The 57671-nt window shown below is 60.5% G+C and carries 46 protein-coding genes (2 of these 46 cut by a window edge); 25 read left to right on the top strand and 21 right to left on the bottom strand.

All coding sequences use genetic code 11. The features are described from left to right. Both aroA and aroG read left to right on the top strand, forming a co-directional pair. Positions 1–316, top strand: partial view of a 3-phosphoshikimate 1-carboxyvinyltransferase gene (aroA, locus tag E5E97_RS17360; RefSeq protein ID WP_010633771.1) — the end only. It extends 968 nt beyond the left edge of the window; only the last 316 of its 1284 coding nucleotides appear in the window; the start codon falls outside the window, past its left edge; its stop codon occupies positions 314–316. Between the two features lie 212 nt (positions 317–528). Continuing rightward, a complete protein-coding gene (gene aroG / locus E5E97_RS17355) occupies positions 529–1584 on the top strand; it encodes a 3-deoxy-7-phosphoheptulonate synthase AroG (protein ID WP_011705850.1) in 1056 nt (351 codons plus the stop codon). A 106-nt stretch (positions 1585–1690) separates the two neighbouring features. Here the strand turns inward: aroG and E5E97_RS17350 are convergent, their stop codons facing one another. Continuing rightward, entirely contained in the window at positions 1691–3286 is a 1596-nt protein-coding gene (locus E5E97_RS17350) for a methyl-accepting chemotaxis protein (protein ID WP_171280638.1), read from the bottom strand. Between the two features lie 262 nt (positions 3287–3548). On the opposite strand from E5E97_RS17350, the gene hutW reads away from it, so the two are divergent. After that, the gene (hutW, locus tag E5E97_RS17345; RefSeq protein WP_171280637.1) at positions 3549–4910 is read left to right on the top strand and encodes a heme anaerobic degradation radical SAM methyltransferase ChuW/HutW; all 1362 of its coding nucleotides are present in this window, start codon (positions 3549–3551) and stop codon (positions 4908–4910) included. A gap of 86 nt (positions 4911–4996) precedes the next feature. On the opposite strand, the gene xseA is transcribed toward hutW, so the two are convergent. The 6 genes from xseA to E5E97_RS17315 all read right to left on the bottom strand — a co-directional run bounded on the left by xseA (position 4997) and on the right by E5E97_RS17315 (position 11618). Beyond that, positions 4997–6361 (bottom strand): exodeoxyribonuclease VII large subunit, encoded by a 1365-nt coding sequence (gene xseA / locus E5E97_RS17340; protein WP_171280636.1) that lies wholly within the window; start codon positions 6359–6361, stop codon positions 4997–4999. A 106-nt stretch (positions 6362–6467) separates the two neighbouring features. Further along, positions 6468–7397 (bottom strand): DMT family transporter, encoded by a 930-nt coding sequence (locus E5E97_RS17335; protein WP_139389553.1) that lies wholly within the window; start codon positions 7395–7397, stop codon positions 6468–6470. Positions 7398–7535: 138 nt separating this feature from the next. Then, positions 7536–7955, bottom strand: a complete 420-nt coding sequence (locus tag E5E97_RS17330) for a biopolymer transporter ExbD (RefSeq protein ID WP_044800135.1) — start codon at positions 7953–7955, stop codon at positions 7536–7538. After that, positions 7955–8710 (bottom strand): MotA/TolQ/ExbB proton channel family protein, encoded by a 756-nt coding sequence (locus tag E5E97_RS17325; protein WP_010633777.1) that lies wholly within the window; start codon positions 8708–8710, stop codon positions 7955–7957. The genes E5E97_RS17330 and E5E97_RS17325 overlap by 1 nt, the downstream gene beginning before the upstream one ends. Positions 8711–8712: 2 nt before the next feature. After that, the gene (locus E5E97_RS17320; RefSeq protein ID WP_118881105.1) at positions 8713–9498 is read right to left on the bottom strand and encodes an energy transducer TonB; all 786 of its coding nucleotides are present in this window, start codon (positions 9496–9498) and stop codon (positions 8713–8715) included. Positions 9499–9749: 251 nt separating this feature from the next. Next, entirely contained in the window at positions 9750–11618 is a 1869-nt protein-coding gene (locus E5E97_RS17315; protein WP_216368123.1) for a potassium transporter Kup, read from the bottom strand. 465 nt (positions 11619–12083) lie between these two features. On the opposite strand from E5E97_RS17315, the gene guaB reads away from it, so the two are divergent. The 3 genes from guaB (at position 12084) to E5E97_RS17300 (ending at position 15871) form a co-directional block, all read left to right on the top strand. Then, positions 12084–13547, top strand: coding sequence for an IMP dehydrogenase (guaB, locus tag E5E97_RS17310; RefSeq protein ID WP_011705859.1), 1464 nt, complete (start codon positions 12084–12086; stop codon positions 13545–13547). An 83-nt stretch (positions 13548–13630) separates the two neighbouring features. Continuing rightward, the gene (guaA, locus tag E5E97_RS17305) at positions 13631–15220 is read left to right on the top strand and encodes a glutamine-hydrolyzing GMP synthase (RefSeq protein ID WP_171280634.1); all 1590 of its coding nucleotides are present in this window, start codon (positions 13631–13633) and stop codon (positions 15218–15220) included. A gap of 378 nt (positions 15221–15598) precedes the next feature. After that, entirely contained in the window at positions 15599–15871 is a 273-nt protein-coding gene (locus E5E97_RS17300; RefSeq protein ID WP_010633780.1) for a hypothetical protein, read from the top strand. A 322-nt stretch (positions 15872–16193) separates the two neighbouring features. Here the strand turns inward: E5E97_RS17300 and E5E97_RS17295 are convergent, their stop codons facing one another. Beyond that, entirely contained in the window at positions 16194–16334 is a 141-nt protein-coding gene (locus tag E5E97_RS17295; RefSeq protein WP_171279647.1) for a hypothetical protein, read from the bottom strand. Between the two features lie 246 nt (positions 16335–16580). On the opposite strand from E5E97_RS17295, the gene E5E97_RS17290 reads away from it, so the two are divergent. From E5E97_RS17290 to E5E97_RS17280, 3 genes are all read left to right on the top strand, one after another. Next, positions 16581–17666 (top strand): hypothetical protein, encoded by a 1086-nt coding sequence (locus E5E97_RS17290; RefSeq protein WP_171280633.1) that lies wholly within the window; start codon positions 16581–16583, stop codon positions 17664–17666. After that, the gene (locus E5E97_RS17285) at positions 17663–18205 is read left to right on the top strand and encodes a hypothetical protein (RefSeq protein WP_171280632.1); all 543 of its coding nucleotides are present in this window, start codon (positions 17663–17665) and stop codon (positions 18203–18205) included. The genes E5E97_RS17290 and E5E97_RS17285 overlap by 4 nt, the downstream gene beginning before the upstream one ends. A 195-nt stretch (positions 18206–18400) precedes the next feature. Next, the gene (locus E5E97_RS17280; protein WP_171280631.1) at positions 18401–19597 is read left to right on the top strand and encodes a hypothetical protein; all 1197 of its coding nucleotides are present in this window, start codon (positions 18401–18403) and stop codon (positions 19595–19597) included. Between the two features lie 554 nt (positions 19598–20151). On the opposite strand, the gene E5E97_RS17275 is transcribed toward E5E97_RS17280, so the two are convergent. Beyond that, complete coding sequence (locus E5E97_RS17275) at positions 20152–20979, bottom strand: bifunctional transcriptional activator/DNA repair enzyme AdaA (RefSeq protein WP_171280630.1); 828 nt, start codon at positions 20977–20979, stop codon at positions 20152–20154. Between the two features lie 51 nt (positions 20980–21030). Then, positions 21031–21795, bottom strand: coding sequence for an SDR family oxidoreductase (locus tag E5E97_RS17270; protein ID WP_171280629.1), 765 nt, complete (start codon positions 21793–21795; stop codon positions 21031–21033). A gap of 312 nt (positions 21796–22107) precedes the next feature. Between E5E97_RS17270 and E5E97_RS17265 the strand changes: the two genes are divergently transcribed. Then, on the top strand, positions 22108–23457 hold the full coding sequence (locus E5E97_RS17265) for a leucine-rich repeat-containing protein kinase family protein (RefSeq protein WP_171280628.1): 1350 nt from the start codon (positions 22108–22110) through the stop codon (positions 23455–23457). A 215-nt stretch (positions 23458–23672) separates the two neighbouring features. Beyond that, positions 23673–24326: a thiopurine S-methyltransferase gene (locus E5E97_RS17260; RefSeq protein ID WP_171280627.1), complete on the top strand. Its 654-nt coding sequence runs from the start codon at positions 23673–23675 to the stop codon at positions 24324–24326. Between the two features lie 309 nt (positions 24327–24635). Here E5E97_RS17260 and E5E97_RS17255 read toward each other — a convergent pair whose 3' ends face one another. Beyond that, a complete protein-coding gene (locus E5E97_RS17255; protein ID WP_118881115.1) occupies positions 24636–27410 on the bottom strand; it encodes an insulinase family protein in 2775 nt (924 codons plus the stop codon). Between the two features lie 162 nt (positions 27411–27572). Here E5E97_RS17255 and sixA point away from each other — a divergent pair, with 162 nt between their 5' ends. From sixA to E5E97_RS17240, 3 genes are all read left to right on the top strand, one after another. Further along, on the top strand, positions 27573–28040 hold the full coding sequence (gene sixA, locus E5E97_RS17250; protein WP_118881116.1) for a phosphohistidine phosphatase SixA: 468 nt from the start codon (positions 27573–27575) through the stop codon (positions 28038–28040). Between the two features lie 133 nt (positions 28041–28173). Continuing rightward, positions 28174–28380 (top strand): DUF1107 domain-containing protein, encoded by a 207-nt coding sequence (locus E5E97_RS17245; RefSeq protein ID WP_016350921.1) that lies wholly within the window; start codon positions 28174–28176, stop codon positions 28378–28380. 200 nt (positions 28381–28580) lie between these two features. Further along, entirely contained in the window at positions 28581–29498 is a 918-nt protein-coding gene (locus E5E97_RS17240; protein ID WP_171280626.1) for a DMT family transporter, read from the top strand. A gap of 49 nt (positions 29499–29547) precedes the next feature. Here the strand turns inward: E5E97_RS17240 and E5E97_RS17235 are convergent, their stop codons facing one another. Continuing rightward, positions 29548–31164 (bottom strand): peptide ABC transporter substrate-binding protein, encoded by a 1617-nt coding sequence (locus E5E97_RS17235; protein ID WP_171280625.1) that lies wholly within the window; start codon positions 31162–31164, stop codon positions 29548–29550. A gap of 384 nt (positions 31165–31548) precedes the next feature. Here E5E97_RS17235 and fbp point away from each other — a divergent pair, with 384 nt between their 5' ends. After that, a complete protein-coding gene (fbp, locus tag E5E97_RS17230; protein WP_011705872.1) occupies positions 31549–32583 on the top strand; it encodes a class 1 fructose-bisphosphatase in 1035 nt (344 codons plus the stop codon). A gap of 239 nt (positions 32584–32822) precedes the next feature. On the opposite strand, the gene mfd is transcribed toward fbp, so the two are convergent. Further along, complete coding sequence (gene mfd / locus E5E97_RS17225; protein ID WP_171280624.1) at positions 32823–36287, bottom strand: transcription-repair coupling factor; 3465 nt, start codon at positions 36285–36287, stop codon at positions 32823–32825. Positions 36288–36296: 9 nt separating this feature from the next. Then, on the bottom strand, positions 36297–36872 hold the full coding sequence (locus tag E5E97_RS17220) for a hypothetical protein (RefSeq protein ID WP_011705874.1): 576 nt from the start codon (positions 36870–36872) through the stop codon (positions 36297–36299). Positions 36873–36948: 76 nt separating this feature from the next. Between E5E97_RS17220 and E5E97_RS17215 the strand changes: the two genes are divergently transcribed. The 3 genes from E5E97_RS17215 to lolE all read left to right on the top strand — a co-directional run bounded on the left by E5E97_RS17215 (position 36949) and on the right by lolE (position 40200). Then, complete coding sequence (locus E5E97_RS17215; protein ID WP_016350916.1) at positions 36949–38184, top strand: lipoprotein-releasing ABC transporter permease subunit; 1236 nt, start codon at positions 36949–36951, stop codon at positions 38182–38184. Positions 38185–38260: 76 nt separating this feature from the next. Continuing rightward, positions 38261–38959, top strand: a complete 699-nt coding sequence (gene lolD / locus E5E97_RS17210) for a lipoprotein-releasing ABC transporter ATP-binding protein LolD (protein WP_020480138.1) — start codon at positions 38261–38263, stop codon at positions 38957–38959. Beyond that, positions 38959–40200, top strand: coding sequence for a lipoprotein-releasing ABC transporter permease subunit LolE (lolE, locus tag E5E97_RS17205; protein ID WP_118881119.1), 1242 nt, complete (start codon positions 38959–38961; stop codon positions 40198–40200). Before lolD ends, lolE begins: the two co-directional genes overlap by 1 nt. An 86-nt stretch (positions 40201–40286) precedes the next feature. Here lolE and yfbR read toward each other — a convergent pair whose 3' ends face one another. Further along, complete coding sequence (gene yfbR / locus E5E97_RS17200) at positions 40287–40877, bottom strand: 5'-deoxynucleotidase (protein WP_024943965.1); 591 nt, start codon at positions 40875–40877, stop codon at positions 40287–40289. A gap of 73 nt (positions 40878–40950) precedes the next feature. Then, on the bottom strand, positions 40951–41385 hold the full coding sequence (locus E5E97_RS17195; protein ID WP_024943964.1) for a YccF domain-containing protein: 435 nt from the start codon (positions 41383–41385) through the stop codon (positions 40951–40953). 428 nt (positions 41386–41813) lie between these two features. Between E5E97_RS17195 and tig the strand changes: the two genes are divergently transcribed. From tig to ppiD, 6 genes are all read left to right on the top strand, one after another. After that, on the top strand, positions 41814–43124 hold the full coding sequence (tig, locus tag E5E97_RS17190; protein WP_016350912.1) for a trigger factor: 1311 nt from the start codon (positions 41814–41816) through the stop codon (positions 43122–43124). Between the two features lie 86 nt (positions 43125–43210). Continuing rightward, positions 43211–43834, top strand: a complete 624-nt coding sequence (gene clpP / locus E5E97_RS17185; RefSeq protein ID WP_005301526.1) for an ATP-dependent Clp endopeptidase proteolytic subunit ClpP — start codon at positions 43211–43213, stop codon at positions 43832–43834. Positions 43835–43980: 146 nt separating this feature from the next. Further along, positions 43981–45255 carry an ATP-dependent protease ATP-binding subunit ClpX gene (gene clpX, locus E5E97_RS17180; RefSeq protein ID WP_005301524.1) on the top strand — a complete coding sequence of 425 codons (1275 nt, stop codon included), beginning with the start codon at positions 43981–43983 and terminating at the stop codon, positions 45253–45255. Positions 45256–45396: 141 nt separating this feature from the next. After that, positions 45397–47751 carry an endopeptidase La gene (gene lon / locus E5E97_RS17175; RefSeq protein ID WP_011705882.1) on the top strand — a complete coding sequence of 785 codons (2355 nt, stop codon included), beginning with the start codon at positions 45397–45399 and terminating at the stop codon, positions 47749–47751. A gap of 239 nt (positions 47752–47990) precedes the next feature. Continuing rightward, a complete protein-coding gene (gene hupB / locus E5E97_RS17170) occupies positions 47991–48263 on the top strand; it encodes a nucleoid-associated protein HU-beta (RefSeq protein WP_005315375.1) in 273 nt (90 codons plus the stop codon). A 151-nt stretch (positions 48264–48414) separates the two neighbouring features. Beyond that, complete coding sequence (gene ppiD, locus E5E97_RS17165) at positions 48415–50328, top strand: peptidylprolyl isomerase (protein ID WP_171280623.1); 1914 nt, start codon at positions 48415–48417, stop codon at positions 50326–50328. 231 nt (positions 50329–50559) lie between these two features. Here ppiD and E5E97_RS17160 read toward each other — a convergent pair whose 3' ends face one another. From E5E97_RS17160 to E5E97_RS17140, 5 genes are all read right to left on the bottom strand, one after another. Further along, positions 50560–52152, bottom strand: coding sequence for an ABC-F family ATPase (locus E5E97_RS17160; protein WP_011705884.1), 1593 nt, complete (start codon positions 52150–52152; stop codon positions 50560–50562). A 235-nt stretch (positions 52153–52387) separates the two neighbouring features. Beyond that, positions 52388–54043 (bottom strand): cation acetate symporter, encoded by a 1656-nt coding sequence (locus E5E97_RS17155; protein ID WP_017408234.1) that lies wholly within the window; start codon positions 54041–54043, stop codon positions 52388–52390. Next, the gene (locus E5E97_RS17150) at positions 54040–54351 is read right to left on the bottom strand and encodes a DUF485 domain-containing protein (RefSeq protein WP_011705924.1); all 312 of its coding nucleotides are present in this window, start codon (positions 54349–54351) and stop codon (positions 54040–54042) included. Before E5E97_RS17150 ends, E5E97_RS17155 begins: the two co-directional genes overlap by 4 nt. A gap of 109 nt (positions 54352–54460) precedes the next feature. Further along, positions 54461–55087, bottom strand: coding sequence for a 3'-5' exonuclease (locus tag E5E97_RS17145; protein ID WP_171280622.1), 627 nt, complete (start codon positions 55085–55087; stop codon positions 54461–54463). A gap of 2 nt (positions 55088–55089) precedes the next feature. Next, positions 55090–56877 (bottom strand): putative nucleotidyltransferase substrate binding domain-containing protein, encoded by a 1788-nt coding sequence (locus E5E97_RS17140; RefSeq protein WP_171280621.1) that lies wholly within the window; start codon positions 56875–56877, stop codon positions 55090–55092. A 176-nt stretch (positions 56878–57053) separates the two neighbouring features. Between E5E97_RS17140 and E5E97_RS17135 the strand changes: the two genes are divergently transcribed. Further along, positions 57054–57671 carry the 5' portion of a crotonase/enoyl-CoA hydratase family protein gene (locus tag E5E97_RS17135; RefSeq protein WP_101150064.1) on the top strand. It continues 189 nt past the right edge of the window, so 618 of the gene's 807 nt are visible here — the first part of the coding sequence; its start codon is at positions 57054–57056; its stop codon lies off the right edge, out of view.

Genomic DNA, 57671 nt, shown 5'->3' with positions numbered 1-57671 from the left:
GTTCGCCGAGGGGCCTACCTCGATCCGCAACATCTACAACTGGCGGGTGAAGGAGACCGACCGCCTGCACGCCATGGCGACCGAACTGCGCAAGCTGGGCGTCGAGGTGGAGGAGGGGCGTGACTTCATCACCGTCACCCCGCCAGCGCAGCTCAAGCATGCGGCGATCGATACCTACAACGACCACCGCATCGCCATGTGCTTCTCGCTGGTGGCGCTGTCCGATACCGCCGTCACCATCAATGATCCGGGTTGTACTTCCAAGACCTTCCCGGACTACTTCGACAAGCTGGCCAGTATCAGTCAGCGCGCGTGATGAACCCAGGCCCGCCTCGCTGCGGGCCTGTTTCTTTGGGCTGTCCCGCTCTGCTACCCTCTCTCTTCATCCTCGCCTAGCAGTATTATTAAAACTTGCAAGGCAGGATAAGAAAATTCCTTTCAAGATAATGTAATTTTCTATTTACACCGCTGCCCGTGCGGGCTAGATTGAAGTTTCTTTATCGCAGTCATCTAGCAGGAAGCCTTGTCATGCAGCATCAAACCGACGACGTTCGTATCAGTGAAATCAAAGAGTTATTGCCCCCGGTTGCGGTGCTTGAGAAGTTTCCGGCCACCGAGACCGCATCCAGTACCGTCTTTGAATCCCGTCAGGCCATCCATCAGATCCTGGCCGGTGAAGATCAGCGCCTGCTGGTGGTGATCGGCCCCTGTTCCATTCACGACCCCGCCGCTGCGCTGGAGTACGGCAAGCGCCTCAAGGTGCTGCGTGACGAACTCAAGGGCCAGCTGGAGATCGTGATGCGGGTCTACTTCGAGAAGCCGCGCACCACGGTGGGCTGGAAGGGGCTGATCAACGACCCCTACCTCGACAACAGCTGCCAGATCAACGACGGCCTGCGCATCGGTCGCAAGCTGCTGCTGGACCTCAACGACATGGGGCTGCCGACCGCCTCCGAATTCCTCGACATGATCACCCCGCAATACGTGGCGGATCTGATGAGCTGGGGCGCCATCGGGGCCCGTACCACCGAATCCCAGGTGCACCGCGAGCTGGCCTCCGGTCTCTCCTGCCCGGTGGGCTTCAAGAACGGCACCGACGGCACCATCAAGGTGGCCATCGATGCCATCGGGGCTGCCAGTGCGCCGCACCACTTCCTGTCGGTGACCAAGTACGGCCACTCCGCCATCGTCGCGACCCGGGGCAACCCGGACTGCCACATCATCCTGCGCGGCGGTCGTGAGCCGAACTACAGCGCCGCCCACGTGGATGAGGTGGTGAAGGGGCTGGACAAGGCCGGTCTGCCGCAGAAGGTGATGATCGACTTCAGCCACGCCAACAGCAGCAAGCAGTTCAAGAACCAGATGCTGGTGGCCGAGGACGTGGCCGGTCAGCTGCGTGCCGGCAGCCGGGCTGTGTTCGGCGTCATGGTGGAGAGCCATCTGGTGGAAGGGCGTCAGGATCTGGTGGAAGGGTGTGAACTCACCGTCGGTCAGAGCATCACAGATGCCTGCATCGGCTGGGCCGACACCGAAATCCTGCTGCGCAATCTGGCCGATGCGGTGGCCACTCGCAACGCAGGCTGATCCCGGCCTGGCGGCGCCGCGTGGCGCGCCTGAGCTACGGCATACAAAACAAAAGCGCGACCCTGGGTCGCGCTTTTTTATTGGCCAGAGCGGGCGGCAGGCATGATCACCAGCGGTAGGTCTTGAGCAGTTGCTCTAGCTTGCGGCACTGCTCGACCAGCTGGACGCTGGCGAGGTTGGCGGCGTGGGCCTGGCCCAGGGTGTCGTTGGAGGTGTTGCGAATGTCGCTCACCGAGCCGTCCACCTCGCTGCAGACCCTGTCCTGCTCCTCGGCGGACTGCGCCATCTGGGCGTTGAGGTCGTTGATGCTGCTGATGCGGCCGATGATGTTCTGCATGGCGGCCAGGGTCGCCTCTGTCTTGTGGATGCTTTCGTCCGCCTTGGCCTTGGCATCCCCGATCACCGACACCGCGCTCTGGGCCTCGTTCTGCAGGGCGGCGATCATCTGGGAGATCTCCTCGCTGGCGGCGCGGCTGCGGTTGGAGAGGGCGCGCACCTCGTCGGCCACCACCGCAAAGCCACGGCCCTGCTCGCCGGCCCGGGCCGCTTCGATGGCGGCGTTGAGGGCCAGCAGGTTGGTCTGATCCGCAATGCCCTTGATCACCTCCAGCACCCCGTCGACCGCCAGACAGCGGTTGTCGAGCTGCTGGATCACCCTGTCGACTCGCTCTATTTCCGCCGACATTTCACCCATGTCGTTGATGAAGTGCTGGGCGAGGCGACTGGTGTTGGCCGCATCCTGGTTGGTGAGGGCGGAGAGCTCGGCACTCTTGCGGGCGTGCTCGCGCACCTCGTGGGAGCTGGCGGCCAGCTCGCTCACGGCGGCGGCCACCTGAACCGTCATGCTCTCCTGCTGGCGGGCCGAGCCTTCGGTCTGGGTCGCCACCTGGCGGATCTGGTTGGACTCCTGATAGAGCTGGTGAGTGGCGCTCTCTACCTCCTGCAGGCTGTGGCGAAACCCCTGCACCATGTCGCTGACGGCGCGGGTCATCTCGCCCAGCTCATCCCGGTTGGGATTGATCAGGGGGAGGGAGAGATCCCGCTCCTTGGCCATGCGGGTCATGGCCAGCTGCAGATGGCGTACCGGTCGCTTGATGTAGCGCTGCAGCACCCAGCCCAGCAGGCCGAAGCCGAGCCCGAACACCGCCACCAGGCTGCCGCTCAGGATCAGGTTGTTGCGGTGGATCTCGCCAAAGGTGTGGCTGAGATCGTAACTGATGCGCACCGCGCCCATGACGGTGCCTTCCGCCACCTGGTGGCAGGTGGTGCACTGGGTACCGCGGTACTCCTTGTAGGCCTTGAAGGGCTTGATCAGGGTGAGCTGGTTGCCCTGCTGCTCGAGAATGGTCTCCCCCTGGTTGATGGCACGCTCGTCCAGCTTGTCTTCAATCTGCTGATCCGGGTGGCCGGGGCCGAACAGGCTGGTCACCGCCGGGGCACGGATCAGGCGGGCCTCGACGATGCCGGCCTCGCTCTTGAGCTTGGTCTGCACGATCTGGCGGTTGGCGATGGCTCCCGTCATCATCAGCACGTTGAGCTGATCCATGTAGGTGTTGGCGGCGCTCTCCACCTTTTCACCCGCCAGCCGGATGGCGAGATCCCGTTGCAGCCAGGCGGAGAGCTCGAAGCTGAGGGCGAAGGTGCAGCCGATGACCAGGGCGAGGGGGAGAAAGATTTTCCAGTTCAGAGACAGATTTTGCATCGTTGGCAGGTCCATGCGCAGGTGAGCGATCGTCAATGGTTGATGACTCTCCCCGCGCTCGCTCATCAGAACGGGGGAGATGGTTCTCTATCGGCACACCCTACCTCATCTTGAGTAAATTATCTGTTAACTGGATCCGTGTTGGAGGTTAATGGTGCGTAGCAAACGAGAGCTGTTCATCGTTGAGTTGATCCAGCACAAACTTGGCATTTATTGATAGTGGTTATCATTTGCATTATTTCACCTGATAACCTTGCCTGCCATGACACCACAGCTGACCCCGACCATGACCGGTCTTGCCACTCCGGATCCCCTCAAGTTCGCCTTTGGCGCCAAGACCTCGGCTCACGCCAGTCGCGGCGGCATGCGCCCGCTCACCCTCGACCATGCCGACTGGCAAGCCTGGTGGCACCGCGAGAGCGAGGCGGATGAGCGAGCGCTCTATATCCACATCCCGTTTTGCCGCAAGCGCTGCAGCTTCTGCAATTTCTTTGAAAATGGCGCCAACCCGGCCCGTATCACCCGCTATGTCAATGCGCTCTGTAGCGCGCTTGCCCGGGCCGCCGAGACACCGTTTGTCCAGAGCCACCCCTTCTCGGCCGTCTATGTGGGGGGCGGCACGCCGACGGACATGAGCGCCGACGAACTGGCGATGCTGGCCGCCGCCATCCGTCGTTTTCCCCTGACTTCGGATGCGGAGGTGACCCTGGAGGGGCGCCTCAACGGTTTTGACGATGCCAAGTGGCACAGTGCGCTGGCGGGCGGCTTCAACCGCTTCTCGTTCGGTGTGCAGAGCTTTGACACCGAGGTGCGCCAGGAGGCGGCCCGCTTCGACGATAGGGAGACCCTGCTGACCCGGCTGGGAGAGCTGACCCGTCACGACGATGCGGTGATCGTGGCCGATCTCATCTTCGGCCTGCCGGGCCAGGATGATGCTGTGTGGCGTCAGGACATCGCGGATGTGATGGCGAGCGGGGTGCACGGGGTGGATCTCTATCAACTCATCGCCATGGCCGGCACCAATCTGGCCCGTGCCGAGGCGAAGGGCAAGCTCGGCTGGGCGGCCGACGGTCAGCAGCGGGCTGCCATGTATGCCTATGGCGCCCAGACGCTGGAGCAGGGGGGCTGGCAGCGGCTCTCCTGCAGTCACTGGCGGCGCGGCGAGGCCGAACAGAGCCGCTACAACCAGATGGCCAAGCGCGGCGCCGAGATCCTCCCCTTCGGGGCCGGGGCCGGCGGCAACGTGCATGGGCACGGCCTCATGTATGGCCGGGATCTGGCGCTCTGGCACGAGGCGCTGGCGGCGGATCAGCGTGCCCCCGGCATGGTGATGGGGCGCAATCCCAATGGCCGCCTCGATGGCCTGCTGCGCGGCGCGGTCGACAGCGGCTGGCTGGCGCTTGCCCGCTTGCCGACGCCGCTGCGGGCACATCTGCAACCCTTGTTCGAGGCCTGGCAGCAGCACGGGCTGGCAACGCTGAGCGAGGCGCGGCTCGAGCTCACCTTGGCGGGGCGCTTCTGGAACGTCAATCTGCAGGCTGGGCTGTTTGAATACTTGCAGCTCAACCCGCTGGCGGGGTCGGGTACGCCACCTGCCGATCCGGCGCGCCATTCGCTGGTGTGAGTGTGCTGGTGTGAGTGCACTGGCCGAGAGGGCCTGACAAAGAGAGGATGATAAACAAGGGGGCACCTGATGTGCCCCCTTGTTCGTTATGGCTGGTGGACCTCTTCCACCCGCACCCGCAGTTGCCCCTCTGCAAGCTGGGTGACCAGCGTCTGGCCGGCATCGACCTGGGCGGCGCGGATGATCACCTCACCGCTTTGGGTGCGGGTGATGGAGTAGCCGCGCCCCAGGGTGGCGAGCGGACTCACCCCGTCGAGGCGGGCGCTGAGCATGGCGAGGCGGTGGCTAGCAAGGTCTTGGCGCTTGGCGATGAGGGCATGGAGGCGCTCCTCGGCCAGCTGGTGGCGACGCTTGCCGGCGGCCAGCAAGCGCTCCGGGCTCTTGCCTTGCAGGCGCAGCTCCAGATTCGCGAGGCGCCGCTCCCCCTGATGCAGTTTGTGATTCATCAGCTGCTGCAAACGGGCGGAGAGCTCGTCGAGGCGCTGGGATTGCTGCTCCAGCCGCCGCTTCGGATCCTGATGATCGAGCCGCTTTTGCAGCAGGATGAAATCGTGGCGGGCGGCGGTCTGCTGGCGGTTCATCGCCTGCAGCAGCTGCTGCTTGAGATGGGCGAGGCGCTGGGCGCGGGCGCTCTGATCCGGCGCTACCAGCTCGGCGGCCGCCGACGGGGTCGGGGCGCGCAAGTCGGCGGCAAAGTCGCTGATGGTGACATCCACCTCGTGGCCCACCGCGCTCACCACCGGGATGGCGGAGTGGGCGATGGCGCGCGCCACCGCCTCTTCGTTGAAGCACCAGAGATCTTCGAGCGACCCGCCGCCGCGCCCGACGATCAGCACATCCACCTCGGCGCGGCGGTTGGCCAAGGCAATGGCAGAGACGATCTGGCCGATGGCGGCGCTGCCCTGCACCTGGGTCGGGTAGATAAACACCGGCAGATCCGGCGCGCGGCGTTTGAGCACCGTCAGCATGTCGTGGAGGGCAGCGCCGGTGGCGGAGGTGATGAGGCCCACCGCGCGCGGTTCACGCGGCAGGGGGCGCTTGCACCCCTCGTCGAACAGCCCCTCAGCGCCAAGGCGACGCTTGAGCTCCTCAAAGCGCAGCGCCAGCACGCCGTCGCCTGCGGGCTGCATCGATTCGATGATCAGCTGGTAGTCGCCGCGCGGCTCATAGAGGGAGACCCGCGCCTGCACCAGCACCTGCATGCCATCCTGCGGGCGAAATGCCACCCGCCGGTTGTTGCCCTTGAACATGGCACAGCGCACCTGGGCCGACATGTCCTTGAGGGAGAAGTACCAGTGGCCGGAGCTTGGCATCGCCAGGTTGGAGAGCTCGCCGGTCAGCCACACCAGCCCCAGATCCTGCTCCAGGATCATGCGCACGGCGCTGTTGAGGCGGGTGACGGTAAAGACCTGCTGTTGTCTGCTTTGGCTCGGTTCGTTGCGGTAGTTCAAGGCTGGTCCTGCGCTGTGTGCCCCGCCTTGGGGCGGGGGCATAAAACAATGGCGCCATCTTAACGCAGTTCGGGGCGAACGCCGAGCGGCGCTGGCTCTGTCGGGTTCAGCGTGCGTCCGGATCCTGAGGCTGCGCCCGGGCCTGAACGGCCGGGGGGCTGGCCTGGCTGGTCACCAGCCAGACCGAGAGGCAGACGACCAGGCCCCCCAGCACGAAGCCCTGGCTCAAGGTCTCGCCCAGCACCAGCGCGCCCCACAAGATGCCGAAGGGGGGAATGAGGAAGGTGACGGTGAGGCTGCGCAGCGGGCCGATATCGGCGATCAGTCGAAAATAGAGCAGGTAGGCGAGGGCGGTGCAGACCACGCCGACCGCCAGCACGCTGGCCCAGGCGGTGGGCACGGCCCAGTCGACCGCAGGGCCGGCCGCCAGCTGGTAAGCGAAAAAAGGCAGCAGAAACAGGCTGGCACCCAGCTGGCTGCCAAAGGCCACCAGCTTGGCATCGAGTCCGCCGCGATGGGTGATCCAGCTGCGGGTGAGAAAACCGGCAAGGCCGTAGCAGGCGGTGGCAAACAGGCAGGCCAGCACCCCGGGCAGCAGATGACCACCGGCACTCACCTCGCCGGTGGTGGTGATGAGGCTGATCCCGATCACCCCCAATACCACCCCCAGCCACTTGCGCCTATCAAGGCGCTCGTTGAAGCAGGAAAAGCCGATGAGGGCCCCCATCAGCGGCGTGGTGGCGTTGAGGATGGCCGAGTAGCCGGCCGGCAGCCAGAGGGCGGCGATGGCGTACATCAGAAACGGGATGGCGGAGTTGATGACGCCGAGCAGCATGGCGGACTTGAGCTTGCCCTGAAACCCCATGGGGGCGCGCAGCAGCAGGAGCATGACGGCAAGCCCGATGAGGGCGAACAGGACCCGCAGGAAGGTGGTGTTGACGGCGCCAAACGCCGGGGCGGCGATGCGCATGAACAGGAAGCTGGCGCCCCAGATGGCGGCCAGCAGGAGCAGGCGCCCATAATCGGCAGGTTTCATGGTGTCGTCCTTGAGGTGATGGTGGCCAATATTGGCGCTGCATCGGCATGATGCCGACAAGGCGCCTGTGCTGGCAACTGCCTGGATGGCAGCAGGGCATCCATGCCCTGTGGTGCCGGTGTGTGGGTGACGGGAGCGTTACGGCTCCGGCTGGCTCACGAAGGCAATCTTGTGCAGGCCGTGTTGGGAGGCCTGGGCCATCACCCTGGCGATGATGCCGTACTCCACCTTGCGATCGATGCGCAGCTGGATCTCGGGCAGCTCCCCCTCGGCCTGGCCGGCGCTCTCCATCTTGGCGAGCAGGGCGGCTTCGTCGACCTGCTGATCGTTCCAGTAGATCTTGCCGGCCCCATCGATGGCGAGGTTGATGTCCTGCTTGTCTGGCTGGTTGAGCTGGCTGCTGGCCTCTGGCAGCTCCAGCTTGACCGCGTTGGTGAGCAGGGGGGCGGTGATCATGAAGACGATGAGCAGCACCAGCATGACGTCGATCATCGGGATCATGTTGATCTCGGAGAGGGGTTGATCGTCCCCCTCGTCCGACAGTTTGCCAAATGCCATCAGCCGCGCCCCTGTCTGGTTTCCCGCTCGACCAGCGGGGTGACGTTGTTGGTGGCGACTTGCTCGAAGCCGGTCACCAGCAGGGTGAACAGATCGTGGCCAAACTCCTCCAGCGCCGCGAGCCTGAGGCGATTGCGCCGCACGAAGAAGTTGTAGATGAGCACGGCCGGCAGGGCGACCGCGAGGCCGAAGCCGGTCATGATCAGCGCCTCGCCCACGGGGCCGGCGACCTTGTCCAGACTGCTCTGACCGGCGGCGCCGATGGCCAGCAGGGCGTGGTAGATGCCCCAGACGGTGCCGAACAGCCCGATGAAGGGGGCTGCCGAGCCCACCGAGGCGAGGAAGGCCAGCCCCTGCTCCAGCCGTACCCGCTCCTGGGTGATGGCACGGCGCATGGCGCGCAGCAGATATTCATCCGGCGAGCCCAGCTTGCAGCTGACCGCACGCTCCTCGGCCCGGTTCAGCTGGGCCACGGCCGCCAGCGCGGCGCCGGTCAGCCGGCCATAGGCCTCCTGCGGCGGCAGGTGGGCCAGCTGGCGCTCCATCTCCTGCACGCTGTCGTGCTGCCAGAAATCGGCGACGAAGCGGGCGTTGAGGCGTTGTTCCCGCTGTGCGAGATAGCCCTTGAGCAGGGCGTAGTAGCAGGTACCAAGAGACATCAATACCAGCAGGATGAAGGGGATCAGCCCCACACCGCTGTTCTGGCTGAGCAGGTGGGCGATGCCCATGCCGTTGCTTGCGATTTCAGGATCCATGTTCAAGCCCTTAATTTGAAAATGATGGTGACTTTTGCCGAGGCCTCGACGGCCACGTTGTTCTGTTTGGCAGGAATGAATTTCCAGCGGCTGACGGTCTTGCGGGCCGTCATGTCCAGCCGCCGATAGCCGCTGCTCTTGTCCACCTCCACCGAGGCGGCGGTGCCTTCGGCCGTCACCCGCACATTGAGGATGACCCGCCCCTCTTCTCCCCGTCGTCTCGACTCATAGGGGTATTGGGGCTCGGGGTTGTTGAGCCGGGCATCGCGGGCGATGGGGGCGCTGTTGCCCGCGCCGCCGCCAGCCTTGTGGGCAGGACTTTGACTGGTATTTCCGCCGCTTGCCTGTGCGGCCGTTGCCGCCGTCGCAGGGGCGGGCGCAGTGACCGGCGGTTGCGGACTGCTCACCGGCATGACCTTGGCGGGCTGCACTGGCGGGGGGCTGTGTTTAAGCGGTTTGACCACCGGCTTGACGCTTTTCTTGACGGGCTTGAGCGGCGGTTTTTTGGGTGTCGGCAATGGCTTGGCTTTTTGCGGCACTTTTTGTACTTGCTGTGCTGTGGGAGCAGGGGCCGGGGCCGCCTTGGCTGGCGCGTCATTGGTTGCGGCCTCGCCAACCCAGCGGGCCGACAGGGTCAGCGGCAAGGGCGGGGTGATGGGCGCAGGCTGGTGCGCATAGAGCCACCAGAAGGTGGCAAGGTGCAGGGCGATCGCGATGGCAAGGCAAACGGGACGGGCGACGTCGGGATCGTTGGCGGGCAGTGCTGGTCTCGGGCTGCAGGAGTCCATCACTTGTCTCCCTTCCAGGTCTTCATATTCATACTCAAACGGCTAGTGTGAAGGCGCCAGAACAGGCGTCAGGCCGCTAGCATGCCTGATAATCAGAATCACAAACAACAACCATTATCAATCGCATTTTAATCGTGGTGAGGCTGGCTCGCAGGAAATTAAGAAGCTTGGCCGGCAAGCGGCGTTCCCGGCTGGCAATGGATTGAGCGGTGTGTGTTCGCACCGGTTTTTCCCCCTGTTGGCCGGCGGCGTCACAATTCCAGCAATACCCCCAGTTCCACTACCCGGTTGGCGGGAATATGAAAGAAGTCGGTTGCCTTGAGGGAGTTGCGGTTCATCCAGACGAACAGGCCCTCTCGCCAGCGCGCCATGCCGGGCAGATCGGTGCTGACCAGATTCTCGTGGGAGAGGAAGAAGGAGGTCTTGGCCATGGTGACCTTCAGATCCTCCTGGGCGCAGGCCTGGAAGATCTCCTCCATGGAGGGCACCTCCTTGTAGCCAAAGTGGGCGACCACCTGCCAGAACCCCTCGCCAAGGTGGGTGAGCTCGATGCGCTCCTTGAAGGAGAGCCAGGGTTCGTCCTTGATCTGAACGGTCAGGAAAATGACCCTTTCGTGCAGGATCTTGTTGTGTTTGAGGTTGTGCAGCATGGCGTGGGGCACTACCTGCACCGACTTGGAGAGAAACACGGCGGTGCCGGGTACCTGCAGCGGCGGGTGCGCCAGCATGTTGTCGACAAACCCCTTCAGCGCCAGTGATTTGTGCTCCAGCTTGTCGAGCACCAGCTCCCGTCCGCGCTTCCAGGTAGTCATCACTATGATGGCCAGCAGCGCAAACAGGATGGGGAGCCAGCCACCGGCCAGAAACTTGGTGGTATTGGCGGCAAAGAAGGTGACATCGACCAGCAGCAGCGGCGCGCATATCAGTGCAATCAGCCAGCGCGACCACTTCCAGCGGCGGGCGGCCACCACCATCAACAGCAGGGTGGTCAGTGCCATGGTACCGGTCACTGCGATGCCGTAGGCGGCGGCCAGGTTGCTTGAACTCTGGAACCAGAGGATGACGATGATGATGCCTCCCAACAGCAGCCAGTTCACCAGCGGCAGGTAGATCTGGCCTATCTCGTGTTCCGAGGTGTGGCGGATCTCCTGGCGCGGCAGGTAGCCGAGCAAAATGGCCTGGCGCACCACCGAGTAGGTGCCCGAGATCACCGCCTGGGAGGCGATGACGGTGGCCAGGGTGGCGAGGATCAGCAGGGGAAAGGCCAGCCAGGAGGGGGCGAGCAGGTAGAAAGGATTTTCGATGGCGGCGGGATTGCGCAGCAGCAGGGCTCCCTGACCAAAGTAGTTGAGCAGCAGGGCGGGCATCACCAGAGAACCCCAGGCCAGCTGGATGGCGCCACGGCCAAAGTGGCCCATGTCGGCGTAGAGCGCCTCCGTCCCGGTGACGCAGAGCACGACGGCCCCCAGGGTGATGAAGGCGATACCCGGTCGGCTGACCATGAAATCGAGGGCGTAGAGCGGGTTGACGGCCTGCAGGATGGCGGGGTTCTGCGCGATCTCATAGGCCCCGAGCGCCGCCAGCACCCCGAACCAGATCAGCATGATCGGGCCGAACAGGCGACCGATGCCGGCGGTGCCGTAATGCTGGGCCCCGAACAGGATCACCAGCACGGTAAGGGTGATGGGCAACACGAACGGCGCCAGCTCCGGCGTGATCACCTGCAACCCTTCGACCGCCGAGAGCACCGAGATGGCGGGGGTGATCACCGCATCCCCGATAAATAGCCCCACGCCGACCAGACCGAGCAGCATGAGCAGGGCGCGTGGCTTGGCGGGGAGGCGGCGGGAAGCCAGCGAGGCGAGGGTGAGGATCCCCCCTTCTCCCTTGTCGTCGGCCCGGAGCACCAGCAGCACATATTTGAATGAGACCACGATCATGATGGTCCAGAAGAAGAGGGAGACGATGGAGAGGATCCCCTCCGGGGTGGGCTGCAGACCCAGGTGTCCGGCGAAGCTCTCTTTGAGGGCATAGAGTGGGCTGGTGCCGAGATCGCCATAGACGACCCCCAGTGCTGCCAGGGTAATGGCCATGCGCCCTTGCTGGTGTCCGTGGCTCATCATGAAATTCCATTTCAATTCAGACTGTTAATCATGATACGCAGGCACAGGCACAAAGGAAACCCGCACTGCGAAAAGGCCCTTTCGTTTGGCGTGGCGGTTTGGGTGAAACACCCTGGATGTTGCTCTGCCCGATTTAGTGTTTGAGGGGGACGGCCAAGCGCGCACGAGCTGGTTGTCGAGTACGATCGACCAGGGCCAAACAGTCTGCAATGGGGGAGGGGAAGCTGTGCTGCCTGAAAAAATGAAACGGGAAATTTTTTGCATAAAACCGCAATGAGACAACTCTTTTGTCCCCAAAAGGCTGTTTTGCGACTGAAAATGTTGGTTTTTTAGCGGCTTGGCGGCTGAAAAGGCCAAAACGCCATAAAAAATTCAAAAAACTTCTTTACCAGTGACCAATGCGTGAGTAAACTTCGTCGGCAATATTTTACACCCCCACTTCCTCAACGGTGAGATATTGCCATGCTCAGGATTGCCAAAGAAGCGTTAACCTTCGACGATGTACTGTTGGTTCCCGCCCACTCCGAAGTTCTTCCCAATACTGCCGATCTGCGTACCAAGCTGACCTCCGCCATCAGCCTGAACATCCCCATGATCTCCGCTGCCATGGACACAGTGACCGAGGCCCGTCTGGCTATCGCATTGGCCCAGGAAGGCGGTATCGGCTTTATCCACAAGAACATGTCCATCGAGCAGCAGGCTGCCGAAGTGCGCAAGGTCAAGAAGTACGAGAGCGGCGTGGTCACTGACCCCGTCACCGTACGCCCCGACATGACCATCGCCCAGATCAAGGAGCTGAGCCACAAGAACGGTTTCGCCGGTTATCCGGTGGTGACCGAGGGCAATCAGCTGGTGGGCATCATCACCGGTCGTGATGTGCGCTTCGTGATCGATCTCTCCCAGACTGTCGAACAGATCATGACCCAGAAGGATCGTCTGGTCACCGTGCGTGAAGGCGCCCCCCGCGAAGAGGTGGTTGGCCTGATGCAGAAGCACCGTATCGAGAAGGTGCTGGTGGTCAACGCCGACTTCAAACTCAAGGGCATGATCACCGTCAAAGACTTCCAGAAAGCCGAGCGCAAGCCGAACGCCTGTAAAGACGACAAGGGTCGTCTGCGGGTGGGTGCTGCCGTCGGTGCCGGTGCCGGCAACGAAGAGCGCGTCGCCGCCCTGGTGGAAGCCGGTGTAGACGTGCTGCTGATCGACTCCTCCCACGGCCACTCCCAGGGTGTGCTGGATCGCATCAAGGCGACCCGCGAAGCCTACCCTGATCTGCAGATCATCGGCGGCAACGTCGCCACCGCCGCCGGTGCCAAGGCGCTGGCCGCTGCCGGCGTCAACGCCGTCAAGGTCGGTATCGGCCCGGGCTCCATCTGTACTACCCGTATCGTGACCGGCGTGGGCGTGCCTCAGATCACCGCCATCTCCGACGCCGTCGACGCGCTGGAAGGTACCGGTATCCCGGTGATTGCCGATGGCGGCATCCGCTTCTCCGGTGACGTGGCCAAGGCCATCGCCGCTGGCGCCAGCTGCGTCATGGTAGGCTCCATGTTCGCCGGTACCGAAGAAGCGCCGGGCGAGATCGAGCTCTACCAGGGTCGCTCTTTCAAATCCTACCGTGGCATGGGTTCTCTGGGCGCCATGTCCAAGGGCTCCAGCGACCGCTACTTCCAGACCGACAACGCCGCCGACAAGCTGGTGCCGGAAGGGATCGAAGGCCGCGTGCCGTACAAGGGCCGCCTCAAAGAGATCATCCATCAGCAGATGGGCGGCCTGCGCTCCTCCATGGGGCTGACCGGCAGCGCCACCATCGACGACATGCGCACCAAGGCCGAATTCGTGCGCATCTCGGGCGCAGGGATGAAAGAGTCCCACGTTCACGACGTGACCATTACCAAAGAAGCCCCCAACTATCGGATGGGCTGATAAAACGGGGCTGCGGCCCCGTTTCTCCACCGCTTTTTTATCCCGTGCTTTTTGTGACAACAGCAGCCTGATGCAGGAATAAAATGACTAAAGACATTCACCAGCACCGTATCCTTATCCTCGACTTCGGTTCCCAGTACACCCAGCTGATCGCCCGCCGCGTGCGCGAAATCGGCGTCTACTGCGAACTGTGGGCCTGGGATGTGACCGAAGAGCAGATCCGCGAATTCAATCCGAGCGGCATCATCCTCTCCGGCGGCCCCGAGTCCGTCACCGAAGCGGGCAGCCCGCGCGCCCCCGAGTACGTGTTCAACGCCGGCGTGCCGGTGTTTGGCATCTGCTACGGCATGCAGACCATGGCCGAGCAGCTGGGTGGCAAGGTGCAATCCTCCACCGAGCGTGAGTTCGGTTACGCCAAGGTGGAAGTGCTGGGCAACTCCGGCAAGACCAGCGCCCTCTTGCGCAACATCGAAGATGCCATCGCCGACAACGGCAATGCGCTGCTGGATGTGTGGATGAGCCATGGCGACAAGGTCACCACCATCCCGGCCGACTTCACCACCATCGCCCAGACCGCCACCTGCCCGCACGCCGCCATGGCCAACGAAGCCAAGCGTTTCTACGGCGTGCAGTTCCACCCGGAAGTGACCCACACCCGTCAGGGTGCCCGCATGCTGGAGCACTTCGTCAAAGACATCTGCGGCTGTGAATGCCTGTGGACCCCGGCCACCATCATCGACGACGCCGTTGCCCGCATCCGCGAGCAGGTGGGTGACGACGAGGTGATCCTCGGCCTCTCCGGCGGCGTCGACTCCTCCGTGGTCGCCATGCTGGTGCACCGTGCCATCGGCGATCGCCTGACCTGTGTCTTCGTTGACAATGGTCTGCTGCGCCTGAACGAAGGCCAGCAGGTGATGGAGATGTTTGGCGATCACTTTGGTCTGAACATCGTCAAGGTCGACGCCGAAGAGCGCTTCCTCTCCGCGCTGGCTGGTGTTGACGAGCCGGAAGCCAAGCGCAAGATCATCGGTCGCGTGTTCGTCGAAGTGTTCGACGATGAAGCCAAGAAACTGAAAAACGCCCGCTGGCTGGCGCAAGGCACCATCTACCCGGACGTCATCGAATCTGCCGCCAGCAAGACCGGCAAGGCCCACGTCATCAAGTCTCACCACAACGTCGGCGGTCTGCCGGAAGAGATGAAGATGGGTCTGGTCGAACCGCTGCGCGAGCTGTTCAAAGACGAAGTGCGCCGCGTTGGCCTCGAGCTGGGTCTGCCCTACGACATGCTCTACCGTCACCCGTTCCCGGGCCCGGGTCTGGGCGTGCGCGTCCTTGGCGAAGTGAAGAAAGAGTACTGCGATATCTTGCGCCGCGCCGATGCGGTCTTTATCGAAGAGCTGCGCAAAGCCGACCTCTACAACCAGGTCAGCCAGGCGTTCGCCGTGTTCCTGCCGGTGCGCTCCGTTGGCGTCATGGGCGATGGTCGCAAATATGACTGGGTCATTGCGCTGCGCGCCGTTGAAACCATCGACTTTATGACCGCCCACTGGGCCCATCTGCCGTACGACTTCCTCGGTCACGTGTCGAACCGCATCATCAACGAGATCAACGGCATCTCCCGCGTGGTGTACGACGTCTCCGGCAAGCCGCCCGCAACCATCGAATGGGAATAAGCGGCTAACGCCCTTACACCCTTCAAGCATAAAAATGTAAAAAAGACGCCCTTGCGGCGTCTTTTCTTTTTCCAATCGTTTGCGCCTCACTTTTCCCCTCGCTAGCCGCTTTCTCGCCTCCCTGCCTCTGTCAGATATGACAGGGGGTGTTTTATGGATCTCGCACTAGGCTCAGCCATGCCAATTGAGACCGGTGCTGTGAGGCGCTGGTCGTGGCAGCAGGGGAGGGTGACGACAGCAAAGTCTTCATGGGCACTGTCGACACCGGACATACCAAATCTGGTATGGCACCCGGTGGAGTCCGGACACCACTTTAATAAACGGGGCGGAACCCGAACAGCCAAACGAGTAGGGACAAGAGATCACGGAGGGTTTGTTATGTCAGAACAAGCAGTGTTGTTGGGCGGATGGACTGCCTACCACAAGCTGAGCGCCAAAGATCAGGCCGTATTCAACCAGGCGCTGGAAGGATTTGTCGGGGTGCAGTACACCCCCTTTGAAGTCTCCACCCAGGTCGTTGCCGGCACCAACTACCGTTTCAAATGCAAAACCACGGTGCCGCTGCCCAACCCGATCCACGGGGAAGCCGTGGTGCAGATCTTCCAATCCCTGGATGGATCGGCCCATATCACCTCCATCACCCCGATCTGATTAGGTTGCGAGGCAAGGCGGGGAGGGGAAAAGCCCTCAACCGGTTGGCTCCAACACCCAGCAATAAGAAAGACGCCTTAGGGCGTCTTTTCTTTATCTACGGTCTGGCACCGCTGATATGTGGCTAGCATTGGTATTTATTTGTTGATCTTGCTCAGCAAATTATCATCATCCGCTTTTGCTGATCTGCCTTGCTCGCTAAGATATCCGTCTGGATATGGCCTCTTTGGAGTCACCAATAAATCAGACCAAAGACATCGCGTGGATCAAAAGCAGCAAACTGGAGGCTGTCTGGCGGTAGCTTGAGCGCGAGCAAGCCGCATCAGTGGGCGTCACAGTGAATGGAGGCGTATGAGATGGTGGTTTCAGTATCAGCAGAGCTTTTTGTACGGTTGCTGTAGTGATGCAAGAGCATCACTGTACTGACTTGTTCACGCAGGCGTAGTTTTGTGGCGCTTTCCATGACTGACTCCTCAACTGTTTTTTATACAGTGGTAACGGTAGAGCAAAAATAAGAAGTCAAGCGAATACGTTCAGATACCAGTGATGATGTGGTAATGTAATGATTCAAAAATGATTTTTTTGAGGTGGTTATGAAGATAAAGCGGAGTTATACGGAAGGCTCTGCTATTGGATTAGTACCGCCTTTCATCTAATCACTGTTAACTGGCAGGTTAATCCTGCACAATAGAAATAATAATGGTGAAATATGTCAGAAAGAGCGAGTATTCGATTTTACGATGTGAAACATTGCGGGCTGTTTAAAGCGAGGGCACGTCAAAGCACATTGGGTAGTTTCAACGAAATTTTACACAATATTTATAATTGGGCTGCCGAGCCAGGGCGCTTAGTTCTGAATACATGTAGTTACGAGGTCGGCGAAGATTTTGAACAAGAATTTTTAGAAACGTATTTGGTTTCTGCGCAAAAATATAGTGATGACTACCTATTTTGCTTTTGGAACCGAACACATGCCAGTGGTGATTCTGTCTATGCTTTGGATGCAGGAACTCAGTTGACCAATGTTTCTGAGCAAACGTTCCACCAAGGGAACTTGCCGGAAAGTTCAATTCCAGGATATGCAACTTACTTTTGGTTCATACCGTCTAAATCTGTAATGGCTACAATTACCTTTGGTAATCCTCGCTCAGGTATGAATGCGTTTAGTTATTGGTTAGAGAACTTTTTCCGTACTGAAAGTCGGTTTGCAACTTTTGATGAAAGTGATCAGTTTATCGGTTATCAGTCTGCCGATGGCACGATTCACAACGATCTTGAACCTAGGTTTAGTAAACAACTGTATCGAAACCCTTCGAAAAGAGAGCTCATACTTTCAAACTGTCAGCATATTCGTGGAGTAGTTCGCCGTATCAACCTCGAACGTGGACAGGTCGCAGATAAAGGCTTAATCGACAACTTAAAAAGCCGTGTCGGCATATCAACGGAAACAGAGATTCATGATCATGATGTGTCTCTTAAATATGAGTTTAGTTACACGCCGACTGAGAGTGAAGTTCAAGAAATGTTCTCAACATACGAGGCGTCACCAAGCAAAAGTAACTGGGAAGACGTAGGTTTTGTGTTTCCTGATAACAATGGTTTTGGCGCTGAGAAAATAGAGTGGTTGAGTAAGTCATTTGCGAAAATAAAAATGGCGGTCGATATTGAGTGGGTTTTGATAGGGCAGTTAGTTAAAGGTGATGTGCTTCTTCAGACACTACATTCTCACCGAAGTGAACTGGTCAACTTATTAGAAGATAACGAGTCAACTTTGGAGCAACGACAGACCGCATGAAGTCTAAATTAGCAAAATTCATTCTGCTAGTTACCACGTTTTTTGGTTCTTATTATGCGGTGACTTTGGGTATGGACATTTCTTACGCCAAGCAAGCGAGCTTATTGTCGGAGGTTAGAAATGTCTCAGCTATAATCTTTGGCGTAACTGGTGCTTGGTTATCTCTTGTATATCCTAAAGCTTTGGCATCGACAGAATTGGCGCTAAAAGCTGCTAACGATGCTGTTTATGAGCAAGCGCAACATGATAATGATGTATTACTTGGTTTTATAAAAACAATAATTACCTCAATTGTTGTTATCGCAATTAGTGTTGGAATTCCCTTCGTTAAAGAAGTTGCTGTCCAAATCAGCCTTTTGACAGAGTATCGTAATTATCTACGAGGAATTTTGTTTTTTACAATCGTGGTACTAGCAATCATGCAGCTGTATCTTTTGTTTGCAACGTTTCTACAAACAAAGTCTGCGCTGAAAGATGTTAAGCGAAAAATTGCAGAAGCTAAAACTAGGAATGAGCGTTCACATAACCAGCGTCACTAAGCCAGTTAACACACAATTTAAGAGTGATTCCCCACGCTTTGCATTTTTGGTTTGGTTTTAGCACCGTATTTGCGGCGTCAAAATTGAGTGCGGTGGTAGCGTGGCTCACACCTTAATTGGGCATTATGTTCTAATTACTACTCGATTTTTAGTCTGCCGTATGATAAAGAAAAATTATAATACAAGGAATTGATAATGGCGTTTGAAGCTAAAGTTTTTCGTGTTCTGATAGCCTCACCATCGGATGTTGTCGACGAACGAGAGATAGCAGTTAGAACAATACAAGAGTGGAATGACCTCCACTCCCATGACCGTCAGATTGTATTGTTACCATTAAGGTGGGAGTCTCATTCTTCTCCTGAGTATGGGAGAAGACCTCAAGAAATAATTAATCGACAAATCGTAGATGATTGTGACTTTTTAGTTGGGATTTTTTGGTCAAAAATTGGTTCACCAACAGGAGCGAAAGAGAGTGGTACGATAGAGGAAATAGATCGTGTTGCGAGCGCAAGTAAGCCGGTGATGTTATATTTTTCTAACGCAAAGAAAGACTTAGAAGATATTGATTTAGAACAATTAGCAAGCCTTAGGGAGTTTAAAAAACGTACATACCCAAATGCACTAGTTGAGAATTTTACATCACAAGTAGAATTTCGAGATAAATTATCAAAGCATTTAGAAATGCAAATTAGACAGTTAATTAGTTCTGGTGTGGGAGGTACAGATAGCTCGGGGCTTCTATCAGATATCGAACTTTCATGGTTTGACATTGAGAAAAAAACGAAAAATGGTAAGTCGGCATCATTTAATACATCTAATTTTGAGTTAATCAATCGCAACGATATTCCTGACTACACAGTATCTGAGGACTCAGAAGAAGTTGCATGGATGGGGAATCGTACGAATAAAGATTATTTCCGAGATATAGTTGAGTTTTTTGTTACAGACAATATGTTGAAACCAGTATGTCTATGTATGGAGAACAAAGGTTCATTGGGTGCCAGAGACCTGTATATAAGCATAAAATTAACTAGCTCCAATGGTAATTTGGTCGTCCTATCCGGTGGTTCTTTTGAGGCTAAAAAGCCACAAGCAAGAGACGATCATATGATGTGGCACGAACATAGAAACTTTGAGATAACGAAGGAAGCAAACTCATACAGCCTTTCCTATGAGTTAAATGCTCTACAGCCAAAACGTAGTATACAAACAGATTTGATGCTTTATGTCGGTGCTACTGAATCGTGTACGGTTACTGTTGAAGCAATAATATATGCAGATTCACTTCCCGAGCCAGTCCTGCAAGAATTGACTTTGGAGTTTAATGTCAGAAAAGAGTCAATAAATGCAAATGAACTACTTCAACGTCTCCTTAATAAACGCAAACGTTAAGTTACGAACATAACAAGGCATTTAAAAGTGATTCCCAACGCTTGGCATTTTTGGTGCCATCGTTGGGTTTTTGTTTATGGTGGTATGGTTAGGTTTCGTGGTAGCGTTACTCACACCTTAATATGGCGTTGAATACACTAGGGAAGTTATGGCAGAGACATCGCAAATCGCAATATACATATCCCTCGGAAGCTTGGATATTTATTCTCTAAGCTTTCTTTTCGCCGTTAGGCAGTAAAAGATTAATAAGAAGTGCCGTAGGGTGCAATGAAATTGCACCGCTAATTTGGTCTCTGCTTTCTTGAACAAAAACCGCTAAGCAAACGGTGCAATGCGCTGCGCTTATTGCACCCTACGTCTCTCCGTTAATTCGCTGGGTGGTATTGATGAGCACCATGCCTCGCCAAAGCTACAAAAGGGGCGATCTGCGCCCCGAATTCTTCTGATCTCCCCGCTTTATATCGCCGCACGCTTGTCGGACGCAGCCTGATTGTCTGCTGACTCACTACCAAGATGCCTGTTTTCCTCATCAGGCAGGCAGAAAAAAGCCACCTTCACTCATACCTCGCCGCTTCCCAGGCGTGTATCGCCTGTTTGCGGGTCTCCCCCCAGTGATAGCCGCCGAGTTTGCCGTTTTGCTGGATGACCCGGTGACAGGGGATCATCAAGGCGACGGGGTTGACACCCACCGCCAGCCCCACTGCGCGGGCGGCCTTGGGGTTGCCGACGGCGCTTGCTACCTGGGCGTAGCTCACCACCTTGGCGGGCGGGATCTGCAATAGCGCCCGCCAGACGCTGATCTGAAAGTTGGTGCCGCTCACGTGCAAGGAGATGGGGCGATCCGGCGCCTTGCTGGTATCGAACATGGTGTGGATGACCCCCCGGGTGCGTGACGGTGTCTCCCTAAGTTCTGCCTCTGGCCAGCTCTGGGCGAGGGCGGCCAGCGGCGCCTCTGGGGCCTGGTCATCGAGAAACGAGAAGTTGCACACCCCCCGCGGGGTCAGGGCGACGAACGCCTGGCCGAAGGGGGTGTCGTGCACCCCGTGATCGATAACCAGTCCGGCGCCGCGCTGCTTGTACTCGCCCGGCGTCACCGCTTCGAGCTGCACGAAGTGATCGTAGAGCCGCGAGCCGCTGCTCAGGCCCAGGGTATCGGCCACCTCCAGCAGCGGGCGCGACTCCTGCAACAGCGCCTTGGCCCGCTCCAGGGTCAGCACCTGTAGATAGCGTTTGGGCGTCACCCCGGCCCAGCGGCTGAACAGTCGCTGGAAGTGAAAGGGGCTTAAGTGAACGTGCGCCGCTATCTCGTCCAGGGTGGGCTGGCGCGCCACCTGGCTTGCGATAAAACGGATGGCATCGGCGATGCGGGCGTAATCAGACATAAGGCGCTCTCACGATAGGTTTGCAGCCGCAGGATCTTGGGTGCGACAAGGTCATGTGCGACAAATAGATACCCCACCATCGGCCAGCAGGGCAATGCCGGTGGTAAAGCTGGATGCATTGGACGCGAGATAGAGGGCCGAGCGGGCGATCTCCTCCGGTTGGGCCAGCCGTTTGAGGGCATGCATATTCTGCACAAAGGCGAGACTCTCCGGGGTATCGGTAAAGGCCCGTCCCATGGGGGTGTCGGTGCCCCCCGGCAGCAGGGCGTTGACCCGCACCCCTTGTGCCCCATATTCGGCAGCCAGCACCTGGGTCAGGCCGATGAGGCCCGCCTTGCTCGCGGCATAGGCCGCCATGCCGGGCAGCCCCAGGGTATGGCCGACGAAGGTGGAGGTAAAGATAAGCGAACCGCCCCCGCGTGCCTGCATGGCGGGGATCTGGTACTTGGCCCCCACAAAGGCGCTGGTGAGGTTGGTATCCAGGGTCTCTTGCCACTGCGCCACTTCAAGCGCCGGCACGCTGCCCGGTGTCCCCGTGCTGCCGGCGTTGTTGAAGGCGATATCGAGCCCGCCGAAACGGGTTAGCGCGAGATCCACCAGGGCGCGGGCATAGGTTTCGCTTTTCACATCTCCCGCCAGGCTTACCGCCTGGCCCCCCTCGTGGCGGATCTCCTCCACCAGCAGATCCAGCTCGCTCTGGCGGCGGGCGCCGACGACGACGCTGGCTCCTTCCCGGGCAAACAGGATGGCGCTGGCGCGGCCGATGCCGGAGCTGGCGCCGGTGATGATGGCGACCTTGTTGGACAGTGATGACATGACAGTTCCCTCGCAGGTGTGTTGTGCAGGCGCACAGGGTTGGTAATGGATTCGACCCTCAATAGGCTCGACACCACTCTGGTTCGGCTCCACTATGGCAACCGGCCCTCGCTGACACGACCCGGATCTTGCTCTCTTTGCCCCCTATCACGGTACCGTGCGCCGATGCAGGCCCTTGCGGCAACAAAACAAGGGATCTTCGGCCGTCATTCTCTATAATGCCCCCTCTTTTTTGACTGCCGGTTTGACTGCTGGGCCAACCACCGGCAGCGCCGCTGGCCGCGAGCCGGCCACCCCGATAGAGACGATGTCATGCATACCCTGGAACAGCTGCGCGCAGGTGAACTCTGCGGCGCCCGCCACCTCAAACTCGCCGAAAACCTGACGGAGTTCCCGCCCGAAATCTTTAGTCTCAAAGAGACGCTGGAGGTGCTGGATCTCACCGGCAACCAGTTGAGTCGGCTGCCTGACGAGCTGGCCGAGTTCAGCAAGCTGCGCATCATTTTCTGCTCCGAGAACCGCTTTACCGAGCTGCCCGAGGTGCTGGGGCGCTGCCCGGCGCTCACCATGGTGGGCTTCAAGGCCAACCGGATCGCCACTGTGCCTGCCGCGTCGCTGCCGGCGGGGCTGCGCTGGTTGATCCTGACCGACAACGCCATCGAGCGGCTGCCCGATGCGCTGGGTCAGTGCGGCGCCCTGCAAAAGCTGATGCTCTCGGGCAATCGCCTGCGCGAGCTACCGGCAACCCTCGCCAACTGCCAGCGTCTGGAGCTGGTGCGCATCGCCGCCAACCAGCTCGAGGCGCTCCCGGATTGGCTGGTGAGCCTGCCGCGTCTCGCCTGGCTGGCGTACGCGGGCAACCCCTTCAGCGACAAGCAGGAGCAGCGGCTGGGCCAGTGTGCCTCGGTGGCCGACATCCCGTGGGCTGCGCTGACGGTGGGCGAGCTGCTGGGGCAGGGGGCATCCGGCGTCATCCATCGCGCCGAGCTGGCCACGCCGATGGGGCCGCGTGCAGTGGCGGTCAAGTGCTTCAAGGGGGCCGTGACCAGTGATGGGCTGCCTCGCTGCGAGCTGGCGGTGTCGCTGGCGGCTGGTCGTCATCCCCATCTGGTCGGGGTTGAGGGGCGGGTGGGCGATCACCCCTCCGGCATCCCGGCGCTGGTGATGGCGCTGATAGACCCTGACTTTATCAACCTGGCGGGGCCGCCGAGTCTGGACTCCTGCACCCGTGACATCTACCAGGCCGATGCCCGCTTTACCCCGGCCGCGCTGCTGGCCATGGTGCAGGGGGTGGCGAGCGCTGCGCTGCATCTGCACGGGCGCGGCATCCTGCACGGAGATCTCTACGCCCACAACATGCTGCACTCCTTGCAAGAGGAGGGGCGGCTGCTGCTCGGGGATTTCGGCGCCGCCTCCTGTTATGAGCGAACCGATGGTGGGCTGGCCGGCTTGCTGGAGCGCCTGGAAGTGAGAGCCTTCGGCTGCCTGCTGGAAGAGCTGCTGGCCCGCTGTGCTCCCCGTGACAACAGGCTGGATGCCCTGCATGCGCTGGTGGATGACTGTCTTGCCGAGGCGGTAGCGGCGCGCCCAGATTTTATCGAGATTGCCGCCAGGCTTGCTGCGGTGGCGCCGGTCATCTGCGCCGAGCCAGTTTTGCTCTGATCCGGTTCGCCCTGCCGTCGCTGTAGTAGCAGGCGCAAAGCAGGCGAAAAAGAGCAGGAGTGGATGACAAAAAGATGTCAAAAGGGGGCCTTCGGGCCCTTTTTTGTTTTGTTCCGCTTTTTTGGGCAAAAGTTGCGGCTGCCGCCTTGTTGGTGCTTGCGTGCAGCGGGCTAAGTTGTGATATTGAGGCATCTTTACATGACAGGGGTTACTGGATGGAAGCAGCATTTTGGCATCAGCGTTGGGAAGAGAACCGGATCGGCTTTCATCAGGCGGATTTCAATCGCTGGCTGCAATCCTGGTGGTCGGCCCAGCAGCAGGGTGAGCCCGTGCTGGTGCCTCTGTGCGGCAAGTCCCGCGACATGCTCTGGCTGAGCGGGCAGGGCCATCCGGTCGACGGGTTCGAACTCTCGTCCGTCGCCATCAACAGCTTTTTCAGCGAGAACACGCTGAGCGACACTGTGAGTGCCGAGGGGCCTTATCAGTGCCATCAGCACGACAGCCTGCGCATCTATGAGGGGGATTTTTTCGCCGCCCCCGAACTTGGCCGCCGCTATCGGCTGGCCTACGACAGAGCGGCCCTCATCGCGCTACCGACCGCCATGCGCCGTCAATATGCCGAGCTGATGAGCCGGCTTATCGAGGCGGGTGGTCAGATCCTGCTGGTGACTCTGGAATATCAGCCGGAGCAGCAGCGCCAGCCGCCGTTCTCGGTGGGGGAGATGGAGGTGCGCACCCTGTTCGAGCGCCACTTCCAGGTAGAGGTGCTGGGGCGAGCGGCCGAGCTCGATCACCCCAGGGTGCTGTCGGGCCAGCTCTCCTACTTCGACGAGGTGGCCTATCGGCTGGTGCGCCGTCCAGAGGCTTGACCAAAAGCGTGAGCTGAGGCGATAAAATTCGCCATAAAGCTGCAGCTGGTTGACTCTTTATTACCTCCTTTGACATAGATCAACGTGACAAGGGAGGGGAGTGCCTAAGATGAGCCTGTTTCTCAATCACTGTTGTCATCGGCAGGCGCGCTCTGGTTTGGGACTGCCCGCCGACCATCAACTCAGTGTCTGATTTTCACGCTCATGTTCACTTTTGGCGGCTCTGGTCGCAATTGATTATGGTTTTTCCAGCCGACCCCCACGGGGTCGGCTTTTTATTGGCTGCAAGAAGGAAAACAGGCGGTTTGATCAGGCCTCGAAGGTGGCGGCATTGAGCCGGAACGCACGCGGGTCGTCGATGAACTGGCCGGTGATGCGCTCGTCGTGCTCGTGGCCCTGGCCATAGCTGCAGAGGATCAGCCGATCCGACGTTCTCGATCTCAGCTGGGTGATAAAGCGCACCAGATCGGCGCGGCTCAGGTTGCCCACCTCCTCGCACACCCTTTCGCGCTGATCAAAGCCCAGATCCTTGTTGCCGATGCTGACCCACAGCCGCTGGCCGCGACTGCGCAGGTTGGCATCCCGCTCGCTCAGCTGGGCCTGCAGGCCCGCCTTGCTGTCCTGCCACTGGCGGGCGGTGAGCTCGAGCATGGCCAGCGGAAACAGGTCGATGAACTCCTCCACCGCATCCAGCAGGATCTGCGGTCCGGCCACCGGCGACTGGATGTAGAAGATGAGGCCGGGATGGCGGTTGAGGGGCAGGTTGCCGGCCCCCACCACGTAGCCGAGCTGCTGACGGGTGCGCAGTTCGTGAAAGAAGGTGGAGGACATGATGTGGTTGGCCAGGGTGAAGCAGGCCAGATCCCGCGCCCGGGTGGTGCGCGACTGGTAGTAGACCAGCAGAGCCGAGTCTTCATGCTCGCAGCCCTGTTCGCGAATGAGGGTGCCCCTGTCCTGAATGGAGATGAGCGGGCGACGGGTCTCGGCACTGGGCTGGCTGTTGACGCCGAGGTGGCGCTCCAGCAGGGCGGCGAGCTCGAGGGCCTCGGCGGCGGTCCAGTCGCCGTGCACCAGGGTCTCTACGTGCACCTCGGCAAAGAGGCTCGCCACGAAGGCGGGCATCTCGCCCAGCTCGACGCTGCGCAGGTGGCGCAGCAGCTGCTCGAACGGCGGGTTGTTGGGCTGCAGCAGGCTGGTGAGCTGGTTGAACAGCTGGGAGATGGGGCGCGCCTTGGACTGGTTGTCCCAGTTGCGGATGAGCTGCTCCTTGATCTCGCTAAAGCGGGCCGGATCCGGGTAACCCAGGGTGCGGTTGCCGAGGATCATGTCGAGCAGCAGCGGCTGCTTGTCGGCAAAGCCGCTCAGGTTGATGGTAAAGCCGCCCTGGTGGGCATAAATCTGGTAACCGAGCCCCGCCAGCTCCGCCGGGTAGGTGAGGGCGTTGAGGTGGTCGGTGAGCAGCTCCACCGCGAGGCGTGCCATGGCGATGTGGCGCGGGCTTTTGACCGCGTGCTCGCTGTCGATGGAGATGTAGAGGTTGCCCTTGGGCACGCTGAACTGATGCTCGTGCAGGTGCCAGAGCCGAAAGCCGGGCCGATCGATGAGACAGGCGGGCATGTCGGCGGTGAGCTCGGGCGTGCGCACGTCGAGCCGGTTGCTGATGAAGGGGTTGGGCAGCGGCAGGGCCAGCGCCGGATCCGGTTCGCTCTGCTGCCAGCGGATCTTCTCCGCCTCGGTGATGGTGGTCACGCTGTAGGGGGTCTGATACCAGCGGGCCAGCCGGTCCGTGCCTAGCTCCGGCGCTGTGATGGTCAGGCGCAGGTTGTGGGGGGTGAGCTTGGCGAGCAGGCGACGAATGAGCGGCTCGTCGTATGCGCGCATCATGTAGTCGCCGTAGAGCAGGTCATCGGGAGCATAGCTGAACAGGTTCAACACCAGCCCGGAGACGGTGTCGAGCGCCCGGCCCCGCTCCTGGAAGCGGAAGGCGGACTCAAGCACGGTGCGCTTCTCGTCATAACGCCAGGCTTCCACCCCGCCGCGCTCGATGAGCTTCAAGTAACCGAACAGGGCCGCCACTATCTCGTTGACGTGTTCAAGCCCGAGCGGGGTCAGGCCGAAGTTGACGCCAAAATCCTTGAAGTTGGCGCCGCTGATGCCACCGCCGGCGGAGAGCTGGTTGACCCAGCCCTTCGCTTTCAGCAGAGAGAGCAGGCTGCCATCCCCTTCGTAGCCGATGAGGTGGCTCAGGAAGGTGAGGGGCTTCTTGTCGTAATACTCGTCCACGTTGGGCAACGGGAAGGTGAGCGCGAGTTTGCGGGTCTCCTTGACCGGGTTGATCTGGATGCGAATGCCCAGGTCATCGAGTCGGTAGAGGGGCATCTCGAGGGTTGGCGTTCCCAAATTGCGATTCAAAATGGGAGCGAAAAAGCGATCGCACCAGCCGAGCTGGGTCTCGATGGTGGCTGGCGAGATCATCACCAGCGCCATGCGATCCGCGCTGTAGTGGGTTTCGTAAAACCGGATGAGGTCGGAGCGCAGATCCCGACCGGGCAGATCGGCCAGGGTATCCAGGTTGCCCACCGAGAATTTGGCGAAGGGGTGGGCGGGATTGACCGTCTCCTTATGCACCTGGTAGCTGCGGCGCACGTCGTCCTGCAGCTTGAGGCGGTATTCGGAGTCGACCGCGTTGCGCTCCTTGTCCACCCACTCGGGATCGAAGGTGGGGCAGATGAAGAACTGGGAGAAGCGATCCAGCCCGGCCTCGAAGAAGCCGTTGTCGATCTCGAAGAAGAAGTTGGTGAACTCGGTGCCGGTCCAGGCGTTGTTGCTGCCGCCATGACGGCTCATAAATTGCTGGTATTCACCAGGTTTGGGATAGGTGCAGGTGCCAAGGAACAGCATATGCTCAAGGAAATGAGCCATCCCCTGCCGGTCCGCCGGATCGTCGAAGTGGCCGGTGTTGACGGCCAGGGAGGCGGCAGACTTGTCGGTGTCGGGATCGCAGATCAACAAGACCCTGAGCCGGTTTGCCAGCTCCAGATAGTGGTACTGCCGATGGTCGTTGGGACTGGCATATGGGCTCATTGGCGCGTGACTCTTGTTGGATTTATTTGAATTTAAACATGATTATCGACCCCGCTACCCGGTGAGGCAAACCCTTTTCTGAGAGGTAGCGCAATTGTTTCCCCCGGCATGGCGGGGTAAGATCCCCCCGCTATCAAAACAGGCCCGTTGGGCGAGGTTGTAATGAAAATCTACATCATGCGTCATGGCCAGGCTGGCATGAATGCGAAAACAGATGAACAGCGTCCACTGACCGAGCAGGGAATCGAAGAGTCCATCCACATGGCCCGCTGGCTGGCCCCTCAGCTTGGCGACCAGCTGGATCGGGTGATCCACAGCAACTATCTGCGCGCCAAACAAACCTGGCAGAGCATATGCAGTGAATTACCCAAGGCAGGGGCCGTCGAAGAGAGTTGTGACATCACCCCCTATGGCGATCCGGCCTTCGTGGCGAGTTACCTCACTGCGCTTGCGGCCAAACACGACAGCATCCTGATGGTGAGCCACCTGCCGCTGGTGGGATATCTGGTGCAGAGCCTCTGTCCGGCAGCCGGTGCCCCCATGTTTGCCACCTCAGGTCTGGCCTGTATCGAGTGGCAAGATGGCAAGGGGGTCTTGCTCTGGTTGGAAGGACCACATACAATACGCTAAAAGTTAATAAAAAGTTATAGATTGGTTTTTTGGGGAAGAGAGTCGCGATTTTTCCGGATTTTTATACAGAATTTACGGAATTATTTCGCAGAAGCTGCTGTCATACGGATACAACTGCAAGAGGTTGCAAACGATGAGAGTGTTCAAGAAGTACCTGCCGCTGATGGTGGCAAAACATGTCAAAACCTTCTTCAAGGGGCGGATTTACATCCACGGCAGAGGACGCTTTGACTTCCAGTCCGGCCTGCTGATGATGCCCACGTCGGCGGACATTCCCCACCGTCAGACCGTGGTCGAGGTCAACGAGTTGATCTCGAGACTGCACATGGATGCGGCGTGATTGCTTCGTCACCTCGCTGATCTGCGTCATGCCCGCCACCGTGCGGGCATGACTGTTTTTGGGCTCCCTCCGGCCTCTTCAGCGCTGTTCGACCCCCTTTGTGTCAGCCAATTCTGCCCTGGCGGCGCGGTGCTTGCTAATCCTGTTGACCCCCCTATACTGCCGCCAGAAATACCCGCTGCTTTTTTCTGGATATGGTGATGCCACTTGCCTTCTTGTTTCCCTTCTCCTGCATGGCCATCTGGGCCGGCAACGCCATCGTCAGCAAACTGGCGGTGGGTGTGCTCTCGCCGGCGGCGCTGGCCTGGTCGCGCTGGATGGTGGCCGCCATCATCTTGACGCCGTTCCTTGCGCACCGGGCCTGGCGGGATCGCGCCAAGCTGCGCGCCGGCTTCTATCAGCTGGCGGCGCTGGCCCTGCTCGGCATGGTGCTCAACCAGACCTTCGGTTACTACGCGGCGCAGACCCTGGGGGCCACCGAGATCGGCCTGATGATGGGGCTGACTCCGCTGATGACGGTGCTGCTCAGCATCTGGTTGCTGCACGAGCGTCCCACCTGGGGGGCGCTGCTTGGTGGCGTCATCTCCATCCTGGGGCTGGCGATCTTGCTGGGGCAGGGGGATCCCGCTCGCCTCTTTACCCAGGGCATCCACATCGGCTCCGTGTACATGCTGCTGTCGGCGGGCACCTATGCGCTCTACAGCGTGTTGCTCAAGAAGTGGGATCTGGGGCTCGACAACTGGTCCATGCTCTACGGCCAGGTGCTCTGCAGCCTGCTGTTCCTCACCCCGTTCTACCTGCTGGTGGACGGGCAATGGCCGGACGGCCGGGCGCTCTGGTTGATCCTCTATGCGGGGATCCCGACCTCGGCCCTGTCGCCCTGGCTGTGGATGCAGGGCATCGCTCTGCTCGGGGCAAGCCGCACCGCCATCTTCATGAACCTGCTGCCGGTGATGACTGCCGCTCTGGCCATCAGCTGGCTCGGCGAGAGATTGACCAGTTATCATCTGATCGGTGGCGGCATGACCCTGTTTGGGGTGCTGCTGGCCCAGTTGCTGGTGCAGCCTGTGGTGCTGCGCCGGCGCAGGGTGGCGTTGGCCGCCTGCCGGGACGAATGAGAAAAAAGACCGCCGAAAGGCGGTCTTGTTGTCTGCGGGGTAGCGAACCTTATTGCGCGGTCAGATAGAGGTCTTTCGAGTAGACCAGATCCTGCGGGTTCTGATAGGGGTAGCCCTTGATGTTGGGTTTGAGCAGGCGGGACTTGACGTAGAAATAGACCGGGGCGATGGGCGCTTCTGCATCGATCAGGGCCTCGGCCTGCTGATAGAGCTGGTTGCGTTCGGCCGGATCCCTGGCGTCATGGGCCTTGGCCAGCAGGGCGTCATACTGCTTGTTGAACCACTTGCCGCTGTTGGCGCTGCTGCTGGAGGTCATGATGTCGAGGAAGGTGGAGGCATCGTTGTAATCCCCGTTCCAGGCGTAGCGGCTGACCCCGAAGTCCCCTTCGTTGAGGGCCGACACCATGGTCTTCCACTCCATGTTGTTGAGCTTGGCCTGCACCCCCAGGTTGTGTTTCCACATGGAGGAGATGGCCAGTGCTATCTTCTTGTGCCCCTCGTTGGTGTTGTAGAGGATGTCCACATCCAGCGGCTTGCCAGGGCCATAACCCGCTTCGGCGAGCAGCGCCTTGGCCTGCTTGATCCGCTCTTCCTTGCTCATCCGCTCGCTGGCCGGTCGCTTGAGCTCGAAGCCGTCCACTATCGGCGGCGTCAGGCTGAAGGCGGAGATCTGGCCCTGCCCCAGGATCTTCTCGGTGATGGTGTCCCGGTCGATGGCCAGGGAGAGCGCCTTGCGCACCTTGGGGTTGTCGAACGGCTTGCGCTGGGTGTTGAACACGTAGTAGTAGGTGGCCAGGGTCGGCACGCTCACCAGCTCCTGCGGGCTCTGCTGCTTGAGCTGCTTGTACTGCTCGAGCGGATAGCTGGTGTAGTGCAGCTCGCCGGCGCGATAGCGGTTGTAGGCGGCGGTGTCGGAGACGATCTCCAGATAGAACACCTTGTTCAGCACCGTATGCTGGTTGTCCCAGTAATGGGGGTTGCGCTCGGAGATGAGACGCTCGTTGGGGGTCCACTCCTTGAGCACGAAGGCCCCGTTGGAGACGATGTTGCCCGGCTTGACCCACTCATGACCGAACTTCTCGATGGTTGCCCTCGGCGCCGGGAAGGTGGTGTAGTGGGAGAGGGTTTTCAGGAAGAAGGGCACCGGGTTTTTCAAGGTGATCTGCAGGGTATGGGCATCGAGCGCCTTGATGCCCAGCGTATCCGGGCTCTGCTTGCCCTGAATGACCTCGGCGGCATTGGTGACGCCGGTTAGCTCGATGAACCAGGCGTAGTTGGAGGCATTCTTGGGATCCGCCGCCCGCTGCCAGCCATAGACGTAATCGGCCGCCGTCACCGGCTCGCCGTTGGACCATTTGGCATCGGGTCTGAGCTTGAAGGTGTAGACGGTGCCCGTGGGGTCAAGCTCGTAGCCAAGGGCGCCAGCAAGCTGCAGTTTGCCGTCCCCGTCCAGGGTGTAGAGCCCCTCGAACAGGTCGTTGACGATTTCGCTGCCCGCGCTCTCTTCCACCATCTGGGGGTCGATGGAGGCGGGTTCGGTACCTATGTTGCGGATGAAGGTTTGCTGTTCTGCCGGCAGCAACTTGGTACCGGCCGGTACCTGGGCTGCCAGGGTGGGGAGTGCGAACAGGGCGGCAATCGTGCCGGCAATGAGAGTCCTTTTCATTGAATATCCTTATGTTTTTTTGCTTCCAAAGCCGGGCCAGTGTGCGGGATTGATGGCGAGATCTCAAGAGGCAGACAGGTCCCCCATGGCATGTGTCCCAGATAGGGGGCATGGCGGGGATCTTGCCATCCTCATGGCGACATCTTCGTGAGTTTTTGCCACGAATTAACATCGGAAAAGTTACCGATTGAAACCAGTTTGAGGGCGATTTCGGGCGAAAAAGGTGGGGGAGATGCGCGTTTATTCAGCGGCTTAATTCGCTGCAAAAACAAAAAACAGGCGTTACATTAGGTTACAAAACAAGGCTGCCGAGGATCGGCACTTTTTTTGTTTATGCGTGCAAACGTTTTCAAAGCCAACGGAAACGATCTTAAAGGAACAATAATGCGAAACATGATCACCATGGGCGAGTTCATCGTCAAAAAGCAGGCGGATTATCCCACCGCGACCGGCGAGCTGACCTCGCTGCTCAGCTCCATCCGCTTGGCCGCCAAGGTGGTGAACCGGGAGATCAACAAGGCGGGGCTGGCGGACATCATCGGCTCCATGGGCGCTGAAAACGTGCAGGGCGAGGTGCAGCAGAAGCTGGACGTTTACGCCAACGAGCGCTTCAAGGCGGCGTTGGAAGCCCGTGGCGAAGTGTGCGGCATGGCCTCCGAAGAGGAGGAAGATTTCGTCTCCTTCGATTCCGAGCTCTCCCGTCACTCCAAGTACGTGGTATTGATCGACCCCCTCGATGGCTCCTCCAACATCGACGTCAACGTCTCCGTCGGCACCATCTTCTCCATCTACCGCCGGGTCAGCAAGCCGGGCGCCGGCGTCACTCTGGAAGACTTCCTGCAGCCGGGCAACCGCCAGGTCGCCGCCGGTTACGTGGTCTACGGCTCCTCGACCATGCTGGTCTACACCACCGGCTTTGGCGTCAACGGTTTTACCTACGACCCCTCCATCGGCTGCTTCTGCCTCTCGCACGAGAACATCCGCATCCCGGAGGAGGGCAAGATCTACTCCATCAACGAGGGCAACTACATCAAGTTCCCGGACGGGGTGAAGAAGTACCTCAAATATTGTCAGGAGCGGGACGAGGCGACCCACAGACCCTATACCTCCCGTTATATCGGCTCGCTGGTCTCCGATTTTCACCGCAACCTGCTCAAGGGCGGCATCTACATCTATCCGTCCGGTACCAACTCGCCGAACGGCAAGCTGCGCCTGCTCTATGAGTGCAACCCCATGGCGTTCCTGGTGGAGCAGGCCGGTGGCAAGGCGTCAGACGGCTTTGGCCGCATCATGGATATCCAGCCCACCGCGCTGCACCAGCGTACCCCCTATTTCGTGGGTTCCACCAAGATGGTGGATCGGGCCGAGGCCTTCATGCGCGAGTTCTCTTCCCATGAGGATCCGGCTAATCAGGGTTGATCGTCAGAGGTGTAGGTTGGTGCTGAGCGCAGCGAAGCCCAACGTTTACCGGTGCGATGCCCTCTCCCTCTGGGAGAGGGCAGGGTGAGGGGAATGGTTTTCACTGCCCCCTCATCCCCGACCCTTCTCCCACAAGGGGAGAAGGGAGACGCTCGTCACCAGCCAACATAAATAAAACGGGAGCCATCAAGGCTCCCGTTTTATTTGGGCGAGCGGCTGGCCGCTCCATCACCGTCCCCTCAGGGGCTGGCGTGGCTGGCGAGATCCGCCAGCAGGCCGTCCACAAGCTTGAGGCGCATGGCCCTGTCCTGGGTCGGCACCTGGAAGCGCAGCCGGGTTGGCCCGTCCATCTTGTAGATGCGCGGCTGCTCGGAGAGCAGCTTGACCAGATAGGCAGGGTTGACCTTGGTTTCCTGGGTAAAGTCCAGATAGCCGCCACGTTCGCTCATCTCCACCCGGCGAATGCCAAGGGCTGTGGCGCGCTGGCGGAAGGCCGCCAGCTCCAGCAGGGTTTTGGTTGGTTCCGGCAACAGGCCGAAGCGGTCGATCAGCTCCACTTTCAGTTCGCGCAGCTCCTGCTCGTCCGCCGCACTCGCAATCCGCTTGTACATGGAGAGCCGCATGTTGACGTCCGGAATATAGTCGTCCGGTAACAGGGCAGGCAGGCGCAGCTCCACTTCGGTGTGCTGGCTCATCAGCTGTTCGAGTGACGGCTCCTTGCCCGATTTCAGCGCCTCGACCGCCTGCTCCAGCATCTCCATGTAGAGGGTGAAGCCGACCGATTCAATCTGGCCGCTCTGATCGTCGCCGAGCAGTTCGCCGGCGCCGCGGATCTCCAGATCGTGGGTGGCCAGCGCAAAGCCGGCGCCGAGATCTTCAAGGGACGCAATGGCCTCCAGCCGCTTGACCGCATCCTTGGTCATCAGCTTGGGATGGGGGGTGAGCAGGTAGGCATAGGCCTGGTGGTGGGAGCGACCAACCCGACCCCGCAGCTGGTGCAGCTGGGCCAGACCGAGATGATCTGCCCGATCCATGATGATGGTGTTGGCGCTCGGCACGTCGATGCCGGTCTCGATGATGGTGGTGCAGACCAGCAGGTTGAAGCGCTGGTGGTAGAAGTCCGACATCACCCGCTCGAGTTCGCGCTCGCGCATCTGGCCGTGGGCGATGCCGATGCGCGCCTCCGGCACCAGCTCGGCAAGATCTGCCGCGCACTTCTCGATGCTCTCCACGTCGTTGTGCAGGTAGTAGACCTGGCCGCCACGCTTCAATTCCCGCAGCACCGCCTCGCGGGTGACCGCCGGCTCCTGCTGGCGCACGAAGGTCTTGATGGCGAGCCGCTTGGCGGGCGGGGTGGCGATGATGGAGAGATCCCGCATGCCCGACATCGCCATGTTGAGGGTACGCGGAATGGGGGTAGCGGTGAGGGTGAGGATGTCCACATCGGCTCGCAGCGCCTTGATCTTCTCCTTCTGGCGCACCCCGAAGCGATGCTCCTCGTCGACGATGAGCAGCCCCAGATCCTTGAAGGTGAGCTCGGCGCCCAGCAGCTTGTGGGTGCCGATGATGATGTCGACCTTGCCCTCGGCCAGCTCTTTCATCACGGCGCTCTGCTCCTTGGCGGAGCGGAAGCGGCTCAACACCTCGACCCGCACCGGCCAGTTGGCGAAGCGGTCGCGGAAGTTGTCGTAGTGCTGCTGGGCGAGCAGGGTGGTGGGCACCAGCACGGCCACCTGCTTGCCGCCGTGTACTGCCACAAACGCCGCCCGCATCGCCACCTCGGTCTTGCCGAAGCCCACGTCGCCGCACACCAGCCGATCCATGCTCTTGGCCTGGCACATGTCGCCGAGTACCGCATTGATGGCGTTGAGCTGATCATCGGTCTCCTCGAACGGGAAGCCGGCGGCAAACTGGCGATAGGCCTCGCGGTCATGTTTGAAGGCAAAACCGTGACGGGCCGCGCGCATGGCATAGACATCCAGCAGCTCGGCCGCCACGTCGCGCACCTTTTCGGCCGCCTTGCGCCGGGCCTTGACCCAGGCCTCGCCGCCGAGCTTGTGGCTGGGCGGGTTATCCGAGCCGGTATAACGGCTGATCAGGTGCAAACTGGTGACCGGCACGAACAGCTTGTCGCCGCCGGCATATTCCAGGGTCAGAAACTCGGTGGGCAGGCCGCCGGCATCGATGGTCTCCAGCCCCAGATAGCGGCCGACCCCGTGATCCAGGTGCACCACCGGCTGACCCTGGGTCAGCTCGCCGAGGTTGCGGATCACCGCATCCGAGCTCAGGTTCTTGCTCTTCTCCCGCTGCCGTTTGCTGCGGATCTTGCCGCCCAGCAGTTCGGTCTCGGTGATGAGCGCGAGCTCCTCTTGCCCCGGCTCTCGCAGCAAGAAGCCGCGCTCGAGCGGTGCCACCAGCAGGCCGTGACGGGCCTTGCTGGTGATGAAGGCATCGAGTGACGCGAACTCCTTGGGCTGCAGCGCGATGCGGGCCAGCAGATCGCCCAGTACCTCGCGCCGCCCCTCGGACTCCACCGCAAACAGGGTGCGCCCGGCAAAACCTTGCAGGAACTGGTTGAGGGCCAGCAGCGGCTGCTCCTTGCTGTGATCGAGCTGCAGCTCGGGCAGCACCGAGATCGGCAGGTCATGCTGGCCCGCATCACCGGCGGTGGGGGCCTCCTGCAGCCGCACGGCCGCGTACTGGCCGAGCGCCGCAAACAGCTGCTCCACCGGCAGATAGATCTGCTGGGGGGGCAGCAGGGGGCGGGTATTGTCCCAGCGCCTGTCCTCGTAGCGTTGAGCGATGTCGTTCCAGAAGCGCTGGGCGGCGGGGTAGATCTCCCCCACGGTCAGCAGCAGGGTGTTCTCTGGCAGGTGGTCAAACAGGCTGGCGGTCTGCTGGAAGAAGAGCGGCAGATAGTACTCGATGCCGGCGGGCCAGCGCCCCTTGCTCACCTCCTGATAGACGGAGCCCTCGGCGCGGGAGATCTCGAACTGTTCCCGATACTGGCCGCGAAACAGCTCGATGGCCCCCTCGTCGGTGGGAAACTCCCGGGCCGGCAACAGACTGACGCTCTTGACCGGCTCGCTGGAGCGCTGGGTCTCGGGGTCGAACGGGCGGATGGAGTCCACCTCGTCGTCGAAGAAGTCGATGCGATAGGGGCTGCTGCTGCCCATGGGGAAGAGATCGAGCAGGGAGCCGCGGGCGGCAAATTCGCCATGTTCCAGCACCTGCTCCACCGCCACATAGCCCGCCTCGGCGAGGCGCGCGCGCAGCTGCTGCAGATTGAGGCGCTGGCCGCTTTTCACCATCAGGCTGTATTTGTCGAGATAGACCCGGGGCGCCGTGCGCAGCATCAGGGTGGAGATGGGCACGATCAGCACGCCGCTGCTCATCTGCGGCAGCTTGTAGAGGGTCTCGAGCCGCTGGGAGATGATGTCCTGATGGGGGGAGAAGGTGTCGTAAGGCAAGGTCTCCCAGTCCGGGAACAGCAGCACCGGGCAGCCGGTGTCGGCCAGCAGGTATTGCAGTTCCTGTTCGAGGCGCAGGGCGCTCGGGGTATCGGCGGTCACCAGCAGGACGGGGCGATGAGCCTCCCGGGTGAGGCGGGCGGCCATCAGCGAGAGGCTGCTGCCTGTCAGCTGGCCGAGCGTTAACTTTTGGCCCGCCTTGGCGGGCAAGGCGGGAAGCTTCATTGGCATCATTCGATTCTTTTAACGTTGACGGTCTTGCGCACGAAGTTTGAGTTGTTTGGACTGGATATGCAGGCTGGCACGCACCAGCAGTTCGCGGTCATCCTCGCGGATCCGTACATAGTCGAGCATCACGTGGGTGCCGTGCTCGCTCGGTTCCAGCTGCTTGACCTGGCCGTAGCAGTAGATGGCGGAGGCCTCTTCGCGCAGGAAGATCTTGAGCCGCACTATCTGGTGCAGGTGCGGCACCTCGCCGTGGCCCTGACGCGGATGCAGGTAGGTCAGCTGGCCGGCACCAAAGCGCAGGGTGTGAAAGCGATGTTCCGGATGATCCTGCACCGACAGCACATAGCCCATGATCATGTCGATCTTGCGCGACTGCTGGTTGATGATCTCCACCAGATCGTGCATCGAATCGTTCTGATTGCGGATCAGGCGGCTGGTCACCATGTCGATGGAGGTAATGGCGGAGGCGATGCGAAACGGTTCGGGCAGCTCGGCCTCCAGTGCTTCCAGCGAGGGCAGATGAAAGTCACCGGGCATGGGGATCACATTGACCGGTGTGGCATGGGTGACACTGAAGAACTGTTCCTGCATGGAGGCTATCCCTTGTTGTCATAGACGGTTTCCCTTTATTATCCGGTATCTTATTTTGTTGGCAATGTAGATATCCTTGAAGACTGGACTTTTTCAGCCACTGTCGCTGGCCATAGGCCTGCGTTATGCAGGCTCGCGACGCAGCAATCGCTTCGTTTCATTTATCTCCCTGTTTTCCACTTTCGGCATCGCCATCGGGGTCGCCGCCCTGATGGTGGTCATCTCGGTGATGAACGGTTTTGAAGGGCAGCTCAAGGGCCGCATCCTGGGGGTGATCCCCCATGTGGTGGTGACCAGCCCGGCGGGGCGCATCGATGCCGCGCCGCAGGGCCTACCCGACCTGGCCAGGCTGCCGCACGTGATTGCCCATGCCCCCATGCTCGACAGCGAAGGCATGCTGCAAAGCCCCGGTCAGCTCACCGGCGTCAGCGTGCAGGGCATCGATCCCGCCCAGTGGCCCAAGGACGACATCCTGCACGCTCAGATGCAGATGGGGCGTCTGGACAGCCTGCAGGCGGGCGAATACCACATAGTGCTGGGGCAGGGGGTGGCCAATCGCCTCAAGGTCTCCATGGGCGACCAGGTCCGTCTGATCCTGACCGAAGGCACCCGCTTTACCCCGTTTGGTCGAGTGCCGGCCCAGCGTCTCTTTACCGTCTCCGGCATCTTCGGGGTCGGTGCCGACGTGGACAGCCAGGTCGCCCTGATTGCGCTGGGGGATGCCCAGCGCATGCTGCGATTGCCTGCGGATCAGGTGGGCGGCATCCGCCTCTGGCTGGATGACCCCTTCGCCGCCGACGAGGTGGTGAAGACGGCGCTGCCGGACGGGCTGGAGTGGCAGGACTGGCGCCGCGAGCGCGGCGAGCTGTTCCAGGCGGTGGCCATGGAAAAGCGGATGATGGGGCTGATGCTGGTGCTGATCATCGCAGTCGCCACCTTCAACATCCTCTCCGCCCTGGTGATGGTGGTGACCGACAAGGAAGGGGAGGTGGCCATCCTGCGCACCATGGGCATGAGCGAGGCGGGCATCGTCAAGATCTTCATGGTGCTGGGAGCCTCCAGCGGGGTCATCGGCGCCCTGTTCGGCGGTCTGGCGGGACTGGCACTCTCCATGGGGCTCAACCCCTTGCTCGATGCGGTGGGGCTCAACCTCTACATGACGGCCGGCGGCTCGGGCCTGCCGGTCATCGTCGAACCCGCCCAGGTCGTGACCATTTTGCTGGGCGCCGTGCTGCTCAGCTTCAGCGCCACCCTCTACCCTGCGGCCCGTGCGGCCCGGGTCAAACCGGCCGAGGCGCTGCGTTATGAATAATTCATCTTCTGTTGTTACTGGTGCCGGTGTTGCTGCCGGCGCCGGCGTTGTTACAGGTGCAAGTGGAGCCTCCTTTATGAATCAATCCGTCTCCTGCGAGCCGCTGCTGCGCTGTCAGGCCCTCAACCATGTCTACAAAGAGGGCGATCTGGAGACCCAGGTACTCAAGGGCATCGACCTCAGTGTGGCGCCCGGCGAGATGCTGGCGGTGGTGGGCAGCTCGGGCTCCGGCAAGACCACCCTGCTGCACCTGATGGGGGCGCTCGACAACCCCTCCAGCGGCGCCGTGCTGTTCAAGGGGCAGGACATCCATCGCTGGGACAGCCGTACCCAGGCGAAGTTTCGCAACCAGGAACTGGGTTTCGTTTATCAGTTCCACCACCTGCTCTCCGAGTTCACAGCGCTGGAAAATGCTGCCATGCCGCTGCTGATCGCCGGTGAGTCGGTGAAGAGCGCGACCGACAAGGCGAGCCGGATGCTGGGGCGGGTAGGGCTCTCCCACCGTCTCAACCACAGACCGTCCGAGCTTTCCGGTGGCGAGCGCCAGCGGGTGGCCATCGCCCGAGCCCTGGTCAACGAGCCCAGTCTGGTGCTGGCGGACGAGCCCACCGGCAACCTGGATCACGCCAGCGCCACCGCCGTCTATGAGCTGCTCTGCGAGCTCAACCGCGAGCTCGGCACCGCGTTCGTGGTGGTGACCCACGATCTCAGCCTGGCAGCCAAGCTCCATCGCCGGGTGACCCTGGTGAGCGGCGTGATGGCGGAGGTCGCCTGATGTTCAAGCCGCTGCCCCTGTTTCTGGGCCTGCGTTATAGCCGCTCTCGCCGTCGCAACGGCTTCATCGCCTTTATCTCCGCCTCTTCCCTCATCGGTATCGCCCTCGGGGTGATGGCGCTGATCCTGGGACTCTCCGCCATGAACGGCTTTGAGCGGGAGCTTAAAAACCGGGTGCTCTCCGTGGTGCCTCACGGCGAGCTGATGGGGATGGAGGCACCGCTCCCCAACTGGCCCAAGCTACGGGACTACCTGCTGGCCCAGCCCGGAGTGGAGGCTGCCGCCCCGGTGATCCGGCTCGACGGCCTGCTGGAGTACGGCAGTGCCCTCAAGGGACTGCAGGTGCGCGCCGTGCTGCCGGAGCTCGAGGCCAATCTGTCTGACGCGGGCAACTACATGACGGGCCGCGGTCTGCGCGAGCTGGAAGCCGGCGAGCACGGCCTCATCCTCGGCAAGACCATCGCCGACAAGCTGGGGGTCAAGATAGGGGACACTGTCACCCTGCTGCTGCCTCAGGGTGGCGATGCCGCCGGCATCAAGAACCCGAAGCGCGAGTCTCTCACCGTGGTGGGGCTGCTCGAGATCGGTGGCCAGCTCGATGGGGTGCTCGGCTTCATGCATCTGGCGGATGCCCAGGCCATCACCGGCATGGGCAGCGCGGTGGAGGGCTTCAGCCTCAAGGTGAACGACGTGCTCAAGGCGCAGTCCATCACGGTGGCAGCCGCCCAGAAGTTCCCGCACTACGTCTACATCAGCAGCTGGATGAGCCGCCAGGGTTATCTCTATCAGGACATCCAGATGGTGCGCACCGTGATGTACGTGGTGATGCTGATGGTGGTGGCGGTGGCCTGTTTCAACATCGTCTCCACCCTGGTGATGGCGGTGAACGAGAAGCGCAGCGAGATCGCCATCTTGAAGACCATGGGGGCGAGCCCGGGTCAGATCCGGCTTACCTTCGTCATTCAGGGGATGGTGAACGGGGTGGCGGGTGCCTTGCTCGGCGCCCTGCTGGGCGGCCTGCTCTCCAGCAAGCTGACCCAGATCCTGGGTGTCATCGAGAAGCTCATTGGCCATCGCTTCCTCAACCCGGACATCTACTTCATCGACTTCCTGCCGACCGAGCTGCACATGCAGGACTTGCTCATCGTGACTGGCGCCGCCATCCTGATGAGCCTGCTGGCCACCCTCTACCCCGCCTGGCGGGCGAGCGGGCTGGTGCCGTCGCGCGAGTTGGGGCACTGATAGGCGGCATCTTGTCTGCTGATAAAAACGAAGGGCCCGCCGGTGCAAACCGGCGGGCCCTTCTGTTTTGAGGGGGGCTGGCTGGTTCAGTGGGCGTTGAGTTCATCCAGCGGCAGCGAGAAACTCGCCACGAAGATGTCGATGAAGTAGCGCATCTCGTCGCTCATCCGGGCCGCCAGCATCTGCTCGAGGCGCTTGCGCGCCGGCTCGAACTCCCGGTTGCCGGCATTGATCTCTTCGAGACACTTGGTATAGGCGCAGAGGGTGTCGGCATCCTTCACCAGTCTGGCCAGCTCGCCATCCTGGGCTGCAGAATCGAGCAGCGGGCGAAAATCCTCGATCAGCTCCGGCGGCAACATGCCCAGCAGGCGCTGCTCGGCGGCCAGCTCAATCTTCTTGTATTCGCGGGCAATCTCGGGATTGAAGTACTTGACCGGGGTGGGCAGATCGCCGGTCAGCACTTCGCTGCTGTCGTGGTAGAGGGCCATGACGGCGGCGCGATCGGCATCCACGCTGCCACCAAAGAGCCGGTTTTTGATAAGGCCGAGGGCGTGGGCCACCATGGCCACCTGCAGACTGTGCTCGGCGATGTTCTCGGGCTGGATGTTGCGCATCAGCGGCCAGCGGTAGATGAGCTTCATGCGGGCGAGATTGGCGAAGAAGTGGCTGGGCAGCATGGATGACCTCGAAGATGGCAATGAAAAAGGGCAGACCCTAGTCTGCCCTTTTTTACGGCTGGCGGCATCGCCTTCAGCGAATATAACGGCCTGATTCGGCCTCCTGATTGGTGACGATCATCTGGCCGATGGGGGCCAGGCTGATGAGCGCCAGCTTGAGGTGCTGGATGCCGAACGGGATGCCGACGATGGTGACGAAGCAGGCCAGCGCCGAGGCGATGTGGCCGATGGCCAGCCAGACCCCGATCAGTACGAACCAGATGATGTTGCCAATCAGCCCCATGGTGCCGGTACCCATGTCGCTCAGACCGGTCATGGTCTTGCGGTTGACCGCCTGCTTGCCGAACGGGAAGAAGGTGAAGGTGCCGATGACGAAGCAGGCGCGTCCCCAGGGGATCCCGATGAGGGAGATAAAACAGATCAGCCCGGCCAGCCACCAGGCCAGCCCCATGAAGACGCCTCCCAGTACGAACCAGAGCAGATTGAACAAGAAGCGGAAAAAGGCCATGTCGGTGACTCCAGACTTATCAAGATGGCTGCCACCATAACGAGCGATGGTCATGGACGCAATGGTTGAAGGGGTGGGGTGGACAATTTGGGTCGCAGGGGGCGAAAAGAGACCTCGATGGAGAGATATGAGGTGAAAAAGTAGGCTCTTGCACGAAAAAAGGTGAGCAAGTGCAAATTCTTGCGGCTTGTGTGCTTGAAGTCGGCTCCGCTATTCCCCATATAAGGGGCAGTTTGGCGGGAATTGTGCCATCCCCTGCCCGGTTGGGGGACGTGTGGCTCGACTCGATCAAAGTGCGCCGCTATAATGTCGCGTCATATTTTCTCATCACAAAGACAGTCGTTGTCTTTATAAACAGGAAGACTCCGGGCTTTGCCCAGGGGCAATAAAGGGTCAGCACGCAGTGCTGAGTTGAACGAGGTAGAAGAATGCAAGTTTCTGTAGAGACAACCCAGGGTCTGGAACGCCGTCTTACCATCACCGTACCGGCCGCTACCGTTGACGCCGCCGTGCGCAAAGAATTGAACGGCCTGGCCAAAACCCGTCGCATCGACGGTTTCCGTCCTGGCAAGGCTCCGGTTGCCATCATCAAGAAGATGTTCGGCGCCATGGCACATGCTCGCGTTGCTGACGAAATGATGCAGAGCAACTTCATCAAGGCCATCATCGAAAACAAACTGAGCCCGGCCGGTGCCCCGACCATGGATCCGAAAGAGATCCAGGAAGGTCAGGACTTCGAATTTACCGCGACCTTCGAAGTGTACCCCGAGTTTGAAGTGGCTGGCCTCGAGACCATCAAGGTCGAGAAGCCGGTTGCTACCGTGAAGGATGAAGATCTGGCCAACATGATCGACACCCTGCGCAAGCAGCACGCTACCTGGAGTGAAGTGGACGCCGCCGCTGCCGATGGCATGCGTGTGACCATGGACTTCGTCGGTTCCATCGACGGTGAAGAGTTCGACGGCGGCAAGGCCGAAGGCTTCAACCTGGTACTGGGTGCCGGTCGCATGATCCCGGGCTTCGAAGACGCCATCATGGGCAAGAAAGCAGGCGACGAGTTCACCATCGACGTGACCTTCCCGGCTGACTACCACGCTGAAAACCTGAAAGGCAAAGCTGCCAAGTTCGCTTCCAAGCTGAACAAGGTTGAAGAGCAGATCCTGCCTGAGCTGACCGAAGAGTTCGTCAAGCGTTTCGGCATCGAGAGCGGCAACGTTGAAGAGCTGAAAGCCGAAGTGCGCAAGAACATGGAGCGCGAACTGGCTCAAGCCCTGAAAAACAGCGTGAAAGAGCAGGTTCTGAACGGTCTGGTTGAAGCCAACCAGATCGATCTGCCGAAGGCTGCCGTTGCTCAGGAAATCGATGCCCTGCGTCAGCAGGCTCTGCAGCGTTTCGGCGGCTTCCAGGGCGGCAACGCTCCTGAACTGCCGGCCGAGCTGTTCCAGGGCCAGGCCGAGCGTCGTGTACGCGTAGGTCTGCTGCTGGGCGACGTGATCCGTACCAACGAGATCAAGGCTGATGAAGCGCGCGTCAACAGCATCATCGAATCCATGGCCACTGCCTACGAAGATCCGAAGGAAGTGATCGAGTACTACCAGAAGAACGAACAGATGCTGAACGGCGTTCGCAACCTGGCAGTTGAAGATCAAGCCATCGACCTGATCCTGTCCAAGGCCCAGGTGACCGAGAAGGAAGTTGCATTTGACGAAGTGATCAACAAGTCCGGTGCCGCTGCCTAAGAACATTTGACTTAAGGTCAAGACTGTTAAGTATAATGGCTCGTGTGATCTCCACTCGGGCCATTTTATTTTAGGGACAATGCCTTATGTACAAGAACTATAACGATGTGACTGAATCCCCACGCAATGCGCTCATCCCGATGGTGGTAGAGCAAACCGCGAAAGGGGAGCGTTCCTACGACATCTATTCTCGTCTGCTGAAGGAGCGGGTGATCTTCCTGACCGGTCAGGTTGAAGATCACATGGCGAATCTGGTGGTGGCTCAGCTGCTGTTCCTGGAGTCTGAAAATCCGGATCAGGACATCAGCATCTACATCAACTCTCCGGGTGGGGCCGTCACGGCCGGTATGTCCATTTATGACACCATGCAGTTCATCAAGCCGGACGTCAGCACGGTCTGCATGGGGCAGGCCTGCTCCATGGGTGCCTTCCTGCTGGCCGGTGGTGCCAAGGGCAAGCGTTTCTGCCTGCCCAATGCCCGCGTGATGATCCACCAGCCGCTGGGCGGTTTCCAGGGCCAGGCATCTGATATCCAGATCCATGCCCAGGAGATCCTGAAGATCAAGAATACCCTGAACGAGCGTCTGGCCTTCCATACCGGTCAGGACATGGCCACCATCGAGCGTGACACCGACCGTGACAACTTCATGTCGGCCGAGCAGGCCGTGGCCTATGGTCTGGTTGACGGTGTCCTGAGCCGCCGCGGCTGAGCCACGAGCTAGCCCGTATCATCGTCGAAGGCATCATCTGGTTTGATGATGCCCTCAATCGGCAGATCAGGCATGGGCAGGGTGTTCCGGACTGTTGTAAACTCAACAGGACAATCCATCCTCTATTGATAAAACGAGGTTGCTGAATGACAGAAAAACGCAAGGGTGAGGGTGATAAGCTGCTCTACTGCTCTTTTTGCGGCAAAAGCCAGCATGAAGTGCGCAAGCTGATCGCTGGCCCTTCCGTCTACATATGTGATGAGTGTGTCGAGCTGTGCAACGACATCATCCGCGAAGAGATCCGTGAGATCTCCCCCAAGCGCGATGGTAGCGAGCTGCCGACCCCTCATGAAATCCGCGCTCATCTGGATGACTATGTGATCGGGCAGGAGTACGCCAAGAAGGTGCTGGCGGTAGCCGTCTACAACCACTACAAGCGGCTGCGCAGCGGCAGCGAGTCCGGTGGTGTGGAGCTGGGCAAATCCAACATCCTGCTGATCGGTCCGACCGGTAGCGGCAAGACTCTGCTGGCTGAAACCCTGGCTCGTCTGCTGGACGTTCCCTTCACCATGGCCGACGCCACCACCCTGACCGAAGCCGGTTATGTGGGCGAGGACGTGGAGAACATCATCCAGAAGCTGCTGCAAAAGTGCGACTACGACGTAGAGAAGGCCCAGCGTGGCATCGTCTACATCGACGAGATCGACAAGATCTCCCGCAAGTCGGACAACCCCTCCATCACCCGCGACGTGTCCGGGGAAGGGGTGCAGCAGGCCCTGCTCAAGCTGATCGAAGGGACCATCGCTTCCGTGCCGCCGCAAGGTGGTCGCAAGCACCCGCAGCAGGAGTTCTTGCAGGTTGATACCTCCAAGATCCTGTTCATCTGCGGTGGCGCCTTTGCCGGTCTGGACAAGGTGATCGAGCAGCGCTCCGTCAAGGGCACCGGCATCGGCTTTGGTGCCGAGGTCAAGTCCAAGAGTGCCAAGGCGACTTTGAGCGAGAGCTTTGCCAAGGTGGAGCCGGAAGATCTGATCAAATACGGTCTGATCCCCGAGTTCATCGGTCGTCTGCCGGTGGTAGCGACCCTGACCGAGCTGGACGAGGCTGCCCTCATCCAGATCCTGAAAGAGCCGAAGAACGCGCTGACCAAGCAGTATGCCGCGCTGTTCGATCTGGAAGGGGTGGAACTGGAGTTTCGTGACGACGCGTTGAACGCCATTGCCCGCAAGGCGATGGAGCGTAAAACCGGCGCCCGCGGTCTGCGTTCCATCGTGGAAGCCGTGCTGCTCGATACCATGTATGACCTGCCGTCGCTGGACGGTGTCAGCAAGGTGGTGATCGACGAAACCGTGATCAAGGGGGACTCCGCGCCCTTGATGATCTACGAAAATCCCGAGACCCAGGCCGCCGCATCAGAGTAAATGTCTGATTTTTAATCAAATGAAAGGGGCTTTTTGCCCCTTTCATGCTTTTTGCGGTTTCGGCGATTGAATCTCATCTAAGCGCCCCCATATACTCAGCCAAGCGCTTTGCCAACGGTATAACAAGCCGAGAGGACATATATGAACCTAGAGCGTTCAGAACGCATCGAGATTCCCGTCCTGCCTCTTCGTGACGTGGTGGTTTACCCCCACATGGTCATTCCACTCTTTGTGGGGCGGGAAAAATCCATTCGCTGTCTGGAAGCGGCCATGGAGCAGGACAAGAAAGTTCTGCTGGTGGCCCAGAAGGATGCGTCAACCGATGAGCCGACGGTGGAAGAGATCTTCTCCGTCGGGACAGTGGCCAATATTCTACAGATGCTCAAGCTGCCCGATGGCACCGTCAAGGTGCTGGTGGAAGGGGGCCAGCGTGCCCGTCTTGAGCGGATGATCGACGACCGGGACTTCTTCGTTGGCGAGGCGCAGTACATCGCCTCCAAAGCGATTGAGGAGAAGGACCAGGATGTGCTGGTGCGCTCCGCCATCGGTCAGTTCGAAGGCTATATCAAGCTCAACAAGAAGATCCCGCCCGAGGTGCTCACCTCGATTTCGGCGATCGACGATGCGGCGCGCCTGGCCGATACCATGGCCGCCCACATGCCGCTCAAGCTCGAAGACAAGCAGAAGGTGCTGGAAATCGCCTCCGTGTCCGAGCGCATCGAGTTTCTGATGGCCATGATGGAGTCGGAGATTGACCTGCTGCAGGTCGAGAAACGCATCCGCTCCCGGGTCAAGAAGCAGATGGAGAAGAGCCAGCGCGAGTACTATCTCAACGAGCAGATGAAGGCCATCCAGAAAGAGTTGGGTGAGCTGGAAGACAGTCCGGATGAGTTCGAAGCCCTCAATCGCAAGATTGAAGAGGCCGGCATGCCGGAAGATGCCCGTGAGAAGGCGCAGGCCGAGCTCGCCAAGCTGAAGATGATGTCGCCCATGTCGGCCGAGGCCACCGTGGTGCGCAGCTACGTCGACTGGATGGTGCAGGTGCCGTGGAAGGCGCGCTCCAAGGTCAAGAAAGACCTGGGCAAGGCGCAAGAGGTGCTAGATGCCGATCACTATGGCCTGGAGAAGGTCAAGGATCGCATTCTCGAGTATCTGGCGGTGCAGGCGCGCGTCAACAAGCTCAAGGGACCGATCCTCTGTCTGGTAGGGCCTCCCGGCGTGGGCAAGACCTCGCTCGGCCAGTCCATCGCCAAGGCGACCGGTCGCAAATACGTGCGCATGGCGCTCGGCGGGGTGCGTGACGAAGCGGAGATCCGCGGTCACCGTCGTACCTATATCGGTTCCATGCCCGGCAAGCTCATCCAGAAGATGGCGAAAGTCGGCGTGAAGAACCCGCTGTTCCTGCTCGATGAAATCGACAAGATGAGCTCGGACATGCGTGGCGATCCCGCTTCAGCCTTGCTGGAAGTGCTGGATCCCGAGCAGAACAACAGCTTCAACGATCACTATCTGGAAGTGGATTATGACCTGTCGGACGTGATGTTCGTGGCCACCTCCAACTCCATGAACATCCCGGGTCCGCTGCTGGACCGGATGGAAGTGATCCGCCTCTCCGGTTACACCGAAGATGAGAAGCTCAACATCGCCAAGCAGCACCTGGTCTCCAAGCAGATCCAACGCAACGGCCTGAAAGAGTCCGAGATCACCATCGAGGATTCCGCTCTGGTCGGGGTGATCCGCTACTACACCCGCGAGGCGGGGGTGCGTAGCCTGGAGCGTGAGATCTCCAAGATTTGTCGCAAAGCGGTCAAGCGCATCCTGCTGGACAAGAGCATCAAGCATGTTCAGGTCAATCAGGCCAACCTCAAGGAGTTCCTCGGGGTGCAGCGCTTTGACTACGGCAAGGCCACCGATCAGAACCAGGTGGGCCAGGTATGTGGTCTGGCGTGGACCGAAGTGGGGGGCGATCTGCTCACCATCGAGACCACCAATATGCCGGGCAAGGGCAAGCTCACCTACACAGGTTCCCTCGGGGATGTGATGCAGGAGTCCATCCAGGCCGCCATGACGGTAGTTCGGGCCCGTGCCGAGAAGCTGCGCATCAATGCCGACTTCTACGAGAAGCGCGATATCCACGTGCACGTACCGGAAGGGGCGACCCCGAAAGACGGTCCGAGCGCCGGTATCGCCATGTGTACTGCCCTGGTCTCCAGCTTGACCGGTAATCCGGTTCGTGCTGATGTGGCCATGACGGGGGAGATCACCCTGCGCGGCGAAGTGCTGCCGATTGGCGGTCTCAAAGAGAAGCTGCTGGCTGCCCATCGCGGTGGTATCAAGCGGGTGCTGATCCCGAAAGAGAACGAGCGTGACCTCGAGGAGATCCCGGACAACGTCAAACAAGACCTTGAAATCTATCCGGTTCGCTGGATTGACGAGGTGCTGGAACTGGCGTTGCAGGACAATCCACAAGGGTTTGAGCGCGTTTCTGTCGTGTAAATGTTGATGCGCCGCAAATTTGGCGCATTCGGGGGTGGTTAAGGCTTGCATGCGCCGGATAACGGAAGTAGCCTTGACCACCGATCGGGTACTCATGATGAGTCGCAATGCGTGATGTGGCGCGGGTTTGCGCTAGATTGTCACTTGCAACTGATCAGGAGGCTTGCTATAAAACCTCCACTTGTTGTGGCCAGGGAAATCGGCGCCGCAGCGATGTTCGATAAAAGGGGAATATAAGAGTGAATAAATCTCAACTGATTGACAAGATTGCAGACGGTGCTGATATCTCCAAAGCCGCTGCTGGCCGTGCGCTGGATGCTTTCATTGACGCCGTGGGTGAAGCCCTGAAAGAGGGTGACCAGGTTGCTCTGGTAGGTTTCGGTACTTTCGCCGTGCGCGAGCGTGCTGCCCGTTCTGGCCGTAACCCGCAAACTGGCGCGACCATCGAAATCGCCGCTGGTAAAGTTCCTGCCTTCAAAGCCGGTAAGGCCCTGAAAGACGCTGTCAACTAAGTCGGGCGCTGATATCACATCGGCCACCGTCCTTGGTCACAGACCAGACAAGTGAGAGGGCTCTCCCTCATACTGATTGACCAAGGCGCATCGCAATCGGTGCGCCTTTTCATTATTTACGCCCATCGAGTTCGGGAGCATAAGTACAAACATGATGTTGGATAAACTACGCGAAGGGGCGCAGGGCAAGGTAGCCAAGGTTATCTTGGGCCTGATCATCCTCTCCTTTGCCTTGGCCGGTGTAGGTAGCTACCTCAACGGCCCGGCTCGTACCGCCCCCGCCACCGTCAACGGCAATGACATCAGCTCCGCTGCGCTGGAAAATGCCTATCGCAACGAGCGGGCCCGCATGGAATCCCAAATGGGGGAGTCTTTCAGCCAGTTGGCCGCCAATCCTGACTACATGAAGCAGTTCCGCCGTGGCGTGCTGGACCGTCTGATCGATCAGGCCCTGTTCGACAGCAAGGCACGTGAACTGGGTCTGCGGGTCAGCGATGAGCAGATCAAGCAGGCCATCGTCGCCATGCCCGAGTTTGCCGAAGATGGCAAGTTCAACAACGATCGCTATCTGCAGCTGATCCGCCGCGCCGGCATGACCCCGGAGATGTTCCGTGACTCCCTGCGCCAGGACATGGTTCGCCAGCAACTGATGGGCGCCCTGCTGGGCACCGAATTTGCACTCAAGGGTGAAGCCGAGCAACTGGACAAGCTCTACAACCAGACTCGCGATCTGCGTCTGGTGCGCCTGGCCGCTGCTGCCTACCTGGGGGATGTGAAAGTTTCCGATGAAGAGGTGGAGCAGTACTACAAGGCCAACAGCAGCCACTTCATGAATGACGAGCAGGTCAAGGTTGACTATCTGCTGCTGGACGCTGCCACCCTTGGCAAAGACGTCAAGGTGAGCGAGCAGGATGCCCAGGATTACTACGATCAGCACCAGGATCTGTTCCAGCGTGCCGAGCGTCGTCATGTGGCTCACATCCTGATCCCGTTCGGCAAGGACGAGAAAGCCGCCGAGCAGAAGGCCGAGGCCGTGCTGGCCAAAGCCAAGGCCGGTGACGATTTCGCCGCGCTGGCCAAGGCCGACTCTTCCGATACCTTCTCCGCCAAGAAGGGCGGCGAGCTGGACTGGTTCGAGAAAGGGGTGATGGATCCGGCGTTCGAGAAGGCTGCATTTGCACTGGCCAAGGCCGGTGATCTCTCCACCGTGGTGAAGAGCCCGTTTGGTTTCCACGTCATCAAGCTGCTGGGGGTTGAACCGGCCCAGACCAAGCCGTTTGCCGATGTGAAAGCAGAGACCATCAGCCGTCTGCAGGCAGACAAGGCCAAGGAGCTGTTCTTTGCCGAGCAGCAGAAGATGGCCGACAGCAGCTTCGAGAACCCGGATTCGCTGGACTTGACCGCCGACACCATGGGTCTCAAGGTGCAGTCCACCGGTTACTTCAGCCAGGCTGATGCACCGGCACCGCTGAACGATCCCAAGGTGCTCTCCGCCGCCTTCTCCGAGCAGCTGCGCGATGACAACACCAACTCCGATGTGATCGAACTGGCAGATGGCAAGGCGCTGGTCATGCACATCACCGGTCATCAGCCGAAAGCGGCCAAACCGCTGGCGGAGGTGAAAGACCAGGTGATTGCAGCCATCAAGCACGACAAGGCCAGTGAAGTGGCTCGTGGCAAGGCGCAGGGTCTGCTGGACAAGCTCAAGGCTGGCGAGAATATCCAGGCCGAGCTGACCGCGCTGGGTCTGAAGGTGGAGAATCATGACGGGGTAGCCCGCTTCGCTCAGGATCTGGATCAGAACCTGGTGGCGCAGGCCTTCCGCATGCCTCATCCGATCGACGGCAAGCCGAGCGTCGAGCTGGTGACCGAAGCCAACGGCGACCGCGTGGTGGTGGCCCTGGACAAGGTGACTGTCGCCAAGGAGCCGTCTGGCATGGCCAAGCTGCTGCAAGGCCAGCTGGGTCAGGGCAAGGCTCAGGTGAGCTACAAGTCCCTCATCGACGAGCTGCGCAAGTCTGCCAAGATCGAGTACTTCACCGATGTGGAAGCCTCGGTCGAATAAGTCGAACCGATCCCAATCGATGTGAAAACGGCCCCTTGATGGGGCCGTTTCTTTATCTGCGAGGCGCCGTTCGGTCTCCTTTCTTTCTGGCGGGATGACAACCCGGTCCTGGCAGGGGGAAGGGGATATGACGCTCGGGATGATCCGCGTCGTTTGGCAGATATCGCAGGCATAAAAAAACCGGCACTCAGGTGCCGGTTTTCATTGACGGGATATGCGGGCAGGAGGGGGTTACACCACGCCCTGGGTACGCAGGTAATCCTCGTAGGTGCCACCGAAGTCGCGGATGCCATCTTCAGTCAGCTCCAGGATGCGGGTCGCCAGGGAGGAGACGAACTCACGGTCGTGGGAGACGAAGATCAGGGTGCCCTTGTACATCTCCAGCGCCAGGTTCAAGGATTCGATAGATTCCATGTCCAGGTGGTTGGTCGGCTCATCCATGATCAGGATGTTGGGGCGCTGCATCATCAGCTTGCCGAACAGCATGCGGCCCTGTTCACCACCGGACAGCACCTTGACCGGCTTCTTGATGTCGTCCTGGGAGAACAGCAGACGGCCCAGCACGGAGCGTACGGCCTGCTCGTCTTCGTTCTCCTGTTTCCACTGGGCCATCCAGTCGAACACGTTGAGATCGGTGTCGAAGTCCTCGGCGTGATCCTGGGCGTAGTAACCGATCTGGGCGTTTTCGGACCATTTGATGGTGCCGGTGTCCGGCGCCAGCGCGCCCACCAGGGTTTTGATCAGGGTGGATTTACCGATACCGTTGGTACCCAGAATAGCGACCTTCTCGCCCACTTCCAGCATCATGTTGAGGCCCTTGAACAGCGGAGCCTCGCCATAGCCCTTGGATACGCCTTCGATCTCCAGGATGTTGCGGTAGAGCTTCTTCTCCTGTTCGAAGCGGATGAAGGGGTTCTGCCGGCTGGAGACCTTCACTTCCTCAATCTTGATCTTGTCGATCTGCTTGAGGCGGGAGGTGGCCTGGCTGGACTTGGAGGCGTTGGCGCTGAAACGCGACACGAAGGATTGCAGATCGGCGATCTGGGCCTTCTTCTTGGCGTTGTCGGCCAGCAGGCGCTCACGGGCCTGGGTGGCGGCCGTCATGTACTCGTCGTAGTTGCCCGGGTAGACGCGCAGCTCGCCGTAGTCCAGATCCGCCATGTGGGTGCAGACGGAGTTCAGGAAGTGACGGTCGTGAGAGATGATGATCATGGTGCTCTCGCGATCGTTGAGCACCTGTTCCAGCCAGCGAATGGTGTTGATGTCCAGGTTGTTGGTCGGTTCGTCCAAGAGCAGGATATCGGGGTTGGAGAACAGCGCCTGTGCCAGCAGCACCCGCAGTTTCCAGCCCGGCGCCACTTCGCTCATCGGGCCGTTGTGCTGCTCGATGGGAATGCCGGCACCCAGCAGCAGCTCGCCTGCGCGGGATTCGGCGGTATAACCGTCATACTCGGCGACCAGGCCTTCCAGTTCGGCGGCCTTCATGTAGTCGTCGTCGGTCGCTTCCAGGTTGGCGTAGATGGCATCGCGCTCGGCGATGGCGGCCCACAGCTCGGTGTGACCCATCATGACCACGTCCAGTACGCGCATCTCTTCGTAGGCGAACTGATCCTGACGCAGCTTACCGATGCGTTCGTTGACGTCCAGGCTCACATTACCGCCAGTGGGCTCCAGATCGCCGCCGAGGATCTTCATAAAGGTGGACTTGCCACAGCCGTTGGCGCCGATAAGGCCGTAGCGGTTGCCGCCGCCAAACTTGACGCTGATGTTCTCAAACAGCGGCTTGGCGCCGAACTGCATGGTGATGTTATTGCTTGAAAGCACTGGAATGTCCCGGTTGGTCTGTCAAATGGCGCGCATTATGGCACAGATCCCCCGAAAGTTTTAGCAAGAACTGTGATCCGGGCCTATTGCAGAGGGGATAGAGAGGGTGGTGCTGTGCGCTCGTGCACCTTGGCGGCCATGGCCGTGTCGATCTGATCACAAGGGGCGATAACTGCTGCCTCTCGGCATGAAAAAAGCCGGCCCTGGGGCCGGCTTGCAACCGTCAATCGAAGGTTCAGTGGGAGCTGGCGCTGGCTGCCCCCAGTCCGGTCTGGGAACGGACAAACTGCGGGAAGAACTTGGCGTGCTCGTCGAGCGCATTTTGCGACTTGTCGGTGACCGAGAACAGCCAGATCCCGACGAAGGCCACCGCCATGGAGAAGAGGGCGGGGTACTCGTAGGGGAAGATGGCCTGAGCATGGCCCAGCACCTTCACCCACACGGTCGGGCCCAGGATCATCAGGCTGACCGCGCTCACCAGCCCCAGCCAGCCGCCGTAGACGGCGCCGCGAGTGGTCAGGCGAGACCAGAACATGGAGAGGAACAGTACCGGGAAGTTGCAGCTGGCGGCGATGGAGAAGGCCAGGCCCACCATGAAGGCGATGTTCTGCTTCTCGAACAGGATGCCGAGACCGATGGCGACCACTCCCAGCACCACAGTGGTGTACTTGGAGACGCGCAGCTCGTCGGCTTCGTTGGCCTTGCCCTTCTTGATGACGCTGGCATAGAGATCGTGGGAGACCGCCGAGGCGCCGGCCAGGGTCAGCCCGGCCACCACCGCCAGGATGGTGGCAAACGCCACGGCGGAGATGAAGCCGAGGAACAGGCTGCCGCCTACCGCATCGGCCAGGTGGATGGCGGCCATGTTGGTACCCCCCAGCAGGGCACCGGTGGCGTCCTTGAAGTCCGGGTTGGTGCTGACCAGCAGGATGGCGCCAAAGCCGATGATGAAGGTCAGGATGTAGAAGTAGCCGATGAAGCCGGTGGCATAGAACACGCTCTTGCGCGCTTCCTTGGCGTCACTCACGGTGAAGAAACGCATCAGGATGTGGGGCAGGCCGGCGGTACCGAACATCAGGGCCAGACCCAGCGAGATGGCGGAGATGGGATCGGCGACCAGGCCACCCGGGCTCATGATGGCGATGCCCTTCTCGTGCACCTTGACCGCTTCACTGAACAGGGTGCCGATGTCGAAGTTGACCGACTTCATCACCATGATGGCCATGAAGCTGGCACCGGAGAGCAGCATCACCGCCTTGATGATCTGCACCCAGGTGGTGGCCAGCATGCCGCCGAACAGCACGTAGAGCACCATCAGAATGCCGACCAGCACCACGGCCACATGGTATTGCAGGCCGAACAGCAGCTCGATCAGCTTGCCGGCGCCCACCATCTGGGCGATCAGGTAGAGGGCGACCACCACCAGGGAGCCGCTGGCGGAGAGGGTGCGCACCTCGGTCTGCTTGAGGCGGTAGGAGGCCACGTCGGCAAAGGTGTACTTGCCGAGGTTGCGCAGCCGCTCCGCGATCAGGAACAGGATGATGGGCCAGCCCACCAGAAAGCCGATGGAGTAAATCAGGCCATCGTAGCCGGAGGTGTAGACCAGCGCGGAGATGCCGAGGAAAGAGGCGGCGGACATGTAGTCACCGGCAATGGCCAGGCCATTCTGGAAGCCGGTGATGCGCCCGCCGGCGGCGTAGTAGTCGGAGGCCGAACGGTTGCGCTTGGAGGCCCAGTAGGTGATGAACAGGGTGGCCGCCACGAAGATCACGAACATCACGATGGCCGAGATATTGAGCGGTTGGCGATGCACCTCGCCGGTCAGCGCATCGGCTGCCAGCAGGGGGGAGGAGGCCAGCGTGGCCAGCAACAGCAGAGACTTGCCTTTCATGATTGGGCTCCCTTGAGGATCTTCTGGTTCAGTTCGTCAAACTCGCCGTTGGCCCGAAACACATAGATGCCGGTCAACACGAAGGAGGAGAGGATGAGGCCCACTCCGACCGGGATGCCGCGGGTAATGGTGGACCCTTCGCTCAAGGGGGTGCCAAGCCAGCCGGGGGCGAAGGCGATGAGCATGATGAAGGCCAGATAGAGCCCCAGCATCAGGATGGAGAGGGACCAGGCAAAGCGCTGGCGCTTGGCGACCAACTCCTGGAAGTTGGGATCTTGCTGGATCCGAAGATACGGTTGCTGTTCCATTGCAGTGCTCCATGACATTGAGTGTCGGCGGTGAATGAAGGGAGGTCCCTACCGAGCAGCAGGGCTGCTCATGTAAGCAAAATGTGAATCAAATGTTATTTGTGGACAATTAGACTTTGGGATAAGCCAGTGGCCCGCCCCGGGTGAGGCGCAAGAAGATGAGGGCGGCGGTGATGGCATCGCTCAGGGCGTCGTGGGCGGGCAGGGCCGGCAGGCCCAGGTGGCTGCTGATGGCGGCCAGATGCAGGTCGATGGCGGCATCGGGATAGCGGCGATAGAGGTGATCGTGGTAGAGCCGGCTCACCTCTATCCCGCGCTGCGCCAGGGTCAGCCCCCAGCATCGCTGGCAGGCGAGATTGAGGATCCGCAGGTCATAGGCGATGTGATACCCCACCAGTTCGCGCGGGCCGATAAAGGCGAGCAGCAGGCGCAGCGCGGCTTCCAGCGTCATGCCCTGTTGCAGATCCTGATGGCGCAGACCGTGGATCACCACCGAATGTTCGCTCAGGCTGGCCGGCGCTTGTACCCGGATGGACAGCGCCTCGCCGGTCAGCACCCGGTTGCCCTGGATGCGCACCGCGCCGATGGCGACGATCTCGGCCTGGGCGGGATCCAGGCTGGTGGTCTCGAAGTCGAGGGCCACCCACTCGTCGGCGGGCGGGTCGGCATAGAGCGGGGCAAATGCCGGGTCTTTAACGCGGCGACCATGCCAATGACGGCGCAGGTGGCTCAACATGGCTACTGCCTCAGACGAAAGTGCAAGGTGAGCCACTGCTGGAACTTCTTCACCTGATGCAGTGCCTGGCGCAGCAGATCCCGCTCGCCGTGGCTAAGATCATTGACCTGCACCCGACTCTCCCCCTCCTTGAGTTGGCTGCGTAGCCTCAGCCGGATAAAGAGCCTGAACGCCTCCGCCAGATTGTCGCCAAAGCCAGCGCTGAGCCGCCCGGCCGTTACCAGCGCCTCGATCCGTGTCAGGGTAGAGGTCTCCAGGATGGCGGCTTCCAGCGCCAGCATGCGAATGCCGTGTACTAGCGGGAAGAGGCCACCACGTTTCAGATCCAGCCCCTCCGGCGCCCGCTCCAGACGGCCAAACAGGGTGAGCGGCGCATGAAACGCTACCGCCGGTCGCACCATCTCTGCCAGCAGATCTCCCCGCTCGGCCAGCTGCTCGCGTAACTTGCGGGCGAGAGGGGGGAGCAGGGCGCGATCGCCGGCGATGGGGTGGGCGTCGGCCAGGGTGGCGAGCCAGAGCAAGTCTGCTTCACTGGCCTCGACGCAGGACCGCTCGATCTCCTGCTGCCAGAGCGCCAGGGGCTTGACCCAGGCCGGATTGTTGACCATCACCCGGCCGGGACAGGGCGGGTAGCCGAGCCGGGCCAGCAGCTCGCTGAAGGCGGCCAAATCGGCCTGCTGGGTCGGCCAGTGCAGGTCGGCGGGCAGGATCAGGGCATTGTCCTGATCGGTTTTGAGGATCTGCTCGCCGCGCCCCTCCGAGCCCAGCATCAGCAGGCAGACCCGCTCCTGCACCGCGGGCGGGATCACCAACGCAAAGGCCTTGGCGATCAGCTGTTCGTTGATGGTGGCGATGAGCTTCATCAAAAAGGCGGTGTGGATCCCCTGGCCGAACAGCGAGCGGGTCAGCTGTTGCTGCTCGCGGGCCACCGCTTCCAGCGCCGGCAGGGTGTCGGCGCGAGCGATGCGCAGGGTCAGCACATGGGAATGGGTGGAGAAGAGGCCGAGCACCTGGGTCAGGTGCAAGATCCCCGCCACCTCCTGTCCCTGCCAGACCACCAGCCGCTTGATGCGATGACGGGTCATCAGCAGCAGGGCGTCGAACAGATAGCTGTCCAGTGGCAGGCCGATGAGCGGGGTCGGATCCAGCACCGCCAGCGGCGTCGTCAGCGGCAGTCCCTTGAGGGTCAGGGCGTGCAGCAGGGTCTTGCGGGTCGCCAGACTCAGGCTGCCATCCGTGGCCGGGTAGAGCAGGCAGTCGGTGCCCTTGGCCACCATGGCCTCGGTGGCGGCCAAGAGCGACAGGCGGCTGTCGACGATGAGCGGCGGTTGCAGATGGCCGGGCTCGATGCGGGTCAGGATGAACTCCGCCAGATTCTTCTGTCCCAGCTGGGCGCGCTGCTCCTGCTGTTGTTGCCGCTGTGCCAGGCTGGCGGTGAAGTAGCGGGCGAAGGCGGGATTGCCCTCGCACAGCTCGATGAAGGTGGCTCTGGGGATCAGTTGGCAGAGCAGATCTTCCAGCGCACTGAACTGGTGGCGGCAGTGGCCGTCAAACTGGGCGCGCACGTCGAACAAATCCCCCTCGCCATAGTCGCCAAACTGGTGATGAGGGCTCGACTCCTCCACCGCCCCCTTGAGGACGAGATAGAGGCCGGGGGGCGCATCGCCCGCCTTGAGCACTGGCTGGCCGGCGCGAAAGTAGCAAATGGAGAGGTGCTGCTCGAGCCGTTGACGCTCTTCTGCGGTCAGGCAGTCAAACGGCGGGCGGGCAAAGTTGAACAGGCTGGTCATGGCAATCCTTGGCCGGTGGCGTCAAGCCAGTCTGACAAAGCGGCGCCTGACCAGCCAGCCGACTTTAGTCGCACGCGCCGTGGCAGTGGGAAACCGGGCTCCTCGCTGTACCTGGCGATAACACTCTGATAACGTGGTGGTATGACCAGTGCGAACTCAGGAGAGGACAGGGGAAAATGGAAAAACCAAGGGTCAAATGCGAGATCCGGGACGGCATCGCCGAGGTAATGCTGGCACGGGGCGACAAGCTCAATGCGCTGGACAGGGCCATGTTCAGCGCCATCGACGGGGTACTCGAGCAGCTGCGCCAGCACAAGGGGCTGCGGGCGGTGATCCTGCACGGGGAGGGGCGGGCCTTTTGTGCCGGGCTGGATGTGAAATCCATGCTCAAGCAGCCGGTGGCGGCGCTCGAGATCTTAAAACGCGAGGCGGATGAAGCCACCAACCTGGCCCAGCGGGTGGCCTATGGCTGGCATCAGTTGCCGGTGCCGGTGATCGCCGTGACCCAGGGGGTCTGTTTTGGCGGCGGGTTGCAGATTGCGCTGGGCGCCGACTTTCGCTTCAGCACCCCCGATTGCCGCTTCTCGGTGATGGAGATCAAGTGGGGCATCATCCCCGACATGAGCGGCAGCGTCACCATGCGCAACCTGATGGGGGTGGATACCGCCATGGAGCTGGCCATGAGCGGGCGCGAGCTGCCGGCGCCGGAGGCCAAGTCTCTCGGGCTGGTGAGCCGGGTCTGCGACGATCCACTGGCCGAGGCGCGGGAGTTCGCGAAGACCCTCATCACCAAG

Source organism: Aeromonas sp. 2692-1, from assembly GCF_013085505.1.
GTDB lineage: Bacteria > Pseudomonadota > Gammaproteobacteria > Enterobacterales > Aeromonadaceae > Aeromonas > Aeromonas hydrophila.
The sequence above is the reverse complement of the archived record's forward strand: the minus strand, read 5'-3'. Positions and strand labels throughout refer to the sequence as shown.

Excerpts from the sequence above, each read along its gene's own strand:
- E5E97_RS17265 (WP_171280628.1), top strand. The coding sequence starts at position 22,108 with ATGCATACCCTGGAACAGCTGCGCGCAGGTGAACTCTGCGGCGCCCGC.
- lolD (WP_020480138.1), top strand. The coding sequence starts at position 38,261 with ATGAATCAATCCGTCTCCTGCGAGCCGCTGCTGCGCTGTCAGGCCCTC.
- E5E97_RS17150 (WP_011705924.1), bottom strand. The coding sequence starts at position 54,351 with ATGGAACAGCAACCGTATCTTCGGATCCAGCAAGATCCCAACTTCCAG.
- E5E97_RS17280 (WP_171280631.1), top strand. The coding sequence starts at position 18,401 with ATGGCGTTTGAAGCTAAAGTTTTTCGTGTTCTGATAGCCTCACCATCG.
- E5E97_RS17295 (WP_171279647.1), bottom strand. The coding sequence starts at position 16,334 with ATGGAAAGCGCCACAAAACTACGCCTGCGTGAACAAGTCAGTACAGTG.
- sixA (WP_118881116.1), top strand. The coding sequence starts at position 27,573 with ATGAAAATCTACATCATGCGTCATGGCCAGGCTGGCATGAATGCGAAA.
- E5E97_RS17260 (WP_171280627.1), top strand. The coding sequence starts at position 23,673 with ATGGAAGCAGCATTTTGGCATCAGCGTTGGGAAGAGAACCGGATCGGC.
- E5E97_RS17270 (WP_171280629.1), bottom strand. The coding sequence starts at position 21,795 with ATGTCATCACTGTCCAACAAGGTCGCCATCATCACCGGCGCCAGCTCC.
- E5E97_RS17255 (WP_118881115.1), bottom strand. The coding sequence starts at position 27,410 with ATGAGCCCATATGCCAGTCCCAACGACCATCGGCAGTACCACTATCTG.
- E5E97_RS17195 (WP_024943964.1), bottom strand. The coding sequence starts at position 41,385 with ATGGCCTTTTTCCGCTTCTTGTTCAATCTGCTCTGGTTCGTACTGGGA.
- E5E97_RS17275 (WP_171280630.1), bottom strand. The coding sequence starts at position 20,979 with ATGTCTGATTACGCCCGCATCGCCGATGCCATCCGTTTTATCGCAAGC.
- E5E97_RS17245 (WP_016350921.1), top strand. The coding sequence starts at position 28,174 with ATGAGAGTGTTCAAGAAGTACCTGCCGCTGATGGTGGCAAAACATGTC.
- ppiD (WP_171280623.1), top strand. The coding sequence starts at position 48,415 with ATGATGTTGGATAAACTACGCGAAGGGGCGCAGGGCAAGGTAGCCAAG.
- guaA (WP_171280634.1), top strand. The coding sequence starts at position 13,631 with ATGACTAAAGACATTCACCAGCACCGTATCCTTATCCTCGACTTCGGT.
- mfd (WP_171280624.1), bottom strand. The coding sequence starts at position 36,287 with ATGATGCCAATGAAGCTTCCCGCCTTGCCCGCCAAGGCGGGCCAAAAG.
- lolE (WP_118881119.1), top strand. The coding sequence starts at position 38,959 with ATGTTCAAGCCGCTGCCCCTGTTTCTGGGCCTGCGTTATAGCCGCTCT.
- E5E97_RS17325 (WP_010633777.1), bottom strand. The coding sequence starts at position 8,710 with ATGGATCCTGAAATCGCAAGCAACGGCATGGGCATCGCCCACCTGCTC.
- hutW (WP_171280637.1), top strand. The coding sequence starts at position 3,549 with ATGACACCACAGCTGACCCCGACCATGACCGGTCTTGCCACTCCGGAT.
- E5E97_RS17300 (WP_010633780.1), top strand. The coding sequence starts at position 15,599 with ATGTCAGAACAAGCAGTGTTGTTGGGCGGATGGACTGCCTACCACAAG.
- E5E97_RS17320 (WP_118881105.1), bottom strand. The coding sequence starts at position 9,498 with ATGGACTCCTGCAGCCCGAGACCAGCACTGCCCGCCAACGATCCCGAC.
- E5E97_RS17140 (WP_171280621.1), bottom strand. The coding sequence starts at position 56,877 with ATGACCAGCCTGTTCAACTTTGCCCGCCCGCCGTTTGACTGCCTGACC.
- E5E97_RS17220 (WP_011705874.1), bottom strand. The coding sequence starts at position 36,872 with ATGCAGGAACAGTTCTTCAGTGTCACCCATGCCACACCGGTCAATGTG.
- E5E97_RS17235 (WP_171280625.1), bottom strand. The coding sequence starts at position 31,164 with ATGAAAAGGACTCTCATTGCCGGCACGATTGCCGCCCTGTTCGCACTC.
- E5E97_RS17350 (WP_171280638.1), bottom strand. The coding sequence starts at position 3,286 with ATGCAAAATCTGTCTCTGAACTGGAAAATCTTTCTCCCCCTCGCCCTG.
- lon (WP_011705882.1), top strand. The coding sequence starts at position 45,397 with ATGAACCTAGAGCGTTCAGAACGCATCGAGATTCCCGTCCTGCCTCTT.
- E5E97_RS17285 (WP_171280632.1), top strand. The coding sequence starts at position 17,663 with ATGAAGTCTAAATTAGCAAAATTCATTCTGCTAGTTACCACGTTTTTT.
- aroG (WP_011705850.1), top strand. The coding sequence starts at position 529 with ATGCAGCATCAAACCGACGACGTTCGTATCAGTGAAATCAAAGAGTTA.
- clpP (WP_005301526.1), top strand. The coding sequence starts at position 43,211 with ATGTACAAGAACTATAACGATGTGACTGAATCCCCACGCAATGCGCTC.
- E5E97_RS17155 (WP_017408234.1), bottom strand. The coding sequence starts at position 54,043 with ATGAAAGGCAAGTCTCTGCTGTTGCTGGCCACGCTGGCCTCCTCCCCC.
- E5E97_RS17315 (WP_216368123.1), bottom strand. The coding sequence starts at position 11,618 with ATGAGCCACGGACACCAGCAAGGGCGCATGGCCATTACCCTGGCAGCA.
- E5E97_RS17240 (WP_171280626.1), top strand. The coding sequence starts at position 28,581 with ATGCCACTTGCCTTCTTGTTTCCCTTCTCCTGCATGGCCATCTGGGCC.
- E5E97_RS17145 (WP_171280622.1), bottom strand. The coding sequence starts at position 55,087 with ATGTTGAGCCACCTGCGCCGTCATTGGCATGGTCGCCGCGTTAAAGAC.
- E5E97_RS17335 (WP_139389553.1), bottom strand. The coding sequence starts at position 7,397 with ATGAAACCTGCCGATTATGGGCGCCTGCTCCTGCTGGCCGCCATCTGG.
- clpX (WP_005301524.1), top strand. The coding sequence starts at position 43,981 with ATGACAGAAAAACGCAAGGGTGAGGGTGATAAGCTGCTCTACTGCTCT.
- tig (WP_016350912.1), top strand. The coding sequence starts at position 41,814 with ATGCAAGTTTCTGTAGAGACAACCCAGGGTCTGGAACGCCGTCTTACC.
- yfbR (WP_024943965.1), bottom strand. The coding sequence starts at position 40,877 with ATGCTGCCCAGCCACTTCTTCGCCAATCTCGCCCGCATGAAGCTCATC.
- fbp (WP_011705872.1), top strand. The coding sequence starts at position 31,549 with ATGCGAAACATGATCACCATGGGCGAGTTCATCGTCAAAAAGCAGGCG.
- E5E97_RS17330 (WP_044800135.1), bottom strand. The coding sequence starts at position 7,955 with ATGGCATTTGGCAAACTGTCGGACGAGGGGGACGATCAACCCCTCTCC.
- guaB (WP_011705859.1), top strand. The coding sequence starts at position 12,084 with ATGCTCAGGATTGCCAAAGAAGCGTTAACCTTCGACGATGTACTGTTG.
- E5E97_RS17290 (WP_171280633.1), top strand. The coding sequence starts at position 16,581 with ATGTCAGAAAGAGCGAGTATTCGATTTTACGATGTGAAACATTGCGGG.